Annotated in this window: 49 protein-coding genes and 3 tRNA genes (2 of these 52 running past the window's edge); 31 read left to right on the top strand and 21 right to left on the bottom strand. The window is 46.3% G+C overall.

Going from position 1 to position 57,671, the window contains the following annotated elements:
* The 19 genes from STSP1_RS04990 to STSP1_RS04900 all read left to right on the top strand — a co-directional run.
* Positions 1-145, top strand: partial view of a glycoside hydrolase family 2 TIM barrel-domain containing protein gene (locus STSP1_RS04990; protein WP_085755295.1) — the end only. It extends 2,894 nt beyond the left edge of the window; 145 of the gene's 3,039 nt are visible here — the last part of the coding sequence; its start codon lies off the left edge, out of view; its stop codon occupies positions 143-145.
* A 161-nt stretch (positions 146-306) separates the two neighbouring features.
* Positions 307-1,407 (top strand): glycoside hydrolase family 53 protein, encoded by a 1,101-nt coding sequence (locus STSP1_RS04985; protein WP_085755294.1) that lies wholly within the window; start codon positions 307-309, stop codon positions 1,405-1,407.
* 282 nt (positions 1,408-1,689) lie between these two features.
* Positions 1,690-2,742, top strand: coding sequence for a right-handed parallel beta-helix repeat-containing protein (locus STSP1_RS04980; RefSeq protein ID WP_085755293.1), 1,053 nt, complete (start codon positions 1,690-1,692; stop codon positions 2,740-2,742).
* 34 nt (positions 2,743-2,776) lie between these two features.
* A complete protein-coding gene (locus STSP1_RS04975; protein WP_085755292.1) occupies positions 2,777-3,367 on the top strand; it encodes a hypothetical protein in 591 nt (196 codons plus the stop codon).
* Positions 3,368-3,958: 591 nt separating this feature from the next.
* Positions 3,959-4,031 (top strand) — tRNA-Thr (locus STSP1_RS04970).
* Between the two features lie 96 nt (positions 4,032-4,127).
* Positions 4,128-5,336: an elongation factor Tu gene (tuf, locus tag STSP1_RS04965; RefSeq protein ID WP_085755291.1), complete on the top strand. Its 1,209-nt coding sequence runs from the start codon at positions 4,128-4,130 to the stop codon at positions 5,334-5,336.
* Between the two features lie 168 nt (positions 5,337-5,504).
* Complete coding sequence (gene rpmG, locus STSP1_RS04960; RefSeq protein WP_077541386.1) at positions 5,505-5,672, top strand: 50S ribosomal protein L33; 168 nt, start codon at positions 5,505-5,507, stop codon at positions 5,670-5,672.
* A 9-nt stretch (positions 5,673-5,681) separates the two neighbouring features.
* A tRNA-Trp gene (locus STSP1_RS04955) sits at positions 5,682-5,754 on the top strand.
* A gap of 41 nt (positions 5,755-5,795) precedes the next feature.
* A complete protein-coding gene (gene secE / locus STSP1_RS04950) occupies positions 5,796-6,185 on the top strand; it encodes a preprotein translocase subunit SecE (protein WP_085755290.1) in 390 nt (129 codons plus the stop codon).
* A gap of 15 nt (positions 6,186-6,200) precedes the next feature.
* Positions 6,201-6,752 (top strand): transcription termination/antitermination protein NusG, encoded by a 552-nt coding sequence (nusG, locus tag STSP1_RS04945; protein ID WP_085755289.1) that lies wholly within the window; start codon positions 6,201-6,203, stop codon positions 6,750-6,752.
* Positions 6,753-6,848: 96 nt separating this feature from the next.
* Positions 6,849-7,274 (top strand): 50S ribosomal protein L11, encoded by a 426-nt coding sequence (gene rplK / locus STSP1_RS04940; protein WP_085755288.1) that lies wholly within the window; start codon positions 6,849-6,851, stop codon positions 7,272-7,274.
* Positions 7,275-7,339: 65 nt separating this feature from the next.
* The gene (rplA, locus tag STSP1_RS04935) at positions 7,340-8,029 is read left to right on the top strand and encodes a 50S ribosomal protein L1 (RefSeq protein WP_085755287.1); all 690 of its coding nucleotides are present in this window, start codon (positions 7,340-7,342) and stop codon (positions 8,027-8,029) included.
* On the top strand, positions 8,026-8,556 hold the full coding sequence (rplJ, locus tag STSP1_RS04930) for a 50S ribosomal protein L10 (protein ID WP_085755286.1): 531 nt from the start codon (positions 8,026-8,028) through the stop codon (positions 8,554-8,556). The genes rplA and rplJ overlap by 4 nt, the downstream gene beginning before the upstream one ends.
* A gap of 137 nt (positions 8,557-8,693) precedes the next feature.
* The gene (gene rplL / locus STSP1_RS04925) at positions 8,694-9,104 is read left to right on the top strand and encodes a 50S ribosomal protein L7/L12 (RefSeq protein ID WP_085755285.1); all 411 of its coding nucleotides are present in this window, start codon (positions 8,694-8,696) and stop codon (positions 9,102-9,104) included.
* Between the two features lie 165 nt (positions 9,105-9,269).
* On the top strand, positions 9,270-13,025 hold the full coding sequence (gene rpoB, locus STSP1_RS04920) for a DNA-directed RNA polymerase subunit beta (RefSeq protein WP_085755284.1): 3,756 nt from the start codon (positions 9,270-9,272) through the stop codon (positions 13,023-13,025).
* A gap of 43 nt (positions 13,026-13,068) precedes the next feature.
* A complete protein-coding gene (rpoC, locus tag STSP1_RS04915; RefSeq protein WP_085755283.1) occupies positions 13,069-17,328 on the top strand; it encodes a DNA-directed RNA polymerase subunit beta' in 4,260 nt (1,419 codons plus the stop codon).
* Between the two features lie 67 nt (positions 17,329-17,395).
* Complete coding sequence (gene rpsL, locus STSP1_RS04910) at positions 17,396-17,761, top strand: 30S ribosomal protein S12 (protein ID WP_077541405.1); 366 nt, start codon at positions 17,396-17,398, stop codon at positions 17,759-17,761.
* A gap of 32 nt (positions 17,762-17,793) precedes the next feature.
* The gene (rpsG, locus tag STSP1_RS04905; RefSeq protein WP_085755282.1) at positions 17,794-18,267 is read left to right on the top strand and encodes a 30S ribosomal protein S7; all 474 of its coding nucleotides are present in this window, start codon (positions 17,794-17,796) and stop codon (positions 18,265-18,267) included.
* Positions 18,268-18,443: 176 nt separating this feature from the next.
* Positions 18,444-18,518: transfer RNA gene (locus tag STSP1_RS04900), tRNA-Pro, on the top strand.
* 35 nt (positions 18,519-18,553) lie between these two features.
* Here STSP1_RS04900 and STSP1_RS04895 read toward each other — a convergent pair.
* The 4 genes from STSP1_RS04895 to STSP1_RS04875 form a co-directional block, all read right to left on the bottom strand.
* On the bottom strand, positions 18,554-19,027 hold the full coding sequence (locus STSP1_RS04895; RefSeq protein WP_161491612.1) for a DUF2335 domain-containing protein: 474 nt from the start codon (positions 19,025-19,027) through the stop codon (positions 18,554-18,556).
* 465 nt (positions 19,028-19,492) lie between these two features.
* Positions 19,493-20,482, bottom strand: a complete 990-nt coding sequence (locus STSP1_RS04885) for a formylglycine-generating enzyme family protein (protein ID WP_085755279.1) — start codon at positions 20,480-20,482, stop codon at positions 19,493-19,495.
* A gap of 116 nt (positions 20,483-20,598) precedes the next feature.
* Positions 20,599-22,239: a sensor histidine kinase gene (locus STSP1_RS04880; RefSeq protein ID WP_085755278.1), complete on the bottom strand. Its 1,641-nt coding sequence runs from the start codon at positions 22,237-22,239 to the stop codon at positions 20,599-20,601.
* Positions 22,240-23,385 (bottom strand): aldo/keto reductase, encoded by a 1,146-nt coding sequence (locus STSP1_RS04875; protein ID WP_085755277.1) that lies wholly within the window; start codon positions 23,383-23,385, stop codon positions 22,240-22,242.
* A 174-nt stretch (positions 23,386-23,559) separates the two neighbouring features.
* Here STSP1_RS04875 and STSP1_RS04870 point away from each other — a divergent pair, with 174 nt between their 5' ends.
* From STSP1_RS04870 to fba, 3 genes are all read left to right on the top strand, one after another.
* On the top strand, positions 23,560-24,240 hold the full coding sequence (locus STSP1_RS04870) for a 2-oxo acid dehydrogenase subunit E2 (RefSeq protein WP_161491611.1): 681 nt from the start codon (positions 23,560-23,562) through the stop codon (positions 24,238-24,240).
* A 117-nt stretch (positions 24,241-24,357) separates the two neighbouring features.
* Positions 24,358-25,428, top strand: coding sequence for an SO_0444 family Cu/Zn efflux transporter (locus tag STSP1_RS04865; RefSeq protein ID WP_085755275.1), 1,071 nt, complete (start codon positions 24,358-24,360; stop codon positions 25,426-25,428).
* 177 nt (positions 25,429-25,605) lie between these two features.
* Positions 25,606-26,556 (top strand): class II fructose-1,6-bisphosphate aldolase, encoded by a 951-nt coding sequence (gene fba / locus STSP1_RS04860; RefSeq protein WP_085755274.1) that lies wholly within the window; start codon positions 25,606-25,608, stop codon positions 26,554-26,556.
* A 65-nt stretch (positions 26,557-26,621) separates the two neighbouring features.
* Here fba and STSP1_RS04855 read toward each other — a convergent pair whose 3' ends face one another.
* Complete coding sequence (locus STSP1_RS04855; RefSeq protein ID WP_226997516.1) at positions 26,622-28,067, bottom strand: sulfatase family protein; 1,446 nt, start codon at positions 28,065-28,067, stop codon at positions 26,622-26,624.
* A gap of 42 nt (positions 28,068-28,109) precedes the next feature.
* Positions 28,110-31,217 (bottom strand): glycoside hydrolase family 2 TIM barrel-domain containing protein, encoded by a 3,108-nt coding sequence (locus STSP1_RS04850; protein ID WP_085755272.1) that lies wholly within the window; start codon positions 31,215-31,217, stop codon positions 28,110-28,112.
* 457 nt (positions 31,218-31,674) lie between these two features.
* Between STSP1_RS04850 and STSP1_RS04845 the strand changes: the two genes are divergently transcribed.
* The 3 genes from STSP1_RS04845 (at position 31,675) to hcp (ending at position 34,115) form a co-directional block, all read left to right on the top strand.
* A complete protein-coding gene (locus STSP1_RS04845; protein WP_085755271.1) occupies positions 31,675-32,091 on the top strand; it encodes an RrF2 family transcriptional regulator in 417 nt (138 codons plus the stop codon).
* Positions 32,092-32,101: 10 nt separating this feature from the next.
* On the top strand, positions 32,102-32,440 hold the full coding sequence (locus tag STSP1_RS04840) for a cupin domain-containing protein (RefSeq protein ID WP_085755270.1): 339 nt from the start codon (positions 32,102-32,104) through the stop codon (positions 32,438-32,440).
* Positions 32,441-32,501: 61 nt separating this feature from the next.
* Positions 32,502-34,115, top strand: a complete 1,614-nt coding sequence (gene hcp, locus STSP1_RS04835) for a hydroxylamine reductase (protein ID WP_085755269.1) — start codon at positions 32,502-32,504, stop codon at positions 34,113-34,115.
* A 134-nt stretch (positions 34,116-34,249) separates the two neighbouring features.
* Here the strand turns inward: hcp and STSP1_RS04830 are convergent, their stop codons facing one another.
* The 3 genes from STSP1_RS04830 to STSP1_RS04820 all read right to left on the bottom strand — a co-directional run bounded on the left by STSP1_RS04830 (position 34,250) and on the right by STSP1_RS04820 (position 38,988).
* The gene (locus STSP1_RS04830; RefSeq protein ID WP_226997515.1) at positions 34,250-37,132 is read right to left on the bottom strand and encodes a choice-of-anchor X domain-containing protein; all 2,883 of its coding nucleotides are present in this window, start codon (positions 37,130-37,132) and stop codon (positions 34,250-34,252) included.
* Between the two features lie 159 nt (positions 37,133-37,291).
* Positions 37,292-37,678 (bottom strand): GxxExxY protein, encoded by a 387-nt coding sequence (locus tag STSP1_RS04825; RefSeq protein WP_193432583.1) that lies wholly within the window; start codon positions 37,676-37,678, stop codon positions 37,292-37,294.
* Positions 37,679-37,932: 254 nt separating this feature from the next.
* Entirely contained in the window at positions 37,933-38,988 is a 1,056-nt protein-coding gene (locus STSP1_RS04820; protein WP_085755267.1) for a formylglycine-generating enzyme family protein, read from the bottom strand.
* Between the two features lie 622 nt (positions 38,989-39,610).
* Between STSP1_RS04820 and STSP1_RS04810 the strand changes: the two genes are divergently transcribed.
* Positions 39,611-40,381, top strand: coding sequence for an MBL fold metallo-hydrolase (locus tag STSP1_RS04810; protein WP_085755265.1), 771 nt, complete (start codon positions 39,611-39,613; stop codon positions 40,379-40,381).
* A gap of 10 nt (positions 40,382-40,391) precedes the next feature.
* On the opposite strand, the gene STSP1_RS04805 is transcribed toward STSP1_RS04810, so the two are convergent.
* Both STSP1_RS04805 and STSP1_RS04800 read right to left on the bottom strand, forming a co-directional pair.
* Positions 40,392-41,111, bottom strand: a complete 720-nt coding sequence (locus STSP1_RS04805; RefSeq protein WP_085755264.1) for an SDR family oxidoreductase — start codon at positions 41,109-41,111, stop codon at positions 40,392-40,394.
* 6 nt (positions 41,112-41,117) lie between these two features.
* Positions 41,118-42,296: an MltA domain-containing protein gene (locus STSP1_RS04800; protein WP_161491610.1), complete on the bottom strand. Its 1,179-nt coding sequence runs from the start codon at positions 42,294-42,296 to the stop codon at positions 41,118-41,120.
* Between the two features lie 113 nt (positions 42,297-42,409).
* Here STSP1_RS04800 and STSP1_RS04795 point away from each other — a divergent pair, with 113 nt between their 5' ends.
* From STSP1_RS04795 to STSP1_RS04785, 3 genes are read left to right on the top strand one after another with little or no spacing between them, the layout of a single operon-like run.
* The gene (locus STSP1_RS04795; protein ID WP_161491609.1) at positions 42,410-43,111 is read left to right on the top strand and encodes a sensor histidine kinase; all 702 of its coding nucleotides are present in this window, start codon (positions 42,410-42,412) and stop codon (positions 43,109-43,111) included.
* A gap of 49 nt (positions 43,112-43,160) precedes the next feature.
* A complete protein-coding gene (locus tag STSP1_RS04790; protein ID WP_085755261.1) occupies positions 43,161-43,826 on the top strand; it encodes an endonuclease III domain-containing protein in 666 nt (221 codons plus the stop codon).
* A 31-nt stretch (positions 43,827-43,857) separates the two neighbouring features.
* On the top strand, positions 43,858-45,162 hold the full coding sequence (locus STSP1_RS04785; RefSeq protein WP_085755260.1) for a GAF domain-containing SpoIIE family protein phosphatase: 1,305 nt from the start codon (positions 43,858-43,860) through the stop codon (positions 45,160-45,162).
* Positions 45,163-45,328: 166 nt separating this feature from the next.
* On the opposite strand, the gene lepB is transcribed toward STSP1_RS04785, so the two are convergent.
* The 6 genes from lepB to STSP1_RS04755 form a co-directional block, all read right to left on the bottom strand.
* Entirely contained in the window at positions 45,329-46,051 is a 723-nt protein-coding gene (lepB, locus tag STSP1_RS04780) for a signal peptidase I (RefSeq protein WP_161491608.1), read from the bottom strand.
* Positions 46,052-46,378: 327 nt separating this feature from the next.
* Entirely contained in the window at positions 46,379-46,903 is a 525-nt protein-coding gene (locus STSP1_RS04775; RefSeq protein WP_085755258.1) for an RHS repeat-associated core domain-containing protein, read from the bottom strand.
* Entirely contained in the window at positions 46,904-47,554 is a 651-nt protein-coding gene (locus tag STSP1_RS04770; RefSeq protein ID WP_085755257.1) for a hypothetical protein, read from the bottom strand.
* Positions 47,555-47,602: 48 nt separating this feature from the next.
* A complete protein-coding gene (locus STSP1_RS04765) occupies positions 47,603-47,896 on the bottom strand; it encodes a hypothetical protein (protein ID WP_123806989.1) in 294 nt (97 codons plus the stop codon).
* Between the two features lie 88 nt (positions 47,897-47,984).
* Positions 47,985-48,452, bottom strand: coding sequence for a hypothetical protein (locus tag STSP1_RS04760; RefSeq protein WP_085755255.1), 468 nt, complete (start codon positions 48,450-48,452; stop codon positions 47,985-47,987).
* Entirely contained in the window at positions 48,449-49,171 is a 723-nt protein-coding gene (locus STSP1_RS04755) for an RHS repeat-associated core domain-containing protein (protein ID WP_123806988.1), read from the bottom strand. The genes STSP1_RS04760 and STSP1_RS04755 overlap by 4 nt, the downstream gene beginning before the upstream one ends.
* A 396-nt stretch (positions 49,172-49,567) precedes the next feature.
* Here STSP1_RS04755 and leuS point away from each other — a divergent pair, with 396 nt between their 5' ends.
* Together leuS and STSP1_RS04745 are read left to right on the top strand one after the other, a co-directional pair.
* Positions 49,568-52,129, top strand: coding sequence for a leucine--tRNA ligase (leuS, locus tag STSP1_RS04750; RefSeq protein ID WP_085755253.1), 2,562 nt, complete (start codon positions 49,568-49,570; stop codon positions 52,127-52,129).
* A gap of 13 nt (positions 52,130-52,142) precedes the next feature.
* Positions 52,143-52,556, top strand: coding sequence for a hypothetical protein (locus tag STSP1_RS04745; protein WP_085755252.1), 414 nt, complete (start codon positions 52,143-52,145; stop codon positions 52,554-52,556).
* Between the two features lie 2 nt (positions 52,557-52,558).
* On the opposite strand, the gene STSP1_RS04740 is transcribed toward STSP1_RS04745, so the two are convergent.
* From STSP1_RS04740 to STSP1_RS04725, 4 genes are all read right to left on the bottom strand, one after another.
* Positions 52,559-53,938, bottom strand: coding sequence for a sugar transferase (locus STSP1_RS04740; protein ID WP_085755251.1), 1,380 nt, complete (start codon positions 53,936-53,938; stop codon positions 52,559-52,561).
* A gap of 209 nt (positions 53,939-54,147) precedes the next feature.
* Complete coding sequence (locus STSP1_RS04735) at positions 54,148-56,193, bottom strand: SLC5 family protein (protein ID WP_123806987.1); 2,046 nt, start codon at positions 56,191-56,193, stop codon at positions 54,148-54,150.
* A 410-nt stretch (positions 56,194-56,603) separates the two neighbouring features.
* Positions 56,604-57,272, bottom strand: coding sequence for a phosphate signaling complex protein PhoU (gene phoU / locus STSP1_RS04730; RefSeq protein WP_085755249.1), 669 nt, complete (start codon positions 57,270-57,272; stop codon positions 56,604-56,606).
* A gap of 53 nt (positions 57,273-57,325) precedes the next feature.
* Positions 57,326-57,671 carry the 3' portion of a hypothetical protein gene (locus STSP1_RS04725; protein WP_085755248.1) on the bottom strand. 2 nt of this gene lie beyond the right edge of the window, so 346 of the gene's 348 nt are visible here — the last part of the coding sequence; only part of the start codon is in view: it crosses the right edge, with 1 base visible at position 57,671; it ends in the stop codon at positions 57,326-57,328.

Below are 57,671 nucleotides of genomic sequence, written 5' to 3'. Positions count from 1 at the left end.
CGAAAGCACCTCCAACTGGCAGAATGACTGGCGCAGCCTGAAGGTAAAGCGAAAGATGAGGCTCGGATCGAATATCATTAAGCTCAATACTGCCGGCCAAAGTGGAATGAATATCGACAAACTTGAAGTTAGAGCGATTCGGTAAAACGCAGGCAGGAAGTCCGGCTGCGGCATCTGTTTTATAGAATTTGTTTGAGATTCTTTAAAAGTTGCTGAGATTCTCTGATTTTTTGGAAAATTTTTCCGCCTTTCAAACATCTAATGTTAAGAAATATAATTTTGTATTAAAATTCAGGGAATTTCTTGATGTTCAGCAAAGCAGCAATTTTTCTAACGAGTGTGTTTCTATCAGTTCTCTGCCCTGCGGAAGAGAAGGTTGAAGGCGAATTTTACTATGGCGCTGATATCTCAGCTCTTGCCAAGATTGAGCAAATGGGCGGTGAATTCAAATCTGACGGCCAGCCAGCAGACCCTATAGAGCTTTTTACCCAAAACGGATGGAACTGCGCAAGGCTTAGGCTTTTTGTAAATCCAAACCACAAGGGGGCTGTTGTAAACGACCTTGAATACACGCTGAAGCTCGCAGAAAGGGCGAAAACCGCTGGTATGGATCTCCTGCTGGATCTGCATTATTCAGACACATGGGCAGACCCAGGGCATCAGCGTAAACCGGCAGAATGGAAAAACCTTGATTTCTACCGCCTCAGAGAGAAGGTGGAGAGCTATACCGCAAGGGTTATCAAAAGCTTCTGCGATAAGGGGATCTGTCCAGAGATGGTGCAAATCGGCAACGAAATCAATCCGGGTTTCCTTTGGCCTGAGGGAAAGATAGAATGGAAGAATGAAAAGAGCTGGCTGAGGTTTGCGCATCTGATCAAGGCGGGAATCCGAGGCGTTCGTAAGGCTTCGCCCGAGGGTAAGAGAATCAAAACCGTTATCCATACAGCACTTGGCGGGAATGTCTCTGCCACAAAAACCTTCTTCGATCATATGGAAAAGTACAGAGTTGATTACGATGTTATTGCCCAGAGCTGCTATCCCTGGTGGCATGGAACGCTTGAGGAGATTGGGAAAAATCTTGAGTTTATGGCGGACAGATACGATAAGGAAATCATAATCGCTGAAACAGCCTACCCGCACAAAGAAAAATTCTCGCAGGGTAAAGGCGATTGGACAGAAGAACGTATGGCTTGGCCTATGAACGAAAAAGGGCAGGCCCAATTCCTCAAAGAGCTCACAAAAACCGCAAAATCCACCCCGAACGGCAAATGCATCGGTATATTCTATTGGTATCCCGAATCCATCAATGTAAAAGGTATGCATACGTGGATGAACGGGGCGATGGCTCTGTTCGATAAAGACGGCTTACCGCTCAAGGCTCTCAAAGCACCGATGAAACAGAAATGAGCTATATTCAAACCGGCTTATGCAACTCGTATTTGTTCCAGTTTTCCCGTAAATCCAACCGTTTCAGTGCGATTTAACTTGAAACCGTTTTTTATTATGCTAATCTAATCTCGTACTTGTTTGTTGTTTCGCATTTTTATTTTTCACCATAAACACAGCACACTGATTTTCGACAATTTTGCAGATGTTTATTGTCTGCGAAATCTTTCTTTGAAATAGATAGTTTGCAGTTTTTGTATTTCTGCAAAGTTTAAGAGTTGTTTTTAATGAAAGGATTTCAAAATGAAATTCACAAAAAAATCAGTATGCATTTCTATCGCCTTTCTTTTTGTATTGAGCTTCTCGGCAGCTTTGTCAGCGGGCGAGCTTGAGCCCTCAGCTCCTCCATCCTCGGGTACAATGAAAACCCTTGATGAGGTTGAGCCGCGAATCCCAATCCCTGGCTCAGAGACTCCAGTTAGCACATTCGAGATTGAGGAATCAGGCTCCTACTACCTCACCGGCAGCAGAGTATGCTCCTCAACCGGCATCTATATTGGTTCAGGCGTAAACAACGTTACAATTGATCTCAGCGGCTGCACGCTATCAGCTGTGGAAGGTTCTACAGGCACTGGAATCCTAATGCAGAGCTGCCGGAATGTGAGCATCTTGAACGGAACTGTTGAAGGCTTCGCAAACTGTGGAATAGCCGAATACAACAGCTATGGAAATGCAAAAGGGCATAGAATATTTGGGGTTACTGTTGCTGGAACAGGAGCCGCTCATACTTCTTTCGATGCGATATCTCTCTCAGGCGGCAAGCATATAATCGAAAACTGCATAATCAGAGACAACAGCAACGATGGTATTGTACTCAGCAGCGGCGGAGGAACAGTAAGGAATAATGATGTCAGTAACAATGGCTCTAACGGCATAGTTGTTTACCGTAGAAATAATGTTGAAGGCAACAGGTGCTGCTGGAACGGTGATTCAGGAATAAACAGCAATGGGCCTAGCATAATTAAGGATAATGTTTGCATCAGCAACGAGGAAAAGGGTATTCAAACGCAGGACGGATGCAGGATAATAGGCAATCTTGTTTCTTCAAACTATAATTACGGCATCTATGCTGGTGATAATTGCTGCATAAAAGGCAATACTGCTAACAGTAACGGCAGCGGAGGCATTCACGGGACTTACAACTGCCTCTTTGTTGATAATGTGGCCTGCGAGAATTCAACCTACGGAATTCACGCCAGCTCAGACGGGTACATAGACAGCAATACTGCCGTGGATAACGGAAACTCGAATATTTATTCTGCCGGCAGCACACTTGGGAGTAATCATGCACCGTAATACCGCAAAGCTAATTCGATAGAAAGGGGCTTAAATGAATACTTATATAAAAAGTTTTTCTGTGATTGCCTTTCTGATTTTCTCTGCTGGGCTGCCTGTTTCTGCTGAAAATATAGACCCATACGACGACGGCAATCAGTATGCATGGAGCGAAAACGCAGGCTGGCTGAATTTCCAGCCCGCTCAGGGCAGCGGTGTTCACGTGTCTTCTGATTCGGTTGAAGGGTTTGTTTGGGCAGAGAATATCGGCTGGATCAACCTCTCGCCCTCAAGCTATGGAGGCATTGAAAATGACGGCAGCGGGAACCTTTCAGGCTTCGCTTGGGCTGAGAACGCAGGCTGGATCAATTTTGCACCAACCCACGGCGGAGTAACCATTGATGCGGAAGGTGAGTTTGCCGGCTGGGCTTGGGGAGAAAATATCGGCTGGATAAATTTCTCTGTGCTCGATGCCGTGCAGGCCTGCAGAGTGTGTAATGAAGATCTGCTGAATATGGCAGATAACTGGCTGAGCGGAGCAGCTCAAGCAGATCTGAACAACGATTTTAATGTCGATATGATAGATTGCGCAATTTTAGCAGACTACTGGCTGGACTACTGCCCAGACGCATGGCCTCTGAAATGATTTTGGAAGGATCAAAAGGAGTTCCGAGGAAACTGATTATGCCTTATCTCAGACGGGCTGTCCTTGCAAAAGTTCGTTGTCCAATTTGTCGCATTCGTCCTGATTTCGGGCAAATTAAATGTCTGCGGCTATGAAACGTCGCCTTTGCTCCGGCCTGCCGAATATACACGAAAGCGGTGGACAATGAGCCACTCCGGAAAGCTCAATTGTTCGCTCGCCGTCTTTTTCCCCAAAAAAGCAGCCGCTCAGAGCATCTCGGAAGTGGTCAATCACTGCTTTTAACTGATAACTCGATTTGGTTGGACTTGCTCTTTGAGGAGTTCTTTAAACCTTTCGAAAGGGGGTTGTTAAAAGTTTTTGCAAGTCTTCTTTTTTTTGCTTGCTGGTGTTCTGGTATGGCTTGATTTGCGGGGTGCGCGATAACAGAGATAACTTTTTTGGCAAAATATCAAAAAAAGTTTTAAAATTTTTTGTTTTTTATTTGCATCCTTGTCAAATTTTATTACTATGTTCGCTCTATTTTGAGCTTTAGCGGGGACGGTGTGAGTATTGGTCTGAGCTACTCCGTGCTTGATAAAGGCGTTGAGTTCCGCTGCTGTAGCTCAGTTGGTAGAGTACATCCTTGGTAAGGATGGGGTCATGGGTTCAAGTCCCATCAGCAGCACTTGCCCAGCCTTGCTAAGCTTGAAATAAGCGTAAAATAAATCGGCGAAAATTAAAGAGAATTTATGTAATCTGAATTTTAGGGAGTAAACCTGAAATGGCAAAAGCAGTATTCGAAAGGACCAAGCCGCACCTGAACATTGGTACAGTTGGTCACATTGACCACGGTAAGACAACTCTTACAGCGGCAATCACAATGCGCATGGCGAACAATCGCGGCGAAGAGGGCAAAAGATTTGATGAAATCGACAATGCTCCCGAAGAGAAAGAGCGTGGTATTACTATTAATACCGCTCACGTAGAGTATGAAACAGACAAAAGGCACTATGCACACGTTGACTGTCCTGGACACGCCGACTATGTAAAGAACATGATTACTGGTGCTGCTCAGATGGACGGTGCTATTATGGTGGTAGCGGCCTCAGACGGCCCGATGCCTCAGACACGTGAGCACCTCCTGCTCGCACGTCAGGTAAACGTTCCCAGAATTGTTGTGTTTATGAACAAGGTAGATCAGGTTGATGATCCTGAACTGCTCGAACTGGTAGAAATGGAAATTCGTGAGCTTCTCAGCAAGTACGAATTCCCGGGTGATGAGGTTCCGATTATTCAGGGTTCAGCTCTGAAGGCTATGGAATCAAACGGTAAGGACGACGAGGCATGCAAGTGCATCGATGATCTTATGGGTGCAGTTGATGACTACATCCCGGTACCTGAGCGTGCTGTAGATCAGACATTCCTGATGCCAGTTGAAGACGTGTTCTCCATCAAGGGGCGTGGTACTGTAGGAACCGGTCGTGTAGAACGCGGCGTGATCCACGTGAACGATGAAGTTGAGATCGTTGGTCTCGGCGAGACACGCAAGACCACCTGTACAGGCGTTGAGATGTTCAACAAAACTCTTAACGAAGGTCAGGCTGGTGATAACGTTGGGCTTCTGCTCCGCGGCGTTGAAAAGAAAGACCTCGTACGCGGTCAGGTGCTCGCAACTCCTAAGTCTATTACACCGCACACCAAGTTCAAGTGTGAGGTATATGTACTTACTAAGGAAGAAGGCGGACGTCACAGCCCGTTCTTCGCTGGATACCGTCCTCAGTTCTATTTCCGTACAACTGATGTAACCGGCTCTGTGAACAAGATTATGAGCCGTGAAGGAAACGAAGCTGAGATGTGTATGCCGGGCGATAACATCGCTATGGAAGTAGAAATCATTGCACCAATCGCTATGGAAGATGGCCTCCGCTTCGCTATTCGTGAAGGCGGACATACTGTAGGTGCCGGCGTTGTTACCGAAATTATCGAGTAACCAGCTTAAGTAAATATCAGTCGGGCGGTCAGACCGGCCGTCCGGCTTTTTTTATCTCAAATTTTTAATTAGTATCTTTTCTGCCGCTGCGGGAACGTTTTCTCTTTAGATATACGGCGGAATTGTTTGCAGCCAGCTCTATTTTAGAGGCCAGTAAGAGGTAAAAAAATGGCAAAATCACTCAAAAGAGAACACGTTTGGTTTGAATGCAAAGATTGCGGCTCAAGGAATTACCGTACTCCCGTTAATGTGGTAGGCGGTGTTCCAAAAATTGAGCTGAAGAAGTACTGCAAAAATGAACGAAAGCATACTGTTCATAAGATCAGACGAAAATAAAACGCGCTTAGGACACTAGCTCAATTGGCAGAGCATTGGTTTCCAAAACCAAAGGTTGGGGGTTCGATTCCCTCGTGTCCTGTTAATAGTATAAATGCGCATAATATTTGGCAGAGGTAATCCATGCAGCTATATATATACAAAAGAGGACAGGGATATCATACTCGTTTATGGACAAGTCTTGCGTGTTTTGCGCTGGCATGCTGGGGCTGCTACAGACTCAGCGAGATGCTCACCATGACTGGAAACCCGTGGATTGAGTATATGGTTCCAGCAGCAGTTTTGGCGGGGCTCAGCTGGCTTATTTATTCTGTCCAGAATAAGCCAAATTTTGCAGATTTCCTCATCGAATCAGAGGGAGAGCTCAAGAAGGTGAGCTGGTCTTCCAGAGCCCAGATTATAGCTTCTACGATGATTGTGATATCTGTGGTTGTGATAATCTCCCTGCTTCTGGGGGCTGTAGATATCGGTTTCCGTTCTATGTTTGAGTATGTGTTCAAGATTTACTCGTAAGGTGAGGTCTGTTTTATGCAGTGGTATGTGCTGAGGGTGGCCTCAAACAAGGAAAATTACGTCCGTGATACGATCGAGAAAAAGGTTAAGCTTGAACATCTTGAGGAGTATGTCGGAAGGGTGGTAGTTCCTACTGAGAGAAAAAGAGAACGCACCAAAGAAGGAAAAGACCGAATTAAAAACCAGAAGCTCTATCCCGGTTATGTGTTTATGGAGCTTGAGACGGATGAAAACGGCAGGATTCCTGAGAAGCCGTGGTTCTTGATTAAAGAAACCGGCGGTGTTGGCGATTTCATCGGCACTGAAGGCGTGCCTACTCCAATGCGGGATACGGAGGTGGCCAAGATGCTTCAGGAAGTTGAAAAACAGGAAACTGAAGAGGAACCTGTTTTCAAGCTTGAATTTAATGTTGGCGATCCGGTTAAAATAATAGACGGCGCTTTTGAAAATACAGAAGGTGTGGTTGATTCGGTTGACACCGAGAGGGGTGTGGTAAGGGTGATAGCTAACGTCTTTGGAAGAAGCACACCAATAGAGATTGAATACTGGCAGCTCGAAAAGGGCTAGCCTGTTTCTGATATTTGCCGTGGGCAGCGTGAAATTTCTGTTGCCGGCGGGATTTGATAAAAATACTTTTTTACGAGTTCAAGAGGTTTATAAAAAATGGCAAAAGAACTAACCGGACAGATTAAGCTTCAGGCATCGGGCGGGAAGGCAACGCCAGCACCTCCGATTGGCCCTGCGCTTGGTCAGCATGGTGTGAATATTGGTCAGTTCGTCCAGCAGTTTAACGATCAGACAGCTGAGCTTAACGGAATGACTGTTCCCGTTGTAATTAATGTTTACAGCGACAGAAGCTTTGATTTTATCGTAAAGAGCCCTCCAGCGGCAGTTCTTCTTATGAAGGCAGCGGGGCTGGACAAGGGCAGCGGCGAGCCAAACACAAACAAAGTGGGCACTGTTACCAAGGCTCAAATACGTGAAATCTCTGAGATGAAAATGAAAGACCTGAACGCCTATAAGGTAGAATCAGCAGACCGCATCATTGAAGGTACGGCGCGCAGCATGGGCATTGAGGTTTCAGGATAATATTGTTTGCTTACCACGGCTTCAGTGGGAGCGTTGACTGAGATTTAACGCGAAAGGAAAATTGAATGAATAAAAGCAGAAGATACCGGGAGGCAGCAGAAAAAGCCCCCAAACAGCCTCTTTCTGTGAAGGATGCTGTAGAGGTATTAAAAGGTTTCTCTGCGACGAAGTTTGACCAGTCGGTGGATGTAGTGATGCATCTGGGGATCGACCCTCGCCAGTCTGATCAGCTTATCAGAGGAGCCCTTTCCCTTCCAAACGGAATCGGGAAAACAAAAAAGGTAATTGCGTTCTGTGAAGATACAGAAGCCGAAGATGCAAAAGCTGCCGGTGCTGTTGATGCAGGCGCAGATGAACTCGTAGAAAAGGTTTCAGGCGGATGGCTTGATTTTGATGTTGCCATAGCTTCGCCAAAGCTTATGAGCAAGGTCGGCAAGCTCGGCCGAGTACTCGGCCCGCAGGGAAAGATGCCTTCTCCTAAAAACGGTACGGTTACCCCTGATGTGGTTACTGCTGTTAAAGAGTTTTCTGCCGGCAAGGTTGAATTCAGAAACGACAGCGGCGGAAACGTGCATGCAGTGGTCGGGAAGCTCAGCTTCAGCGACAAGAAACTCGTTGAGAATATAAAGTATTTTATCGACCAGATAGATAAAATGAAGCCCGAATCAGTTAAGGGCACATATATTAAGAAGGTATGCATCAGTTCAACAATGAGCCCTGGTGTTGAGATTGAGCTGAAAGGTGAAGAAAAATGAGTAAGTTTGTAAAACAATTACTTCAGAGAGAACTTGAGGCCCAGTTTAAGGATGTTGAGAATTTTCTCGTAATCGGTATTGATGGAATCGGCGGAAACCAGAACAACCAGATGCGTGCAGACCTCAGCGAAAAGGGCATCACGATTAAGGTTGTCCGCAACAGCCTTATGAGGAAGGTTCTCAATTCTGCTGATAAAGAGCAGGCGACAGAGCTTTTCAAGTCAGGGCAGTGCACTGTAGCTTACGGCGGCGACAGCATTGTAGATGTTGCCAAAGAGATGGTAGATCTCAAGAAGAAGCTGAAGGTTCTGGATCTGAAAGGGGCTTTCGTAGAAGGCAGTGTAGTTGGCGCCGAAGGCGTAAGCGACCTTGCCAAGATGCCGAACCGTGCAGAGCTGCAGGCTCAGATTGTGCAGATTTCTCAGACACCGGCTTCAAATGTTGCAGGTGCGGTGGAAAGTCCTGCATCAAATATTGCGGGCTGCCTGAAAACTCTTATCGAGCAAAAGGAAGAGCAGGCTGCTTAGTCTGCCTTCAAAAGGATAATAAACAGAAGACAATCTATTCAATTATTACGGCATTTGTCGGTCGTCCCGAAAGGGTTAAACGCGGCGGCGTAGCTGCGGCAGTCGGCATAAGCGGGTAATAAAAGGAGATTAATAATATGAGCGAAGAAGCAAAAACATTCAGCGACGATATTAAATCGATCGGCGACAGCATTGTAAACCTTACTCTGATGCAGGCTAAAGAGCTTGCTGATTACCTCAAGGAAGAGTATGGAATCGAACCTGCAGCCGGCGGCGCAGTAATGATGGCAGGACCTGCAGCAGGCGGCGAAGGCGGAGACGAAGAAGAGGAGGAAAAGACCTCTTTCGATGTTATCCTCGAAGCTGCAGGCGACAAGAAGATTGGTGTTATCAAGGAAGTTCGCGGAATTACAGGCCTCGGACTGAAGGAAGCAAAAGAGCTGGTTGATAATGCACCTAAGCCGATAAAAGAAGGCGCTTCTAAAGAAGAGGCAGAAGAAATGAAAAAGCAGCTTGAAGAAGCAGGCGCTACAATCAAGCTCGACTAAAAACTTTCCAACGGCTGCCGAGGCGGCCTGATATCTTTGAATTTATAGTGGTGTCGGGTAGGAGAGATGCTCTCCTTCCCGTACACCTTTATTGCGTTTATATATGCCGGGCTTTAGCACCGGCAGACTCGTGCTTGCATTATCATATTTAAGCGGAGATTTTGAATGGGGCCAAGAGCAGTACGAAATTTTGGGAAAATAAATAAAACTATTCCTGTACCGGATTTAACAATGGTGCAGAGAGAGAGCTACAGGAAATTCCTCCAGCTCGACAAAAATCCTGCAGAGAGAGAAGATTTCGGCTTGGAAGCCGTTTTCAGGGAGTCTTTTCCGATAGAAGGGCAGGACCTTACCCTTGAATATCTGCACTACGCCCTGGAGAGACCGAGGTACACGCCTCTGGAATGCAAGGAGCTTAAGCTGACCTACGGCTATCCGCTCCGTGTTACATTCCGGCTTACAAACAAAAAGCTTGATGAAGTTACCGAGCAGGCAGTATTTCTCGGGGAGATGCCAGTTATGCTCGGGGGCGGTACATTCATCGTAAACGGAGCTGAGAGGGTTATCGTAAACCAGCTTCACAGAGGCCCTGGCGTTGACTTCGGCATCGAAAGCAAAGAGGCAGACAGGGTTCTTCACGGAGGCAGGATTATTCCCGAAAGGGGAAGCTGGCTTGAGGTAAATGTAACCAAGAAAGACCAGCTCATTGTTAAGATTGATCAGTCCAATAAGCTCCCGGCAACTGTGCTATTGCGCGCTATGGCTCCAGAATACGGAACTACAGCCGCAGTTATAAGGCAGTTTTACGAAACAGAAGAAATTTCACCTGCCAAACTTGAGCCCACAATGTGGGCAGTGGGGCAGGTTGTAGATACCGAAACCGGAGAAATCATTGTTGACTCCGGCCATCAGATAGGCGAGAGAGTAGGCCAGATTCAGGGCAGCGGCATTGACAAAATTGAGGTTGTGAAAAATCTCAACGATATGCTTATCCTCAACACCCTCGCTGAGGATGACTGCGAAACCTACGAACACGCCCTTATAAAGATATATTCAAAGCTGCGTCCGGGGAACCCTGCAAACGTTGAAAAGGCTGAGCAGCTGTTCAACGAACGTTTTTACGACAAGAGCAGGTATCGTCTCGGGAAGGTTGGCCGTTTCCGCCTGAACAGGAAATTCGGGACAGATGTTTCTGAAGAACATCAGACCATCAGACCGCAGGACTATATTAACGTTGTCAGCTACATCCTCAGGCTCAGGGCAAATCAGGGTGAGATTGATGATATCGACCATCTCGGTAATCGCCGCGTTAGAACTGTGGGCGAGCTGGGCTCAGATGAGATCAGAAAGGGGCTCTTAAAGCTCCGCAGAACTGTTACAGACAGGATGAGCAGCAAGCAGGCCGAAGATATCAAGAAAATTTCGGATATTGTAAACAGCAAGAGCGTTTCGAATCATATCGACGCCTTCTTCGGCAGAGGCGAGCTGAGTCAGGTGGTTGACCAGACAAACTGCCTCAGTCAGCTCACGCACGAAAGAAGGCTCTCAGCTCTCGGCCCGGGCGGGCTCAACAGAAAACGCGCAGGCTTTGAAGTTAGAGACGTTCACATTTCGCACTACGGGAGGATTTGTCCTATTGAAACACCTGAAGGTGCCAATATCGGGCTGATTTCCTCACTCGGTGTTTACTCGAGCCTTGATGAATACGGCTTCCTGATGACGCCTTATATGAAGGTTAAGAACCGCAAGCTCACCGGCGAGGTTGCTACAATGCGTGCGGATAATGAAGATGATGTGGTATGTGCGCCGCCGGCAGCTTTAGATTTGAAAGACCAGAAGAAGCTCAGGTCAGGCCCGGTGCTCGCACGTGAGAAGGGCGAACTCACTCAGATAGACAGCAAAGAAGTTGAGTATCTTGATGTTTCTTCACAGCAAACTGTGGGTATTTCAGCTTCGCTTATCCCATTCCTCGATCACGACGATGCCAACAGGGCTCTTATGGGCTCGAATATGATGAGGCAGGCGGTTCCGCTGCTCAAAACAGAAGCGCCATTTGTGGGAACGGGCATGGAATATGAAGTTCCCAAGAACACCCCAATGGTTGTTAAAGCCCGCCGCAGCGGCACGGTTACCGCAGTTGATGCTACGAAGATTGTAGTTGACGACAGGGACGAATATCACCTTCGCAAATACCGCGGCCTCAATGAAAGAACCTGCCTTAACCAGAAGCCTACTGTAATCCTTGGCGATAAGGTTGAACAAGGGCAGATTATTGCAGACGGCGGAGGAACATGCAACGGTACGCTTTCTATTGGAAAGAACCTTCTCGTTGCATTTATGCCTTTCGACGGATACAACTTCGAGGACGCTATTCTTATAAGCCAGAAGGTGGTTAAGGAAGACACTTTCACAAGTGTTCATATAGATGAGTTCGAGGTAGAGGTTCGCGAAACCAAGCTTGGACGAGAAGAGTTTACAAGAGATATCCCGAATGTGGGCGAGAAGATGCTCCGGAATCTTGATGCCCGCGGCGTGATCTGCGAGGGAACTCGGGTTGGCCCGGGCGATATACTCGTGGGCAAGGTGTCTCCGAAGAGCAAAACTGAGCTTACGCCTGAAGAGAAGCTCCTGCATGCCATTTTCGGCAGGGCTGGCGAAGATGTGAAAAATGATTCGCTTGTTATGCCCAGCGGCCACGAAGGGGTAATAATAGGCACAAAGCATTTCCGCAGATACACAGCAACCAACGAAGCGGAAAAGAAAGAGCTTAACGAAAAAATCGAAAAGCTCAGAAAAGAATCTCTCGGAAAGCAGATTCGTCTTTTCAGAAATATGATGGAAACTGTTTACAGCGAGCTGGGCGAGGTTGATGTTATCGATCCGGACACCCTTCAGAAGGCAGGGGTGAGCAAGGATGATGATGTGATCGCTGAGCAGATTGAGAGTTTCTCTCCAAGCTGGCTCAAGCAGAGCAATAAAAAGAAGAAATTCCAGGAAATCGTAGATATGTACTGGCCGCAGATTGTTGAGATCGGTCAGGAGCTCGAGAGAGTTACCGAGCATATGAAGCGGGGCGATGAGTTGCCCAACGGTGTGCTCGAGAAGGTGAAGATCTACGTAGCTATGAAACGTCCGCTCTCTGTGGGTGATAAGATGGCAGGCCGCCATGGTAATAAGGGGATTATCGCAAGGATTATGCCGGAAGAAGATATGCCGTTCCTTGATGACGGAACTCCGGTTGACATCCTGCTCAACCCTCTCGGCGTGCCTTCACGTATGAATGTTGGCCAAATTCTCGAAACGCATCTGGGCTGGGCGGCTAAAGTTCTCGGATTCGACGGCATAACCCCTGTGTTTGACGGGGCAACCGAAGAGGAAATATTCGAGCTTACAATGCAGGCAAACGAGCACGTGAAAAATGTTCGAGACGAATGCGAGAAAACAAAAACACCGCCTCCGAAAGACCAGCTTCTCTCGGTTGTGCCTGATACCCTAAAGAATCAGCTTTACGACGGCCGTACTGGTGAGCCGTTTGAGCAGAGAGGCACGGTTGGGTATATGTATATGCTCAAACTGCACCACCTTGTTGATGATAAGCTGCACGCAAGGAGCACCGGACCATACAGCCTCATCACTCAGCAGCCTCTCGGCGGTAAAGCCAGGGCAGGCGGTCAGCGTTTCGGTGAGATGGAAGTATGGGCGCTTGAAGGCTATGGAGCTGCATACCTTCTGCAGGAAATTCTTACTGTTAAGAGCGATGATATTGAAGGCCGCAGCAAGATATACGAATCTATGGTGAAGGGCAATAATTCTCTTCAGGCCGGTACGCCTGTTTCGTTTGAAGTTCTCTGTAATGAGATTAAGGGTCTTGGCCTGAATATGAGACTTGAAAGAACCAAAAAAGACAATTCGCCGTTTTAGGTGTGAAATCTTTGAGCCCTCTTAGTAAAGGAGCTACTGGGAAATGATAGAACCTGGTTTTGAAAAAATTAACAATTTCGACTCAGTAAAGATTACCCTTGCCAGCCCTGATGATATCAGGAGCTGGTCTTTCGGGGAAGTTAAAAAGCCTGAGACGATTAACTACAGAACATATCGTGCTGAGAAGGAAGGTCTGTTCTGTGAGAGGATATTCGGTCCGGAAAGGGATTACGAATGTGCCTGCGGCAGACACAAGGGCACCAAATTTAAGGGAATTATCTGCGAACGCTGCGGTGTTAAAGTGGCCCCGAGCCGTGTTAGAAGAAAACGCATGGGGCATATCACCCTCGCTGCTCCCGTTGTGCATATATGGTTCTTTAAGGCTATGCCCAGCAGGCTCAGTACGCTTCTGGGCTTCAAAACGAGCGACCTCGAGAAAATCGTTTACTTTCAGGACTATGTAGTGATCGATCCCGGGGAAACACCCCTTGAGGAAAACCAGCTGCTCAGCGAAGAGGAATACCGCGATGCAGTCAGCAAATACGGTAGAGAATTCAGAGCCTCGATGGGGGCAGAAGCAGTGGAAGAGCTTGTTGACAAACTCGACCTCGAGCTTCTAAGCGTTGAGCTTCACGAACAGATAAACAGCACAGGAAGCAAGCAGAAGATAAATGAACTCAGCAAGAGGCTCAAAACTGTAAACGCCCTGCGTGAGAGCGGCAACGACCCGCGCAATATGATTATGAAAGTTCTGCCTGTTATCCCGCCGGACTTAAGGCCGCTGGTGATGCTTGAGAGCGGAAACTTCGCAACAAGCGATTTGAACGATCTGTACAGGCGAATCATCAACAGAAACAACAGGCTCGCCAAGCTGATGGATTTAAACGCTCCTGAAGTTATTATTCGCAACGAGAAGCGTATGCTTCAGCAGGCCGTGGATGCACTGCTCGACAACAACAGGTGCAGAAGGCCGGTAGTGGGCAGCAACAGCAGAGCCCTTAAATCGCTTACTGACATGATCAAAGGCAAGCAGGGGCGTTTCCGTGAGAACCTTCTCGGAAAGCGTGTGGATTATTCTGCCCGTTCTGTTATTGTGGTTGGCCCGTGGCTTAAACTGAATCAGTGCGGACTGCCTAAGAAGATTGCACTTGAGCTTTATCAGCCGTTCATAATACGCAGGCTTCGTGAGAAGGGATATGCAGATACCGTTAAAAGCGCAAAACGAATGCTGGAACGCAGGGAAGACTGCGTATGGGATATACTTGAAGAGGTGATCTACCAGCATCCGATTCTTCTCAACCGTGCGCCAACCCTGCACAGAATGGGTATTCAGGCGTTTGAGCCTGTGCTGGTTGAAGGTAATGCGATTCACCTCCACCCGCTTGCATGCAAAGGCTTCAATGCAGACTTCGACGGCGACCAGATGGCTGTTCACCTCCCGCTCAGCAGCGAGGCGCAGGTTGAAGCGCATACGCTTATCCTCGCAACAAACAATATTTTTTCGCCGGCAAACGGTTCTCCAAACCTTACTCCTTCTCAGGATATTGTGCTTGGAAACTACTACCTTACCACTGTAGTAGCAGGCGAGAAGGGCGAGGGAATGATCTTCCGCGATACCTACGAGGCGATCAGTGCATACGACAGAGGTGTAGTTTCGGCTCATGCCAAGGTGAAGGTGCGTCTGCCCGACGGAAAAGAATTTATGGATGAAAACGGAGTCCGTGAGGGCGGTGTCGTAGAGACTACTGCCGGAAGGTGTCTTTTCAACGATATCTTCCCTGTTGAGATTCCGTTCTTCAATCTTCTGATGAGCAGCAAGCAGCTTGGAAAAGTGATCAGCGAGTGCTATCAGAGAATTGGCAGCGGTGCTACGGTTGATATCCTTGATGAAGTGAAGGATCTTGGGTTTAAGTATGCAGCTCTTGCGGGGCTCAGCTTCGGCATTACAGACCTGAAAGTGCCCGAAACAAAGATGGAGATCCTGGACAAGGCGCAGAAAGAAGTAGATAAAATCTCCGACAACTACTCAGAGGGACTGCTTACCGAAACAGAACGAAAGAACCAGATTATTGACGTTTGGACGCATGCGAGGATTGAAGTTACAAACGCTATGCTTGACAGCCTCCAGAGCGATACAAGAGACGGGAAGCCTTATCTCAATCCGATATGGGTAATGAGACACTCCGGAGCTCGAGGCAGTGTTGATCAGATTATGCAGCTTGCAGGTATGCGTGCATTGATGGCAAAGCCGAGCGGTGAGATTATCGAAACGCCCATTAAATCCAACTTCCGTGAAGGGCTTAACGTGCTTGAGTATTTCAGCTCTACTCATGGTGCTCGTAAAGGTCTTGCCGATACGGCACTCAAGACTGCTGATTCGGGCTACCTCACTCGTAAGCTGGCTGATGTTGCTCAGAATGTTATCGTTACCGAAGACGACTGCGGCACGCTTCAGGGCGTTACCAAAACTACAGTTTACAAAGATGAGGCCGTTGATATCCCGCTCAGTGCTATGATTGTGGGAAGAACGGCAAGAGATAACATTAAAGATCCGATCCGTGATGAGATGATCGTTGCGGAGAACGAGATTATAACACCGAAAGCAGCAGCGAAATTAGAAGAGCTCGGCCTTGATTCAATCAGGGTACGAAGCGCTCTGACTTGCGATGCCAGAGAAGGCGTATGTTCAAAATGTTACGGCTGGGATATGAGCAAGAGCCGCGAGGTGGAGAAGGGTATGGCAGTTGGGATTGTTGCCGCTCAGTCTATCGGCGAGCCCGGCACCCAGCTTACTATGCGTACCTTCCATACAGGCGGTATTGCCTCCCGTGCAGTAGTTGAAGACGCCCAGAAGGCAGCCAGAGGCGGTACTATAAGGTATCGCGATATCAAGTATGTTACTGTAAGCTCAGAGAAGGGCGAGGAATATGTTTGCCTGAAGAGAAAATCTGAGCTTGCTATTGTTGACGATAGAGACCGTGAGCTGGAGAAGTATCCTGTGGAATACGGCTACTTCATTCAGGTTAAGGACGGGCAGAAGGTGAAGAAGGGGCAGAAGCTCTTCCGCTGGGACCCCCACCGTATCCCGATTCTTGCCGAGGTTGACGGCCGGATTCGTCTGCACGATATAATTGAAGGCGAAACAGTTCGAATTGAAGAAGAACGCAAGGGACAGAAGCCGTATCCGGTGGTTATCGAACACAAAGGCGACAGGCATCCGCAGGTTGTTATCGAAGACGAAACCGGAAAGATTCTTGATGTGCATTATCTGCCGGCCAAGGCCCGAATAAATGTGGAAGATGGTCAGGAAGTGAAGGCAGGTGCGCTGCTGGCAAGACTTCCAAGAGCATCAGACGGCACGCAGGATATTACAGGCGGACTGCCTCGAGTTACGGAAATCTTCGAGGCGAGAAAACCGAAAGAACCTGCTGCAATGGCGGAGATTTCCGGCGTTGTCGAGCTTCAGCGTGAACGCAGAAGAGGCAAGATTACAATCACCGTACGAAATGAGCAGTCCGGCCTTGAGCGTGAGCATCATGTGCCAAGAGACAGGCACCTGAACGTACACGCAGGTGATACCGTGCAGGCCGGCGACCCGCTCACTCAGGGGCCGCTCGTGCCTCATGATATCCTGAGAATCAAAGGCGAAGAAGCCCTGCAGGGCTATCTGCTCAACGAGATTCAGAATGTTTATCGTGCTCAGAATGTTAAGATCAACGACAAACACGTTGAAATAATTATTTCCCAGATGCTTCGCAAGGTTGAGATTGATACCGTAGGAGACAGCGGTTTCCTCCCGGGAGAAGTGGTGGATAAAAGCGAGTTTAAGCGGGTTAATGCAGCGCTTGCAAACGAGCTGATCATTACTGACCCGGGCGATACCGATCTCAAAGAAGGCCAGAAAGTGAGCAAAGAAGAGCTCACAAAGGCTAACGAGAAGGTGGAGCTGCTCGTTGGCGAGCCGGCTAAGGGCAAACGCCCGCAGCCCGCTACAGCAAACACCCTGCTTCTTGGTATAACCAAGTCTTCTCTGAGGTCTGAGAGCTTTATCTCAGCAGCGAGCTTCCAGGAAACAACAAAAGTGTTGACTGAAGCTTCATTAAGCGGTAGAATTGATAAGCTACGCGGCCTTAAAGAGAATGTAATTCTTGGAAGGCTCATACCGGCCGGAACTGGATTCAAGGACTACGAGAAACTGAATGTGGTTTACAATGCCGAAGAGCCTGTACCTGAAGAGATCAAGGAAAGCAAGGATGCAGAGGCCGCTGCTGATGCAGCTATAAGGGAAGCTCTCGGGCTTTAAGCCTCTAGCCCCTTAACTGCGGTCTGATAAGAATGAAATATTAACAGTTTATTAAAGGTTTTTAATAATGCCCACAATCAACCAGCTGATTAGGAAGGGAAGGAAAAAGCCCTCCCGCAAAAGAATTTCGGATATCCGAGGATGTCCGCAGAAAAGAGGTGTGTGCCTTATAGTTAGAACGCAGACACCTAAGAAGCCGAACTCTGCCCTTCGTAAGATCACAAGGGTTCGTCTTACAAACGGCAAAGAGGTAACAGCGTATATTCCCGGCATAGACCATAACCTTCAGGAACACAGTACTGTTCTTGTCAGAGGCGGTCGTGTACGAGACCTTCCGGGTGTGCGTTACCACGTTGTCAGAGGCGCCCTCGATACTGCGGGCGTTGACGGACGTAAGCAGGGAAGAAGTAAGTACGGCGCTAAGAATAAGTAATTTTTGTTTTAGAATAAGGGATAAAGCACAGTATGGCAAAGAAATTTACAGCATCTGCAACTCAGCTTCAGGCTGATCCGGTCTATGGAAGTAAGCTGATTGCCAAATTTATCAATTGCCTTATGCTTGATGGGAAAAAGAGCGTAGCACGCAAAGTTTTCTATGATGCGATGGGTATTGTTGAAAAACGGATTAAGGATTGTCCTCCTAATGAGGTCTTCGAGAAGGCTATTGAAAATGTAAAGCCTGCCCTTGAAGTTCGCAGTAAACGTGTGGGCGGTGCGAGCTATCAGGTGCCTATGCAGGTTAAGCCAAACAGGCAGAGGGCTCTTGCCTTCCGCTGGATTCTCGACGGCATTAGGGGCAAGAAGGGCAGGCCTTTGGCCGAAAGACTCGCCGCAGAGCTATGCGATGCATACAAGGGCGAAGGCTCAGCTATGACAATGCGCACAAATGTGCACAGGATGGCTGAAGCGAATAAAGCATTTGCTCATTTCGCTTGGTAGAACTGAATATGAATATTCAAGCCCCGTCTGCATTCACGCCGGCGGGGCTTTTTCTTCCTCCCGTTTCATCTTGCAGAAAGATACTTTAATCCTGCGAGTTGAAAAAACATCGAAATTCTCAATTATAATCTTGAATTGAAAAAGGGTCTGTGTAAAATACCCCGTCTATTCAAAATCGGAGTGTAGCTCAGCTTGGCTAGAGCACTTGCTTTGGGAGCAAGGGGTCGTGAGTTCGAATCTCGCCACTCCGACTTATAAACAAAGCCCTGAAATCGTCAAATGGTTTTCAGGGCTTTTTGTCTGTCTGTTTCTTGTTGGGATTGGAAAATAGGACTTTTAGAGCAGGGGCGATTCCGGCAATGAAAGTGCCTGCTCCGCTGAGATTTCTCCCTTTATACAACAGGAATATGCTGCCTGTTATTGTTATAAATAGAATTATAAAGGCGAACACCTGACTGTTGCGGGTTGTTTGATAAATAAGATTTTGTTTCGTCCGGATGTATTCTGCTCTGTTTTTCTGCTCATTAGTTTCAATCTGATGTCTATGTTTGCTTTCATTCTGAGCCATCTGTACTATAGTTTTAGCTATTTCAGGCTCATATGCTCCAAGAACTTCAGGGGGAGGAATAGGGCCTTCGAAATGCTTGTGATGTAATTGAGCAATTCCACGGGTTGATTGTTCTTTATTTCTTGGTTGATTACTGGAGGGGTTGGTATTTCTGCGACTAGCCGGTTTTTGTTTTTTCTTTCTTCGGGTCATGGCTTGAATTCCTTTTCTCAGCAGCATTGCAGAGTGTGTCGCCTACTTTTTGAAAGTCTCCGCCTATAGCCTCCCATACGCTTTTGCTGTGAGCCGGAATTTTGCGAGGACGCTCAGGGATTTTGTCAGCAATAACGTTTGGGTAAATAAAAGCACCAAACATTGAAAAACTGCAGCTTATAAGTCGTATAAATGATTTTTTATTATTCTTATTTTTCATAATGATAAGTACTATATCAAACTAAATTTGTTTGTCAAATTAACGTATTACTTCTTTACAAGATGTTATTTTATTTAAAAATCAATTCCCAAGCCATTCTTTCATCTGGGAGCAAGGGGTCGTGAGTTCGAATCTCGCCACTCCGACTTACAAATAGCTTCCTAATAAACAAAAAGACCAGAATAAGAGATTTTACTTTCTCATTCCGGTCTTTTCTTAATCAGCAACGTTATAAAAACTGGTGTTTAATTTTCTGTCAGTAGCCATTGGCTTGAGAATATTGCCAAATCTTCAACATTTACCAAGCCGTCTTCGTTTAGGTCTGCTGCTAACGAAATAGCGGGCTCAGGTTCTGAGGCAACACGGAACCCAATATAGTCTTGTTCATTGCTCGGGTAGGTGTTGGTAATGTTGTTATCTCCGTCGTAATCAAAGTTTTGGCCATAGAAACTGAGATGGGACCCACCGCGCAGTAGTCGATTGGTCTGAACTCCATAATCGGAACTCAGAAATTCGCTGGTTTCTATCCACTCTGCTACATTACCCATCATGTCGAATGTGCCGTTCAATTCTTCGCTGCCGCTGCCTACGTCCCAAGGGCCTGGCGGTGGTGGGTCTTGGGGATAATTGACGGTGTAATTCCAGCCCGAACCGCTTTGACCATTGCCCAGATGTAACGACTCACCGGGCTTGGTCGCGTATGTCTGACGTTCCGTCCCATTCCAATATGCCGCCTTGATCCACTCATCGTGTGTCGGCAGGTAGTAAAACGCATCTTTATGGCGGTAGAGGTTCGTGCCGTTATCGGCTTCGGTGGCGCTCCAAGTGTCCAGTGCGTAGTCGCTCTGGCCCTTAGTGCCCGTAAATTTGTACGCCGCCTGGTAGCCCTTCGAGGTGTTAAGCCAGTTAACGAACTGAGCTGCCTCGTGCCAACTGACCTCGTTAGTCGGAACATTTGCGCCGCTCCAGCCGCCATTTTGATCGTAAGCGTCAGACGGATCGCCCGTAGGAGCTCCGTTGATGTTGACGAATTTGTTCCACTGGTCGTTCGTAATCTCGAATTTGCCCATGCGATAATCGCCATCGACGATGCCGTAACCGCTGTTTGGGTTGCTTTCTCCTGATATCGTCACAAAATCCATATCAAACTGATCGCTTCCAGTCCCAAAAGTATCCGCCCAAATAATACCAGATATGAAGCATAAACAAAAACCGATTGCTAAAAAAAATCTCATCTCTTCTCCAGAATAAATCAAATTATTTTTTCCGAACGACACCCATAATTCTACAACAATCTCCCTGTATTGTCAAGATTTTTTTTTGAGGCTTGCAAATTTATGCTTTTTAGGTCTTATTCTTCCTTGTTTTCCTCTTCCAGTATCACGGGGATTTCCAGATAGAAGGTTGCGCCTCTCTCAGGTTCGCTTTCAACGCCTATATTGGCTGCAAGCAGGTTGGCGAGTTCTTTAGATATAGCAAGTCCAAGCCCGCTTCCCGGAACCATCCTCGTTATAGACCCGTCGAGCTGGCGGAATTTGCCGAATATCGATTCCTGCTGGTCTTTCGGTATGCCGCAGCCGGTGTCAGTTACTGAGATGCGAACCGTTTTCTCATCGGCCATCATAACGTCCATCTTGATTTCACCCTCTTCGGGCGTGAATTTTATCGCGTTGCTGATGAAGTTGTAGAGTATCTGCTGCACCTTTGATGCGTCGGTCTTGATAATTGGAATCTCATCATCCACCTCCAGCTCAAGGCTGATATTTTTCTTCTGCACCATACCGTAGAAGAAGCTTACAACCCCTCTGCAGAGCTCGGGGACGCTTGTTTTATCTATCCTGAGCTCAAGCCTGCCGGCCTCAGCCTTGGCGAGATCGAGCAGATCATTTATCATGCTCAGAAGATTTCGCCCGCTCTCAGAGATATTCCCCGCGTATCTGGATATCTTCTCAGGCGAGCGGGGTGTATTGTCTCTGAGCAGGTCTGAGAAGCCTATGATTGCATTCAGAGGCGTTCTGAATTCGTGGCTCATATTGGCGAGGAATTCATTTTTCAGCTTGTTGGCCTTAAACAGCTCCACGTTTCTCTCAGAAAGCTCTACGATTTTCTCATCAAGCTGCTTATTTGCTTTTCTCAGCTTTTGCTGGCTGTCTCTGAGTCCGTCGAGCATTTGGTTGAAGCCTTCAGCAAAACGCTGATATTCGTCGTTGGTTTTGATTGAAGAACGGGCATTGATATTACCCTCGGACACATTGCTCACAAGGGCCCTGAGTTGTCGTATGGGGCTTAAAATTACTCGCTGAATGATAACGTAAACCGTGATTATCGCTCCGCAGCCTGCGAGGAAGCCGGCAAATATGATGCAGATCTTATTCATAAGCATCGTTTTGCCGCGATTCTCATCCAGCAGTTTCACAATCACCGCTCCAACAACCTGCTTCGGGTTTGCAGCATTGAGCTCCTGAATTGCATCATTAGAATAAACCTCCTCATTTGTAACGAGCCTGAGGAGATTATTGTACGCTTTGTCCTTCGATTCAGTCCTCCAGAAACGCATATTTGTTTCGCTGGATTCCCTTAGCTTTTGGATAATCTGCTTTTGCTTTTCGCTCAAATCGGCCTGCTTTTCCGCTTCAGCAGTGCGAAGGTCAACCCATCTTATAAAGCTTTCGCTCTCTTTGGTGTCTCTCAGTCCCTCCTGCTGAATATACTTTTCCGAAAAGTCTGAATTGCCCTCGAGTTCGTTTTTTATCACCAGCTTAGACACTGTAACTACGGTATCGTAGCCGGCTTTGTCTGCAAGTTTGTTCATCCAGAGGTAAGGAAAAAGAAGCGCAAGAGTAAGGATTACGATAATCGCAAGCCCAAACTGAAGCCTGCACTTGCTCGCAACGCTGTGCGGGCGAAGGTCAATGCTCTTGAGCATCAAGCGAAGCTGAATTTTTAGCTTTTTCCTCTGCCTGCTCTTTTCTCTTTGAGTCTTTTTTGCCATTTAAGCTTTCTGATTTTCGTTCTTGAGCTCTTCTTCGATCGTTTCGATATGCTCAAGCCTCTCTGTAATATTGAGGTGCTGGGTGCAGGCCTCTTCGCACCTTTTGCATTTAATGCAGTCTGCGGCTTCGGCTGCTCTGTCGTTGAGTATGCCCCATTCTCGGCTGAACTTGAGATCCTCTTTGAGGTCTTTGTCGCTTTTGTTTTCAATCAGTTTTCTGTTGTAAAACTGCATATATGAGGATACGGGTATGCCCTTGGGACATTCGCTGTCGCAGTAGCCGCAGGCTGTGCAGAGGTCGTTGAAGTTGTCGCTGAGCATATTAGCTATCTGCTCTTTCTGTTCCTTGCTGAGCGGTTTGCTTTCATCTGCGCACCGGCACGCCTGATCGATATGCTCTTTCGTTGTAAAGCCGTTTAGCGTAACGGTGATTTCAGGGCTTCCTATGCAGAATTTAAGAGCAGCATCTGTGGGAGATTCGCTTCCGCTTGAAATGAAGCTGAATCTCTCTTCGTGCTGCGGTATCATACCGCCTGCAAGCGGATTCATCGCAACTACCCCTGCTCCGCTGTTGTAAGCTGTTTCCACTGCATCCCAGCGGAACATAAAGTTCAGGATGTTTACGCCCACGAGAATCCCAGCGAAATCACGCTTCTCAAGCACTTTATTCAGCCTTTTGCCCCTGAGATGTGAGGAGACATTTATATGCCTGATTTTGCCCTGTTCTCTGCATCTCTCAAGGCCTTCAATCAGCCCGTCGGCCTTAGCAGCCTCGTCGTATTGATTCAGATTCCTTATGCACCATACATAGAAGAAATCGATATAATCTGTGTTTAGCCTTTTAAGGGCCTTGTCAACCTGCTCGATTGTATCCTTTGCAGAGCTCACCATCTGCGGCATAAGCTTTGAAGATACATAATACTGATCACGTATTGATTTAGTCCTCTTGCAGAAGTGGCCGAATATATCAAGGCTTTTGTCTTCGCAGTAACCCGGAGCTGAGTCGAAAAAGTTAATACCTTTATCCCAAGCATAGTCGAGGAGGTAGGAATTATCAGAGTTGCTGTAGTTCAAATCGAATCGCATTCCTCCGAAGCCTACTGAAGAAACCTTGTAACCTGTCTTGCCGAATGTTTTGTAAATCATATTTCTCCTTATAAATTTCTTAAGAATTGCATATTATTATATTTATTTCTGGCGCTTTTTAAATGAGCGTTTACAGAAATGCAAATTCCGAACCGTTTAATCAGTTTGCAATATATCGGCCTTTATGTACAATCTTTACTAATTGTTCAACTCTTTTATTTACACGGAAAGCATATGGAGAAAAGGGCACCTTTAACGAGAATACAGAATCTTATCGGCCAGCGGATGCTGCATTCAAAACGCACTATTCCTTCGCATTATATCAACAAAAGCGTTTGCACAGATTCCCTGAATCGTTTCAGGCGTGATTACGCAAAGGCATCCGGGGTGCGTGTTTCTACCAATGACATCTTTTTTGCTGCTGCTGCCCGGGGTGCTGAGAAGTTCCCGTTTATGCTTTCACGCGTAGAGGCTGAAAAAATAAGAATAGCCGATACGATAGATGTAAGCTTTGCTGTTGCAAGCAGGTCTGGGATATTATTCGTGCCCGTAATACGAGCGGTTGAGCTTCTTTCCCTTGCCCAGATTGCCGAGACGAGCGAAGATCTTACCCGCCGTGCCCGAGAAGACAAGCTCTCGCCCGAGGAGATGAACAATGCTTCTATTGCTCTGAGCAGTCTTGGGATGTATGGCATAAATTCTTTCGTAGCAATCCCTCCGGCAGACTCCAACGCTATTATTTCCGTGGGCAGGCCTGAAGCGGAGCTGGTGATGAAGGGAGGAAGGGTGGTTAGCCAGAAGAGGATGAATTTTTGCCTTTCTGTAAACGCTAAAACAGTTTCGCCCTTTTATGCGGCAAAATATCTCGCAAAATTTGCTGAATTTTTAGAAAATCCTGAAAAACTCGATGAATAGATCCCTGCCTATTTTTACCGCCTTTAGATAAAAATGCACAAACAAAACTCATTTACGTACTAACTCCTCGAAAAAAGTTTAAAGTTTTAATCTCAAAAAAACGAAAGAGGTGCATCTATGGGCTTTTTGAAAACATTTTTGAAAGATTTCTGGGATATTCTTGGTGAAATGTCGCCATATCTTATCCTTGGTTTTTTTATAGCAGGTCTTGTGTCTGTTTTTCTATCTGCTTCATTCGTTAGAAGGCATTTGGGCGGAGGGAGTTTGCCGGCTGTGTTTAAGGCTTCCCTGTTCGGGGTGCCGCTGCCGCTTTGTTCGTGCGGAGTTATGCCGGTAACGCTTTCGCTCAAGGAGGCAGGAGCGGGCAAGGGGTCTGCGGTTTCGTTTCTTATATCTACCCCCCAGACGGGGATAGACAGCGTTGCAGTTACATATTCGCTTTTAGGCCCTGTATTCGCAATTGTGCGTCCGGTTGCAGCCTTCATCTCCGGTATTTTCGGGGGGATGGCAGTGAGCATATTCGATAAGGAACTTGCCACTTCCGCAGACCAGCAGCCTGCGCAGCAGCAAGATAAAAGCAAGAATGAAAACACCGAAACTTACAGTCAGCAGCTCAAAAGGCTTGGGGCCGGAGGGGTGCTGAAGGAAACTTTCTCGTTCGGCTTTGCGCATCTGCCCCTAAAAACAGGCAGGGCTATGCTTATAGGGCTTATAATAGCTGCCCTGATTACAGTTATTGTGCCCGATGATTTCTTTGTTGAGCAGATTCAGCCCGGCTTTTGGACTCTTGCATTGATGGTTGTTCTGGGTATTCCGATTTACGTATGCTCCTCGGCTTCTGTGCCGATTGCGGCGGCTCTGATAATGAAAGGGCTTTCACCCGGAGCGGCGCTTGTATTTTTGATGACAGGCCCTGCAACCAACGCCGCATCTTATGCCGTGCTCTGGAAGCATTTTGGAGGCCGGTGCGCTCTGCTGTATTTCGGTTCAGTGGTGGTTTGTGCGCTTGCTGCGGGCATCATTTTAGACTACTTCACCTTTGAGGTGGGTATGAATGTGGCAGAGGCAGCAATGGCTATGCCCCCGGCATGGCTGAGGAACTCTTCTGCTGTAATTCTGCTTGCAGTTTTGCTTATAGGCACATTCAGAGACCTCGCTGCCGGCATAAAAAATAAGCAGGCTGAATAATTGCGATGTAATAACTTGCCCAGCACGAAAATAAATATTTGCAAGAGTCCAAAATATTGCCTGCTTGACAATAAACCCCGATTGAATAACATATCTCCTTTGTTTGAGCGCAGGGAGTCTGCGCTTTTTTAACGCAATTGATAAATTTAAGAATCTTTTAAGATAAAGGAGCGTGTAATGCCTCTTGTAACAACCAAAAAGATGTTCGATGCCGCATATAAGGGCGGCTATGCGATTGGTGCTTTCAACGTGAACAACATGGAGATCACTCAGGGTATTGTTAATGCAATCGCTAAAACCAAGTCTCCGCTGATACTTCAGGTATCCAAAGGTGCAAGGAAGTATGCGGATATGAATTACCTCAAGGCGATTATTGATGTGGCAGTGGAGCAGAATCCTGATATCCCGATTGCCATGCACCTCGACCACGGCGACAGCTTCGAAACCTGCAAGCAGTGTGTTGATGACGGCTTCACATCAGTAATGATTGACGGGTCTCACCACGAACTCGAAGAAAATATCGCGATTACAAAGAAGGTTGTTGAATACGCTCACGACCACGGCGTAGTAGTAGAGGCAGAGCTCGGGCAGCTCGGAGGCATTGAAGAGGATGTTGTAGGCGTTTCTTCTGATGACGTAATGAAACACCTTACTGATCCCGATCAGGCTGTTGAATTTGTAGAGAAAACCGGCGTTGACTCGCTCGCTATCGCCTGCGGAACAAGCCACGGCGCTTACAAGTTTAAGGAAGCTCCAAAGCTCGCATACGACGTGATCGAGAAGATCTCAGAGAAGATTCCGGAATTCCCGCTGGTTATGCACGGTTCAAGCTCAGTGCTCCCGGAATTCAAGGATCTGATCAATAAATACGGCGGCGATATGCCGGACGCTATGGGTGTGCCGGAGGAAGCTATTACAGAGGCTTCAAAGATGGCTATCTGCAAGGTTAATATCGATACAGACCTCCGTATGGCTCTTACAGCGAAGATTCGTGAAGTTTTCGCAACAAACCCAAGCGAATTCGATCCGCGTAAATACCTCGGACCAGGCCGTGATGCTATCGAGAATATGGTTCTCCATAAGCTTGAAGTTCTCGGCTGCTCAGGCAAAGCTGCTGAATGCAAATAAGCTGACCTCAGCAATATGAATTTAAAAGGCCGGTTTGTATAGCCGGCCTTTCTTATGCGCTGATGCTAAAGCTTTATTGGGCCGGGATGATTTATCTCAGTGGCGTTGTTTGCCGCCCCGGGAAAATCCCCTCTTTTGCCCATTTTACCATTGTGGTGAAGAGTGCCTCTGTCCGGAGTGGGGTTTTTCGGCACGCTGTCGCCGGTCTGCTTTTTCCATCTATCCAGCAGGCTTCGCATCTTATTCATAATCTCTTTGCAGGCAGGGTCTTTGGAGCGGTCGCAGAACTGGTGCGGGTCTTCACGGACGTTGAAAAGCTGCTCTTCGGGCTGTTCCTTCTTTGTAACCTTCATTTGATTTACAGTGAGCTTGCCCTCTTCGGCCGCCTTCCAGAATTCCTTCACATCATCAAAACCGTAGCTGGCGCTCTCCCCGCATACGTTGTATTCTCCCGGGTATGCGTTCCAGATGTAGAGCCAGTCTCCCGTGCGAACCATCCGTTCGTGAAGTTTATATACGTGCCAGTTCCTCTCGGCAAATGCAACATCCCTGCTCTGGTGCTGATGGTTGCTGAGCGTTCGAGCAAAGCTCACTCCCTGCACAGTTTCCGGCTTTTTCAATCCGGCAAGTTCGAGGAAGGTTGCCGCATAGTCAACAGAGCTTACCAGCGAATCTGTCCTTCCCTGCTTAACGCCAGGGCCTTTTATCAGCAGCGGCGTTTTAATCCCGCTGTCATACATATAATTCTTGCAGCGAATGAACGGCCGGCCGTTATCTGCTGTGTAGATAAAGTACGTATTCTCAAGTTCGCCCTGCCTTTTCAGCTCTTCAAGCACCTTTCCCGCATAATGATCTGTACGGCTAACCTCGTGGTAGTAGCCGGCAAGATTACCCCTTGCCGCAGGCCCATCGTACATCATCGGCGGGATATTCACATCTTCCCGCTCATACTTCGGCGCCTTATCATTTATCTGCCAAGCCCTGTGGGCATCGTGCGATGCGAACCACATAAAGAAAGGCTTATCCTTCGGCCTTCCCTTGAGCACATCCATCCACTTCTCAGAGCCGGAGGGGCGGGAATCAACCACAAGATCAAAGCCGAGCGATTCCTTTCTGCCCATGTGATTTTTGCCTGCAAGGGCTGTGTAGTAGCCGGCGTTGTGGAATTCCTGCATAAACGTATGCTGCTGCTTTGGCAGTGGTGTGTGCAGCTCAGGGGCGCCGGTGTTGTGCGGATAGCGGCCGGTAATAATCGAACACCTGCTCGGCGAGCAGGAGCTTATCGTAAGATACGCATTATCAAACACGAGGCTCTGCTTTGCCGCTCTGTCGAGATTCGGCGTTTTAACGTGCTGATTGCCGTAGAAGCCTAAATCGTGCGGTGAGATGTCGTCTGTGATGAAGAAAACGAAATTCGGCTTTTTCTTCTCAGCCCCGATGGCGAGGCCTGCCCCGAATGTAAGGGCTGCCGCCTGAAATCCCAGATTCCTCAAAAACGTTCTTCTTTTCAAAACAGTCTCCTTTTTATACAAAACTTATTTGGCATCTTAAACTTAAATACCCAAAGGCTCAATCCTATAACCAAATGAATACTCCCCGGGCTTCACCCTATACTGAGGCAAAGCCGGAAAATTCCCGCAGCTGGCATTCCCAAGGCCGCATTGCTTTAAATCAATATCCCAAAACACTTCGGGCTCGCGTTTGAGCTCGTATGTATGGTAGGCTTTGGAGAGATTCATATCGCTGTAATGAGCTACGCTGGTTTCAAGCATCTGCTTGCCGATAATCTTTACGCCAAAGCCGCTGCCATCAATAAGGCTCGCCCAGCGGACCCCCGTTTTATTGCCGTTCTCCTGAGGTACGGGGAATGAAACGAACTGCTCATCCACCGTGCCGGAGTAAACCCTTGCGAGAGTTCCGTTGTTTCTATCGGAGTAGTTATGCTGCGGCCCGCGGCCAAACCACTTAAAATTCTCAAAACCTTCCGCTGCGATGCATTCTGTGCCTATTTTCGGCAGAGAGGGCAGTTTGGAAATATAGTCGCCTGAGGCTCTTATGTCAAACTGAAAATCTATCAATCCGCCAGCCATAAGCGAGGCAGTAATTTTTGAATGAATAATGCCGCCTTTGCATTTCCCCAGCCTGCTTACTATAACCTTTAAGCCATCTTTAGAGCGTGTAATTTCTGAATTATTCAACCTCCATTCTATATTATCAAGGCCTGCCTTCTGCCATTTTGCGCTGTATTTTTTATTGCTTCTCTGTGATTTTGCGTAACCCCCGTCGTTGTCTGTGGGAGCGCGCCAGAGATCTTCTTTTGGCCCCCGCTTTAGAATCAGCTTGCCGTTTACCCTGTAATTTTCAAAAATCCCGCTTTTGTTAAGGGTGATCTCAGCATTGCTGCACTTGAAAACCTTATCGCTTCCGGCTTGCAAAACTTCCCATCCGCCGCTTTGCTCCGGTTCTCTCATCTCAGGTCTGAAGCCTGTTATGCTGAGCTGTTCTTTTACAATTGGCCAGCCTTTATCAGCCCATAGCTTATCTTCATGCAGGGCAATATACACATTGAGAAGCCATTCTTCTTTCTTGCTGAGGTTTGCTGCATCCACTGGAGTTTTCATTTCGCCTGTTTGCTGCGGAGGAATTTTCGGCAGTTCAAGCTCGCCGGATTTATAAGGTTTTCCGTTTTTGAGGAGCTCCCATTTCCCATCAAAGCGATTGAGATTGGTAAAGAAGTTTTTATTTTTAATTGCTATGCTGGCCTTGCTCTCATCCGCCCACGAAATTTCTGCGTTCTGATAGCAGTACCCAACTTCTGTGAGTTTTCCGGTAACCGAGAGGTCTGCAAGCACAATCCCGTTGAGACAAAAGTTTGCGCTGTGCTGCACCTCGCCGAAATCTCCGCCGAAGCCGTAATACTTCCGCCCGTCTTCTGTTTCGGTTAGAATCGCCTGATCTACCCAGTCCCATATACAGAAACCTGCTATTCCCGGGTACTGCTCCATAATTTTCACTGTTTCTTTCAGCCCGCCCATAGCATTGCCCATTCCATGAGCACCTTCGGTTCGGATATAGGGCTTGCCCATATCAGCTTCTCCGATTTGTCGGAAGGTTTTGTTGTCGTAGTATCTTCCCCTTCCCCCATTTTCATTTCCGCCTGCGATAATATCATACACTTTAGGCTCAGTATTGAAATGGTAGGAGGTGTGTCTTGTGCTGTCCATCTGCTTTGCAATATAATGCATCGCCGTCATATTCGGGCCGTTGCTTGCCTCGTTCCCAACAGACCAGTTTATCACGCTTGGATGATTCTTGTCCCGCTGTATCATTCGACGCATTCTTTTTTCGTGAGCGTTTTTCCAGACAGGGCTCGTAACAATCCCGTGTCCGAAGCTCTCAACATTTGCCTCATCAATCACGTACAGCCCATATCGATTGCAGAGACTGTAAAACTCCGAATTTGACGGAAAATGAGCCGTTCTAACGCAGTTTATATTGTACTTTTTCATTAGGCTGAGCTCCCTTTTCAGCCTCTCTTCGGTGATGTAATGGCCGTTTACCGGATCGTGCTCAACGCGGTTTACCCCTTTCAGCTTTACCGGCCTGCCATTTACAAGGAAAACCTCACCTTTGATTTCAATCTCGCGGAAACCGAATTCTGTAGAGGCTGTCTGAATTGTCTTTCCGTTTTTATTCAAAGCAACCGTAAGCGGGTAAAGGTTAGGGCTTTCTGCTGTCCACTTGTCAGGGTTTTCAATTGGAGCTGCAAGCACTACCTTGCGGGAATCAAGCCCAGAAATTACCGGAACTTCCTCTCTGAGCGTTTTGCCGGCAATTCGGCATTCAACAACCAGCCCCTTTATGCTTTCATCAGAGAAATTCCGAACTTTAGCTTCAATCGAGAATTCAGCATCTTTGTGATTTTTATCGAGCTTTGCAGAGGCAAAGTAGTCCCAGACAGCCGTTTCAGGCATTGAAAAAAGCCATACATCACGGTATATCCCGCTTAAATTGAAACCGTCCTGATCTTCGAGCCAGCTTCCATCGCACCATCTAAATACTCTGAGGGCGATTGTATTCTCCCCGTCTTTGATGTGTTCAGTGAGATTGAATTCTGCTGGCAGTTTGCTGTCTTGCGAATACCCTGCGAACTCACCGTTTATCCAAAGCTCAAAGGCCGACTCCACGCCATCGAAATGAACGAAAATCTGCCTGCCCTGCCAGCTTTGCGGAATGGTAAAAGTGCGTCTATAGCAGCCTGTTGGATTGCCGTAAGGAGTTTCAACAGCGGGAAAGGCCTCGCTGTCGAATGAGAGATAGCGGTTATTCCGGTATATCGGATTGCCCCAGCCCTTCATCTGCCAGTTAGAAGGAACTTCAATATCATCCCACCCGGAAACATCGTAACCTTGGCTGTAGAAACGCTTCGGGCTTTGCTCCGGGAGTTTTGTCCATTTAAATTTCCAAGAGCCGTTTAAGGATTTCTTAACAGCCTTACTGCTCTCAAGCGAACTGGCGGAATCAATATCTTCATACTGATAAGAAAATGCCCTTGCCGGCTCGCGGTTAATCTGCGTTATCTGAGGATTTTCCCAAAGCTGAGAACCTAAAGATGCAGATACAAAAATCAAAGACAATACGATAAAATTTGCTTTGCGCATATTTTTCCCTTTTATTTTAGATTAATATTCTTTCATTAATGTATGTTTTTCAAAAGCGGAAAATTACAATTTTTTTAAAAAATACATCCCACACCTCTTTGATAAGGCCATAATTACCAAAAGAACCTTGCAAAATAGAAGTCTGACTTCTAAAACGCAAGGTATTTGCAGGGAAAGAATAATTACTAATTGATTAAAGAAGCTCCTTAAAAACTTACCCGAATTTGCACATTGCCTCTGGAATGGTTTTGTGTGCTTTCGAGAAATTTATGAAGAGCACGGAAAATGATTACCCCTTGCCCCAAGGACAGTCTATAAGGCAGTTAGAATCCACTTAAGAGCAGTGAATTTTAGCTGATTTTAAGCGGGGCAAATCTTTTTCAATTTTTTTTCATTTTTTCCTTGAACATTTGCCAAAGTAGGACTAAAATAGTATTATATATTAAGGGAAGAAGATATGGATGTAATAAGAAGAAACACAGACTACGCTCTCAGGATAATGGTAAACCTGGCCTCAAATTATATGAAAGGGTCTAAAACCTCCCGTCAGCTTTCTCAAGAGGAAGAGGTTTCCGGCCAGCTAACAAGCAAACTGCTTCAAACTCTCAAGCGTGCGGGATTTGTGAAGAGCACTATGGGAGCAAAAGGCGGCTTTGAGCTGGCCAAGCCGCCTTCCGAGATTGCGATGCTTGAGGTTGTGGCTGCTGTTCAGGGGCAGATTACGCTGAACAGATGCGTTCTCGGGAAGGATAAATGCCCGAGGCAGGGGAGCTGTCCCATGACAGCAAAGCTAAATTCGCTCCAGCAAACAATTGAGGCAAGCCTTAGAGATGTATCGATGGAAGATCTTGCCGAACTTGTGATAGAAAATTAAAGGACTGAAAATGATAATTACAAAAACAAAAGATACTCCGCTCACCGAAAACCCGCACAATGTTAAGGCTCAAAAACTTTATGATAAAACCACAGCCCAGATAATACAGCTCACCCTTGAGGAAGGAGAGTCTCTTCGAAAACACATAACGCCAGTTGACGTAGCATTTTATGTACTGGAAGGCAATGGTTTAGTGGAGATAGGCGAAGAAAGCTTTCAGACAGAAAAGGATGATCTTATAGAAAGCCCCAAAAACATACCGCACCGCTGGATAAACAACACCGAAGGAAAACTGCGAATACTCGTTATAAAAGCCCCCGCCCCAACAAGCGCAACCAGAATCCTGTGATCTCAGGGGCTGAAAATTACAAGCTCATATAAATTTCAGTTATATTTGAAAGGATTGCATTATGTTTTGTTATCAATGTCAGGAAGCCCTCGGAAACAAGGGCTGTAACAGGAACGGAATGTGCGGCAAAAAGGGGCCTACCGCGGATATGCAGGATCTGCTTATCTATACGGTTAAAGGCGTTTCAGTTGCAGCGGAAAAGGCAGGCCGCTATGATGAAGAAGTGGTTGATTTTGTACGAAAGGCCCTTTTCACCACTGTTACAAACGTGAGTTTCGATGACGAGAGGATCCTCGAAACAGTAAAGAAGGGGTTAGCCCTGAGAGACAGAATCATCAGCGAAGCCGGCCTCGACTGCGGCTCTTCAGACGTGCTTACTTGGAACTGCGGCAGCGAGGATGAATTCCGCGACAAGGCCGATAAGGTCGGCGTTTTGAACACGGAGAATGAAGATGTGCGTTCTCTGCGTGAACTGCTCACCTACGGCGTGAAGGGTATTGCTGCCTACGCAGACCATGCGGCTGTGCTGGGATACTCAGACCCGGCAGTGAATGAATTTATGATCAAAGCTCTGGCCGCTACAACTAAAGACATCTCTGCTGATGAGCTCACCAGTATGGTTCTGGCGGCTGGGAATAATGCCGTTTCAGTGATGGCATTGCTTGATAAGGCGCATACCGAAACTTACGGCAGCCCTGAGATCTCTGAAGTGAATCTTGGAGTAGGCCAGAGACCGGGAATTCTGATCTCAGGCCACGATATGAAGGATATGCAGGAGCTGCTTGAGCAGACCGAGAACACCGGCGTGGATGTTTACACCCACGGCGAGATGCTCCCAGCCAACTACTACCCCGCCTTCAAGAAATTCGACCATTTCATCGGCAACTACGGTAATTCATGGTGGGCTCAGGACAGCGAATTCGAGGCGTTCAACGGCCCGATACTTATGACAACAAACTGCCTTGTCCCTCCGAAAGACTCATACAAAGACAAGGTGTTTACAACGAGCGTTGTGGCGTTCCCCGGGATGAAGCATATTCCAGACAGACCGGAAGGCGGAAGCAAAGACTTCTCCAAGATTATTGAGATGGCCAAGCAGTGCGGGCCCCCGAAAGAGCTCGAAACCGGCAAGCTTGTGGGAGGATTCGCTCATAATCAGGTAATGCAGCTTGCAGATAAAGTTGTAGATGCGGTTAAATCAGGCGCTGTGAGAAAGTTTGTAGTGATGGCAGGCTGCGACGGCAGGCACGATACAAGAAACTACTATACCGAATTCGCAAAGCAGCTCCCAAGCGATACGATAATCCTCACTGCCGGCTGCGCTAAATACCGCTACAACAAACTCGACCTCGGCGATATCGGCGGAATACCGCGCGTTCTCGATGCAGGGCAGTGCAACGACAGCTACTCACTCGCCCTGATCGCCCTGAAGCTCAAGGAAGTGTTCGAGCTAGAAGACATCAACGACCTGCCGATCGTGTACAACGTAGCATGGTATGAGCAGAAGGCGGTTACAGTGCTGCTGGCTCTGCTGGCGCTGGGCGTGAAGAACATACACCTCGGCCCAACCCTGCCGGCATTCCTCTCCGAGAACGTGGCGAACGTGCTCGTGGAGAAATTCGACATCTCACCAATCAGCACCGTGGAAGAAGATATGAAAAAGCTTGTCGGCTAAAACCGCAGCTATATGTACAAAAAGCTCCCCACACTCGGGGAGCTTACTTTTTTTAGGCCGAGCTTAAAGTTTCCTTCGCAGTGTAAAATAAGCTGTTATCGCGTTTTTAATGGGCTATTCCTCTGAATTTCTAATTACCAATAATTTGCAAAACTGGCGAAATCGAGAATATTAACTTGTCCGTCTCCGTTTTCAGGAGCCACATCTGAAATAGACTCTTCCGATTCGCAGAGCCATTCTTCCATCAGAATAGTTAGGTCAGTGATATCAACTTTACCATCCAAATTTATATCACATTCAATAATGCTATATTCTTCAAATACCAGCGGATCTGCTCCATTGTCCGTTTCCCATTTGTCATTTCTACCATCATCATCTGTATCGATCTTATCAGGTCTTGTATGAAGTTGATATTCTTCAATATTCGTCAATCCATCTACGTCTATGTCTCCTTCTGTGTCATCAACCAGCGGGTTCAAGCCATATCTGATTTCATATCCATCAGCCATTTGGTCTTCATCTGTATCCTTTTCAAGTGGGTTAGAATCCTGCTCAGGTTCATAAGCTAACCGCTCACCGCCATAGCCGATTTCTTCCAGATCTGTTGCACCATCATTATCACTGTCCGGATCATTTATTTCTGTCCCTACAGAAAGCTCGACACTGTCCGGCACGCCATCTTCATCAGTATCCTTTGGTTCAAAATCGCTCAGCAGATACTTTGCAGTTATGTAAGAATCAAAATCTGCCACTGTTAGACCGTCAGAGACAGAGATTATTTCACCAAACATAAACTTATAAGGCCCGTTAATTCCTGCATCCGTAATCCTCTCAGAACTTACTTCCGCGGAAATTATTCCTTGACCATTGTCAAGAGAAATCGCTCCAGAATTTATTTCTGCGATAATTACATCGTTGCAATCTTTAACATTTCCTGTCAGTCTGTATTCTCCGCTTTTATAAACCTCTACCGGCACATCAAACCGCAGGCAATCAAAGAATCCATTTGCGTCTTTATCAATGCCGGAATCTGTAATATCTCCATCAATGCTAACTGAAGGCTCTGAAACATTGAAGCTGGCGTAAGAAGTACGTTCGTACGCAGTCCCATCAGAAGCTTTACACAATACATTATATTCTCCAGTTTGCGATCCAACGGTATAAGCTCCGCTGAAAACACCATCGTTTGAAGTTTCATCTGCTCCGCTTCCATCATCCAGCAGCGCAACCGATTCTAAGCTGCCGTCAGGGAGTATTACTTCTGTTTCAAGGCTTGCTCCTGTTATATTTCCTGAATTATCTCTCAACTCGGCAATTATATCAACCGTCTCACCTGTATTGCACCAGTTCTGAACAAAGAGATTTAAGCTTAAAAATTCATTCTCAAAGATATTTATTCCATACTTCTGTGTTTCGGAAGTGCTGGTAGAAAGATTAACTGTCCACTGCCCGGGTTCAGGGTTTGCAATTTCGTAAAAGATGTTACCGTTATCGGTTGTATAGGAAACGTCTGAATTTGTGTTGTCTTTTGTTATCGTTTGACCCGCAGGAGTCTGAAGAGATAAATCATATACTGCATTTGGATCTGTTCCGAAACCTTGGATCATTGCTTTTGAAGAACCGCTTAAGACAAAGCTTTCAGAGACAGGCTGAGACGAACTGAAAGTACCATTAAATCCTTTAACATAATATTGCGGAGTCTGCTCTTCCATAGGCTTAAGAGATTCAGCTTCCAAAGTAACATAAGGGGCGTCATAACCAAGCCATCTGATTACCTGATTTAGAACTTTAGGGTGTTTATGGCAGGATTTGTGGTCAAGTCCAGAGTTAAAAAAGTCTGAGATATCAACTTCTTTTTTCTTTAAGTTAAAAGTTATGTAGCTATAAGAGAATATATTTCCTTTTGCTGAATTCTCAGGCACGCACCCGTCACTATCAGATGAATACGGATAAAAACCAGAGTAAAGCGATGCTTTTGACGTTTCTTTTAATGTTTCAATGAGTGAATGACCGCATTTAAGAAAAAAAGAGTTTTGTACAGATTTGTAATTACTGCTGTACGTGCTGTATATCGGAGTTTCTGATTTATATTCATCGTTAAACCCGTTCAAATAGCTTGTAGTCAAACATAATGATGCTTCATTGATATCCCAAAATATACCAAAATTACTGTATGTTGCTGCCGAAGAAACTTCTGCGATACTGGCTATGTCTCCCAGTGGAGAACCTGTATGCGGCGTTTGAGCACAGAATATTTTCAATACCTGAGATTCATTTTTGCATGCGTATTTTCTTGAGATCAATCCGCCCATGCTGTGCCCGAAAAGATGAATCTTAACATCTTCCGAAAGGCCGGAATCGCTTATTTTCTGCTCTATAAAATCTTTCAGCTTTTTGTAATTCCAATCAATAGTTTTCTTTCCATGAAGAACTTTACTTGCATCCCAGCAGGTTATCCTCTTATCCTCCTCATCAAACCATTCTTTAACAGAAGCGACAAGACCCTTTTCCTGTTCATCTTCTTCGGATTCCCAATAGCTTTCATCAATCCCGTCGCTGACTGGATTCCCAGCATAGCCTCTAACGAGAACCATTATAATTTCAGGTGTAACTTCCTTCGAAGCAGCAATTGTATCACCATTGAATACATCCTCCTGTAAAACATACTTGTAAGGTTTATTGAGTTGTGATAATTCCAATTTATCTTCATAGGTTCCGCCATCAAATTCGCCTAACGAAACTTTTGTTCCAGCTCTTATATCTTTCCTGAACAGTTCAGAATTAACGCAAGACAGACTCTCAACAGTAACAGTGCCATCCCAATTGTTGGTTGCCGAAACCGTTATCGCATTTCGATTGTTGATTGTGAAAATATTTGAATCACCGTAACCAACTTGAGTTAAATTTCGGTTATCTATAGTGAAAATATTTGAGTCGCCATAACCCATTAAAGCAAATACATTGCTGGCGAAGCAGGCCGATATAAACAAACAAAAATACAACTTACCTGACTTCATAATCAGCTCCATTAAATTTAATTTTCTTACTTTCATTTTCCGTGCTTTATCCCAACACGAAGTTATTATTTAATTATATTCTCCGTTTACTCCGATTTCTCCGCTGTTAAAGTTTTATTACTGAGCCTATCCGCCTGAGGCGGAGAGGAAACGGAATTTTTATTTAATAGCAAAGCTTTTCAATCCGTTCTTTAACATTTCCACATTAAAATTAATCAGAAACCCCTTTTTCACATCAGCAAGCTTCATATAAGAAATAATCTGAGCTTCATGGATGCCTTTTATAGCCTCAACGCTTTTAAGCTCAACGATAACCTTCCCTTCCACAAGAATATCTAATCTGTAGCCGCAGTCGAGATTGGTATCTTTATAGACCACAGGCAAAGGCTTTTCACGCTCAAATTTTATCCCATTCAAATCCAGCTCACGGCAAAGACATTGATTGTAAGCAGATTCAAGCAAACCCGGACCCAATACTCGGTGCACTTCCACGGCACATCCAATAATCCTATCCGAAAGCTCTTTATATAATATCTTTTCTTCCATCTTTGTCTCTCTCCGTTAATTCCGATTGCTCCGATGTTTAAAATGTTTTTTTACCGAGCCTGTCCGCCTGCGGCGGAGAGGTAGCGGAGGAAACGGAGTTTTATTTTACATCCACGTCGTAAAAATCTTGAATAACTTTTAATTCATTATTTTGTTTCATATTTTTAGAAGACTTCGGCAGGGGGCAAGCCCCCTGCACCCCCATTAAAAATGTAAAACTGCAAACCGTAAAACAGAAAAAGAAAATCCAGAGACTACGGACGCACAGCACGGATCCCGCCATAGCTGGCATAGTACGGGACGTAGCTGAACCGGTACGAGACGGAGCAGTTGTAGTCGTAGTAGTACCAGCTGCCGCCGCGGAGAACACGATAGTTATCACTGTAGATAGAGTTTGTCCATTCCCAAGCATTTCCCGCCATATCGCACAGGCCGTAGCCGAAGGCTGGGTAATAGCCGACCGGGGTTGTATATGGCCAGCCTGATAGGCCGAGCGGGTTGTCATCATCATAATTGGCCTTGCTGTGGTCTATGCTGGTTCCGCAGCCGTAGGTATATGAGCCGTCGTAGTCTGCCGCAGCCTGCCACTCCCACTCTGTGGGGAGCCTGTAGCCGTAGTATTCGCAGAAGCCAATCGCTCCATACCAGCTTACCTCCACTACAGGATGGTCGCTCATGTCATACCCGTCTCGGGTTTTAACATAGAAAGAGCCGTCTGAGTAGGATATCTGGGCATGTGTATCATCCATATCGTAGTAAATCTGGCCTGAATAATCCCCGCTGCTGCCGTAAATGTTGTAGTTATTCATTTCAATATCGCCCGAGGCAAGGGCGTCATTGAGGTATTGGCAGTACTGGGCGTTTGTCGTCTCATACTTGCTCATATAACCGGTAAAGCCTTCATGACCGCTTACTCCGGGATCATCAATATAAACCCAGACCATCCCCGCAGGCCCTTCGGGAGACTGCCCGTCATCGGCAGTAATTTTCACCCTGTAGTTCTCTCCGTATTCTCCCGGGAGATCAGCTTTGCTGTTCCAGTATATAGTTCTGCTGCCCGGAGTGATATTTCCCCCTGTATCGCCTGAGAGGTCGGTTGGGGTGATTGAATATGTCTCTCCGCCGTCGTCGCTTACGGCCGCTGAGATTTGGCAGGCGTCTCCGTCGGCATCGGATAGCGTGTAAGAGATCTCAACAATCCCCGAGCCATCGGTTCTCTGATTGGCTTGTACGTTAGTAACTTCCGGCGCAGAATTGGCAAAAAGAATGCTTGAGTACAACAATACACAAATAACTGCTAAATTTTTCATAATAAACTCCTAATATTTAACTTGCTTTAACCGCTTCTAACACTTTCAAATCCGGATGTCAAACAAAAAATATAAAAAAAAAGTATTTTCGTGTGCGACAATATTTTTTGGCAAAGCTTTTTAAAGCCGAATTTATCCGCGTGTTCTCCGCCTTCGGCGGACAGGCTCTCCGCCAAGAACGGGCCTCCACGTGCGGCTCTGTTTAAATGTTCGCCTCGTAAAATCGCTACGGAATACTAATGACAATCAGAGCCACGCAAGAAGGCCCGCCGCAGGCGGGACGAAATAAGTGGACAAAAGACAATGAGAAGGGAATAGGCAAAAGTTTTTTTTGGCAGGATTTTCACGCTTCGCAGGCGGGGCGCTCGCGCTGGTTCGCCCCTGCTCGCCAACAAAACCCGCAGACAAAAAATTCTTAGCGAGTTCTCCTTCTTCGCCGGGCAGGCTCAGTAAATAGACAGCAAAAAATTCTGAAAGCATTGCAGCATTATGATTTGCATTTTGCCCAAAAAAATTGTCGCAAACTTCACAGTCTCGTAAGGATTAATTTTAGAGTGAGGATTGCCAATTGCCGGGATTTTGTTAGAATTTTGAAAAACCGTTAAACAATAAGGAAAGAGCTTTGAAAGTAATATCGCTTCAGTCCGGCAGCAGAGGCAACTGCATATACGTTGAAACCAGTGAGACGAGTCTGCTATTCGATGCAGGAATAAGCGGAAAGGCCGCCAAGGCAAGGCTCGCAGCCTTCGGGAAAGACATCAGGGATGTAAGCGGGCTTTTCATCTCGCACGATCACAGCGACCATATCAAAAACGCAGGCGTATTCAGCCGAAAGTTCGGGCATAAGCTTTTAGTCTCAGAAAAAACATACCAATCCAGAAGCGGCGGGCTTGGAGATGTTGAAATCCTTCATCATTTCCATAGTGGCGAGAAAATCCAGCTTGGCGGGATATGTGTGGAAACTCACCCAACGCCTCACGACGGGGTTAATCCTTGTGCATTTGTGATAGAGGCAGAGGGCAAGCGTCTCGGGATACTCACCGATCTGGGCTTTGCATTTCCTGAGCTCTCGGAGATAATAAGCGGGCTTGATGCTGTGATGCTCGAGAGCAATTTCGACCCCTATATGCTCGATAACGGCCCATATCCCTACAGCGTGCGCAGCAGGATCAAAGGCGACGGCGGGCACATCTCAAACCAGCAGGCAGCTGCTCTCCTTATGGAAAACGCAAACGACAATCTCAGCTGGGCTTGTCTTTCGCATATCTCAGAGAACAACAACACCCCCCAAAAAGCACTTGAGGCCTTTCAAAAGGCTATGCAGCCTTCAGGAAAGAATATTTCGCTTTTTACCGCAAGCCAGAGGGAGGCTGCATGTATGCCGGAGGTTTAAGCGGGGTTGGTCAGTCGTTGAGTGTTCTGCCGCCGTCGATATTGATGATCTGGCCGGTTATGTAGCTGTTTTTGATTAGAAAAACAATAGCGTTTGATACATCTCTTCCGCTTCCCCTGCGTTTTAGCGGAATCTTGCCAATAAGCCATTTAACTTCCTTGTCAGTAAGGCCTTCAGTGTTTATAAGCCCTGGAGAGACCGCATTAACTCGAACCCTTGGTGCAAACTCTCTGGCAAGCAGCAGAGTGGAATTATTCAGCTCCGCCTTCGAGCGGCAGTATTTGTTGTATGAAGGCCAGCTGAGACCCGCTGCGGCGTCTGAAATATTCACAACACTCTCAAGCCCCGCCTTCTCGTCTTCGAAGAGGCACCGAGAAAGCTTCTCTGGAACTATTGCGTTCAGCCTGATAATATCCTCATCTTCAGCAAGCTCGCTGTCTTTTTTGAATATACTCGCCGAGTTAATCAGCACTGTTCTGTCAGTATTGAGGCTCGCAAGGCTCTGCTTTATCTTTTCATACACCTGCTCTGTATCCTCGCCTGCAAGGTCTGCCTGAACGGCAGCTGCAGAAACGTTCCATCCCTTCCTGATGTGCTCTGCAATTGAAAACGCCTTGGCTTCACTGCGGTTGTAGAGGCAGAGGCAGTTGAAGCCGTTTCTTGCGAGCGATGAAGTGATATCAACGCCGAGCTTGCCGGCAGCGCCGGTTATTACTGCTGTTTTACCCATTGATTATTATTTCGCAATCAGATAGTAGAGTTTGCCTTCTTCGTAGGTCTTCCCGGCTACTTCGCCGGCCTTGGCTCCCTGCCCCATATACACATCACACCTGCCCGGAGCCCTGATCGCTCCGCCGGTGTCCTGATCAAGCATAAAGCCCTGATACGGATATATGACCACATTCTCCCCCACAAGTCGCGGCAGAGAAGTATCGAGGAACGTAAGGGCTGCTCTCGGGAAAATGCTCTTGTCTGTTGCGATAGTGCGCATTCTTGTTACCGGTTCGTTTATGCTCCCGTGAGGCGGGCCTTCTGATTTGCGGAAGAAAACGAATCTTGGGTTTTGAGCCACAATATCCTCCACCTGCCCGGTGTTTGCGCTGAAATAATCTATCATAGCACGAAGGCTCATCTCGTCCATTGGTATCCCGGAAACGCTGCTTACCTTTTCCGAGATGGATTTATACTCATGCCCGTTTGTGGCGTCATAGCCTACGGTAATGAGCCTGCCGTCGGGGAGCTTTATCTTAGCTGAGCCCTGCACGTGTGCTATATAAACCTCGAAAGGGTCTTCAAGGTAGATCAGTTCGAGCCCATCAAGCATCCCTGAATCAACCAGCTCTCTCCTTGGCGGATAGGGCACAATCTCTCCAGATGCGTTTTCTCTGCCGAGGATCTGGCCGTTGTCTGCCTTAACCAAATCATCCGGAGATTTGTACAGCGGATACTTAAATCTTTCTGTTTTCTCGAATGAGCCGCTGAATATCGGCGTGTAGTAGCCGGTGAAAAGCACTGTACCCCGCTTATCGCAGCCTACAGACATATAGACATCAAACTCGCTTTTTATCCTGTCCGACATCTGGGCGGGATTCAGCCCGGAATGAATAATATCCTTGAAAAGATTCAAGCTTTCTTTCACCTCGCTGTGTGTTATTCCCTGCATAGGGAAATGGTTCTCGGAGGAGGGCTTGGCAAGATAATTGAGGCTGTTGTCTATAGCCTTTTCAAGGCTGTATAGATTCCTGCATGCCCTTCTGAAATCCGGAAGCTTGGCCGGATCAGTAATCTTTACAAGCGCATCCTCCCCGGGAAGCAGAGGGGCGTTATAATCGATTTCTTCTTTTTCTACCGTCTTACAGCCCGTGAATAAGAGCATTATTCCTGCTGCGCAGGCGAGTATAGCCAGTCTTTTCATAAAATAATCTCCGATATTAGAAACATTTGTAAAAATGTTACTGAAATTTGCCTTTATAGCAAGACAATGAACAATAAAATAAATCACCATAGAATATGATAAAGGAATCGGTAATGAAAGAAAACAACAAAAATCAAAACAACGCAGCGGAAGAAGACCTTCAGCAGCTCGCTTACGCTGTATCTCATGATATGCGGGAGCCGCTCAGGATGATTGCAAGCTACCTTCAGCTTATTGAGATGGAGCTTGAAAATAAATTCACAGAAGATACGAGAGCCTATATGGATAATGCCCTTAAAGGGGCGAGAGATTTAAACGGATTTATCGACGGTCTCGTGGAATTTTCGAGGGTAACAACAGATGCGCATAAATTTGAGCTTACCGACCTGAATGAAACAATTGAGGATGTGAAGCTGGATATGCGAAATGAGATCTCAGAAAGCGGAGCCGAGGTAACTGCTTCGGATATGCCCGAGGCAAGGGTGGATGAAACGCAGATCCTCCAGCTCTTCCGTCATATTATTGACAATTCAATAAAGTTTCGAACCGAGTCGGCCCCTAAAATCCATATAAAAGCAGCAGAAAAAGACGGACTCATAGAATTTACCGTAAGCGATAACGGAATAGGGATGGAGCCTGATAAGACGCACAAAGCTGCGGGATTTTTCACAAAGCTTAATCCCCGCGAGGAGTATCCCGGCTGCGGGATGGGGCTTGCAGTGGTCAAGAGGATTGTTCAAAGGCATGGCGGTGAGCTGAAAATAAATTCAGCTCCGCAGAAAGGCACAGATATAATTTTTACAATTATGCCGTAAAAAAGCTAACTGGAATTGCAACCATATTTTTCGAGAGTATAATTATCTTATGATTCAGGAAAGACTTATTGAAATTTACGAAATCCTGCTTAACAGATTCGGCAGGCAGGACTGGTGGCCCGGGGACAGCCGATTTGAAATAGCAGTTGGGGCGATTCTCACTCAAAATACAAACTGGAACAACGTTGAGAAAGCGATAAACAATATAAAGGCTGAAAATATGCTTGCCCCCGAAAGCCTTTACAGCTGCCCGGACGATAAGCTCACCGAGCTTATACGCCCAGCAGGGTATTTCAATGTTAAGGCAAAGAGGCTGAAAGCTTTCCTGAAATGGCTCATTGAAGATCACGGCGCAGATATAGACTCGCTCGAAAACATTTATGCAGGCGATTTGCGGGAGGAGCTTCTGAGCATCAAGGGCATCGGAAGGGAAACCGCAGATTCTATCATCCTCTACTGCCTCGATAAGCCGTGTTTCGTTGTGGATGCATACACAGCAAGGATATTTATCCGCCATCAGTTTATAGACGAAACGGCGGATTACGAACAAATCAAAGAGCTTTTCGAAAGCGCTCTTCCGGAAGAGAGCAAACTTTACAATGAGTATCACGCTCTGATAGTGCAGCTGGGGAAAGATTACTGCAAAAAACGCAGACCTTTGTGCGATAAATGCCCGCTGGGGCATCTGCCGCGCAGTTTGGAAGAAGAATACTGAAGCTATCTGACGGCTTTAGAGAAAGATAAATATGGCAAAGAAGCTGAAGAAAAAAGAAATACACGAAGAGATATACAATATCACAACCCTTGCAGCAGGAGCATTCAGCCTCCAGGAGGTGCTCGACAAACTCGCCAAAGCGGCAGTTGAGATCTCCGGAGCAAAGGCCTGCTCGATGAGGCTTCTATCTTCGGAAACAATGGACCTCGAGATGAGAAGCACCTACGGGCTCAGCGAGGCATACAAGAATAAGGGTGCTGTAACAAAAGATGATCCCGTGATAAAAGAGGCCTTCCGCGGGAATGCAGTTGTGATTAACGATATGCAAACCGATAAACGGGTGCAGTATCCGATTGCCAGCCAGAAGGAGGGGCTTGTGAGTCAGCTTACTGTGTCTATGGAATTCCGCCAGAGGCCGGTGGGAGTGCTCAGGCTTTATGCCTCAAGGAAACACTTCTTCGGCGAAAACGATATCTCCATAGCAAGGTTAGTGGCATCTCAGTGCGCTGTGGCGATTACAAACGCCCGCCTCTACGGAACAGCAATAAAGATGAATCAGATGCAGGGACAGATGGACCTTGCCGGCATTATTCAGCGAAGAATGATGCCCAAAATCCTTCCTGCAATTGAAGGGCTTGATATTGCCGCTTCATACAGGCCATGTTTCAGCGTGGGCGGAGATTTCTACGACTTCACCCTAATCGACGATAAGACGCTCGTTTTCCTTATGGCAGACGTGATTGGCAAAGGTATCCCCGCTGCTATGATTATGTCTATGTTCAGGGGCGGATTTAAGGCTCTTATTGAATGCGGGAGGGGCTGCCGGCGATACAGCATATTCAATTTCGCAGATGTTTTGAACAATTTCGCCTGCAAACACTGCACTAAGGGCGAATTCATCACGACGTTTATCGGGGTGTTTGAATTCAAAAAAGGGCTTCTGCACTATACCAACTGCGGCCACGAACCCGGGCTTCTGCTGAGAAACAATGATATTATCGAACTGGATAAAGGCGGGCCGGTTCTCGGCCTTGATATTAAGTCTCGCTTTGAAAGCGGCACGATAGACCTCAAGAAAAACGACATTTATATGTTCTACACAGACGGGCTTGTGGATGCGGTTAATTTCGACGGCCATTTCTGGGGCAAGGGAAATCTCTACCAAACCGCAAAGAGATGCACGCATAAAATGGATGCCGAAACGATAACGAAAACTGTGCTGAACTACCGCCGCAGATTTACAGGCCTCTCACAGCAGCAGGATGATACGAGCTTGGTAACGTTTAAGGTAAATAAGCTCAATACCGAGAACTCCCAGCCGGAGTACACTATCTAATACGCAGATTGCACGGTTTCTTCACTGAACCAGCCCGTCCCGCGCGGGCTGGCTGCGACGGGTTTTAAAGTTTTTTATTGTCTGAATGCTTTGCTGGTTCACCTCAAAGCCTGCCTTTCAAACTTGCCAAACCGCTAATCAGCGGGAATTAACGCCCCAATAATTTTCAGTGAATCCCATAGCTATTTAACCACGGCCAATTCATAATGTAAATTACCTTGCCGTAGAGGCTGTCAATTCTCACCGCCCCCATTGTGAAGCTGCTTATATTTTTATCGGGCTTATTGCATACCAAAAAAACACATCCTTCAGGAACAGTGTATTTCTCCCCAACCCCGAAAAACTCTTTTCCGCCAGCTGATGCAGCCCAACTTTCGAGCCTGCCCAGATTCTTCGATGGAATATTTGCAAACTCTGCCGGCTTGCCGTTTATAAGCAATTTGTTGTCCCTAACAACAATAGTATCTCCCGGCAGACCGGCTGCCTGCCCCAGATATAACTCTTCAGAATAAACTACAAGATCACCAGCTTCAGGGACATTTTTGGCATAAGCGATCAAATTCACTAAACACTGCTCTCCAGATTCAACTTGCGGAGCCATTATGTCCGTTCTGTTAATGCAATTATCTACAGCAAAGAATAAATTGGAAGAAAACAGAAAATTCAGGCAAAGAATCAGCAATGGGTATTGAATTGCAATCTTGAGCAATCTTTTCTTCGAATTTCTGTAACTCTCATAATTAAGGTGCCTGAATAAAAATATATTTCCTGCCGTACTTATTAAATACAGAACGTTCAAATGATCTGGTATTAACAGCCAAATAACCAGCAATATGAAACCGGACAACCATCTGTCATATCTCATTAATCCTGCCCCGGGGATAATCAAATTCATAAAGATGCCGGTTAGCGGTTTGCGGTAATCGGAGCCGTATTCAGCGGAGAACCTCTTACGCCAAAGAAGAAAATATATCACTCTTATTATAAATAAAAGGAATAATTGAGAAAAAACCAGAAAAACAACCAGAGGGCTCAATACATCATATAAACAAAGCATGCCAATTAGGATGTTGAAAACCAAAATCCCGCTGATCCATAAAACTGCTGCGCGACCTTTTCTTTCAGATTCAAGACCGGGCACTGCCCACGCCAGCAATCCCTTTTGCAAAACCTCTGCACTAAGCCTGTCGCTCACTTCTGCTCCCCACATTCATTTTTATATTTCGCATTGATTATTATCAGATTTAGGAATATAGATACGAGGATATGGGCAAGAAGGAGAATTCGGATCCAAATAATATCCAGACAAATTTGGATCCTGATATGAACCGTCTCCCATTTTTTTAGGATGAGTTAAAAGCAAAATTGCTGGATTTGCCAAATCAGGCAAAAATTTTAAAGGCTGTTTAGCTATTTGAGTCTCAATCCACTTTTTTTCGTTTGGAGATATCTCGTGGGGAGGTCCTCCTGGAATTCCCCTTCCTCCAGGAAATCCAATTCCTCCAGGATTATATTCATCTGGATACAGCCCCCAAGGATCAATGTAGTTTACAGGATTATTGCCGCAGTAGGCGTATGGATTAATTGTGTCGAAGTAGCCGAGCGGGTCGGTTTGGAGGAAGCGGGCGATTTTCGGGCTGTACATTCTCGCTCTGTAGTAGTACAGCCCCGTGCCGGCATCATACCGCCGGCCGGTGAACATATACGGATTCCCGATAGCATTTTTGGCGAATCTTGACATTTACATACTCAGTAAAATAAGAAGCAGAATCGCAGTAATCCGGCCTAAAACAGAAATTCCAATCCAGACACAAACAGACAACAAAGTTATTCCTGGGAATAAAGAAAATTTCTTAGGGACATACCCCTTACGAATTGTCATGAGAAATTGCTGAATTTTTTGTATAGGCTTAAAAGGTCTGTAAAGAAAAAGCCAACCAAAAAATGACCAGACAAGAATAGCAAATATTCGATTCCCGAAATTCAAAGAGGCTATATCAGGGTTCTTGGATAATTCTTTCAAAGGAACACTTTTTATGTGCAATCCGTCCTTAATCTGTGATTCAAGCTTTATAGATTCTTTCCTGCCTGAAACACACAATATACCTTGATTCTTACCAGTATCAAAGTAGCAGCAATCTTTACTAGAATCAAAGAAACCGTAATCTTCGAATGGAAGATCCACGATTTTGGCTTCTTTAAACTCCGGAAGAATATCTGCTGCTGCATCTCTTATTAAATTCTCGTATTTACTATGTTTGTCAGCATTATTCAAAACAGAATATGATTGCGGAATAAACACAAAAACTAAAAAACATGGAAAAAATAGCATATTAAAAACTTTTTCGCCTTTATTGGCATCATCAAGGAGTTCAGTAAATTTCTTTTTCATTATTCATCTCACCAAACATATTTGAAACCGGCCCCAGCAAATCCGCACTCACTCATCCGTTATTTCAAGGCTTCCGCTTTCGTCGTATCGCCAGTTGCGGCCTTCAATAATCACTTCCCCGATTTCTTTGAAGCAATAAGAAATTGCCTTCTTCTGGTCTTTACATATATCCACAACAACATCCTCCCCATCTCGAGAAATTTTCAGCAGTCTTTCATTTTCCAATTTCACTGCAAAACCTTCTTTCTTCTCAAGCGGGAGGAAAAGTGTATCTTCATGCAGTTCCTCTTCCTGTTCGAGCGGAACAAAAAGTGTATCTTCATACTGTTTCGGATATACCATCTCAGTTCCTTGAACTATGCGAAGAACAAAGGAAACTGCGGTAAGAAGCACAAAAGCAGCGGCAAACCCGGCTGCAAATTTCAGAATATTACTTATCAGCTTCAATTTCCCATTCCCTCCTGCTATCATTCCAGAAATATATTAAATTTTGCTGTTTCTTCCGTATTAACATCTTTCTGTCGAATATACCATCAATATCAATATCTGTATAGGCCTTTTTTCCATCAATGAATGTATAAAAACTTCCGCTTCGATGTTGTAATGTCAGCGTGCCAGGAAGATCTTCAATATCTGATGTGACATTAAAATCTATTGTCCAGAGTTTGTTGTCTTTGAAGTTTAAGCTAAACAATGTCTTTGGCTTGTCTTTTTCGTGAGCCTTCACAATAAAAACAACATGACCTAATTCATTGTTATTAACTTCAAATATACGAACATCATCCCATAACTTGCTGGCTGGATAATCAAGGCTTTTCATATTCGCAAAAGCAATAGCAAAAACCACCGCAATAGCAGCAAGAATTCCCAAAATAGCGTATTTGTCAATTATTTTCACTTTTTATTAGCCTTTTTATTGCCTACAAAAATATACTCTTCTTTTCCTGTTTTTGGGTTCATGCCTAAGTATATATATGGTGTTGACTCAATAGGAGGTCTATAAGGCTCATCTTCTCTATAATCGTCTCTGGCCAATTTATTATTTCTGGCTCTTTGCTTAGCTCTCGCGTTGCAAAAAGTCGAAGCTCCAGCCATTCCTTGCGCTATCGGAGAAGAAACATCAGGATTCCCATATGGTAATACTACAGTAAGGAAATCGATAATTTTCTCAAATATACCTTTTTCTCTATCCCCTCGACATAGCCCCCAAGGATCAATCCAGTTTACAGGATTATTACCGCAGTAGGCGTATGGATTGATTGTGTCGAAGTAGCCGAGCGGGTCGGTTTGGAGGAAGCGGCCGATTTTCGGGCTGTACATTCTCGCTCTGTAGTAGTACAGCCCCGTGCCGGCATCATACCGCCGGCCGGTGAACATATACGGATTCCCGATGGAAGACTGCGTAATCTGCTGGCCGCCGGCATCGTATATTGTCGGCCTGCCGTAAGGGGTGTATCTGTACGTCTCGGCGATATGCCCGTTAGAGCTGCTCATCGCAGCCACACTGCCCAGAGCATCGGTATGATAGAAGTACAGGCCGGATATCGCATCGTTTGAGTACGTTAGCATAGCAACCGGATTATCCACCCCAGGACCATATATGTATTGACGTTTCAATCTCCATAAGAGCTATTCTTATCGTAAACGAAGAGAAAAGCAAGGATAATTTCCAGATTCCCCAAAATTTCCAAAAATCACCAATTTGGGTGAATTGCAGGCTGGGAAGGCAAGGAAAAGGTAATAGGCAAAAGTGGAATGGTTCAGGACATGGGCAAGGGTTTTGCCACGAGCTCCCCGCCTTCGGCGGACATCCGCGCACGGCTCTGAATGTCGTTAGTATATCGCACCTCTAACTGAGTCCGCATTGTCCACCTCGCCAAACCGCTAATTATCGGGAATTAGCGGCCGGAGATAAATCTTTCAGGTTGAAAAAAAAGCCCTGTTGCGTATATTACATTCCTTTACCGCAGTTTTGAAAACAGGATTAAAATACTAAGATACAGGCAAAGCAATATGGAAAAGCCCGGCAGATACAATTTCAACCAGATCGAAAAGAAGTGGCAGGATTTTTGGGATAAGAACAAAACGTTCAAGGCAGAGATGAAGCCAGAGAAGCCAAAGTATTATGTGCTTGATATGTTTCCCTATCCCAGCGGGCAGGGGTTGCATGTAGGCCATCCAGAGGGCTACACCGCGAGCGATATCTTCTCCCGCTACAAACGCATGAACGGGTTCAACGTTTTGCATCCGATGGGCTGGGATGCTTTCGGTCTGCCGGCAGAGCAGTATGCTGTACAAACCGGCACTCACCCCGCCGAAACCACAAAGGCCAACGTTGAGAATATGCGAAGGCAGATAAAGGGGCTGGGCTTCAGCTACGACTGGGACCGCGAGGTCAACACAACCGATCCGAACTACTACAAATGGACGCAGTGGATTTTCCTGAAATTCTACAACAGCTTCTTCGACAGAGACCAGCAGAAGGCACGCCCAATTGAGGAGCTTGAAGTCCCCGAGACTGTAAAAGAGGCGGGCAAAGATGCGGTGCGTGAGTATGTTGATTCACGCAGGCTCGCATACGAGCATGAGGCTCCTGTGAACTGGTGCCCCGAGCTGGGGACAGTTTTGGCCAACGAGGAGGTTGTAAACGGAGTGAGCGAGCGGGGCGGCCATCCTGTAATCAGAAAGCCAATGCGGCAGTGGATGCTTCGCATTACAGAGTATGCCGAGAGGCTCCTGAATGGGCTGGAGGGGCTGGACTGGTCTCATTCAATCAAAAAGCTCCAGCAGGACTGGATAGGCAAGAGCATCGGTGCTGAGGTGGATTTCCTGCTTGATGGATTTGATGATGTAATAAGCGTGTTTACCACGCGTCCTGATACGCTCTTCGGGGCAACGTATATGGTGCTTGCACCTGAACACCCGCTGGTGGATAAGATTACCAGCAAAGAGCATAAGAAAGCAGTTGCCGAATATAAGCAGCAGGCCTCAAAGAAAAGCGACTTAGACCGTACAGACCTTGCCAAGGAAAAGACAGGCCAGTTTACAGGGGCTTATGCAGTAAATCCGGTAAACGGCGAGAATATTCCTGTTTGGATAAGCGATTATGTCCTGCTGAGCTATGGTACTGGAGCGATTATGGCAGTACCTGCGCACGACAGCAGAGACTTCGAATTTGCAAAGCAGTTTGGGATTAAGATTATTCAGGTGGTAAAGCCGGAAGACCCGGAGCTTGCAGCAAAGGCAGAGGCTGAGGAGATCTGCTTCGACGGCGAGGGGATTGCAGTTAATTCAGGCCAATTCAACGGCAAGAAAACGCCGCAGGTGAAGGAAGAGATAATCGCTTGGCTCGAGAAACAGGAGCAGGGGAAAAGGGCAGTGAACTACAAACTTCGCGACTGGCTCTTCAGCCGGCAGAGGTATTGGGGCGAGCCTTTCCCGATCCTGCACGCAGAAGACGGCGAGAGAATCGCTCTGGATGAATCAGAGCTGCCGCTGATGCTCCCTGAGGTTGAGGATTATAAACCTACTCCAGACGGCGCGCCCCCTCTGGGCAACGCCAAAGACTGGATAGAGGTTACCCTTCCGGACGGAAGAAAAGCACGGCGTGAGCTCAACACTATGCCGCAGTGGGCGGGGAGCTGCTGGTACTACCTGAGATACCTTGATCCAAAAAACAGTGAGGAGCCTGTCGCAAAGGATAAACAGAAATACTGGCTGCCTGTGGATCTGTATATCGGCGGGGCAGAGCATGCCGTGCTGCATTTGCTTTATTCGAGATTCTGGCATAATCTGCTTTACGATTTGGGCTATTTGGATTATCCCGAGCCGTTCCAGAAGCTCGTTAATCAGGGTATGATTCTCGGCGAAGACGGCCAGAAAATGAGCAAGAGCCGCGGGAATGTTATCAATCCTGATGCGGTAGTTAAGGATTATGGGGCGGATTCAATGCGGCTTTATGAGATGTTTATGGGGCCGCTTGAGGCGGCAAAGCCGTGGAGTATGAGTGGGCTTGAAGGCGTGCACAGATTCCTGCAGAAGTTTTGGCGGGTGGCAGTGAATGAGAGCACGGGCAAGCTCTGCGAAACTGTTTCTGATTTTAAGCCTGATGAGCAGACCGAAAGGCTTATGCACCAGACAATACGCAAGGTGAGCAATGATATAGACAATTTCGCATTTAATACGGCCATAAGCCAGATGATGATTTTTGTAAACCACCTGGCAAAGCTCAAATTTAAGCCGCTTTCTGCTGTGAAAAATGCTGTAATTCTGCTTTACCCATTTGCTCCGCATATGGCCGAAGAGCTTTGGCAGATATGCGGCGGCGAAGGCGATACGCTCGCATATCACAGCTGGCCGGAGTACAGCGAGGAGCTTGCAAAAGAGAAGGAAGTGGAAATTGCTGTGCAGGTTAAGGGGAAGATAAAAGACAGGATTATGATTAACCCCGAGGCGAGCGAAGAAGAGATGAAAGAAGCCGTCCTAAGCAGTGAGAAGGTGTCTAAGGCTGTTGAAGGCAAACAGATCCGCAAGGTGATTGCTGTTAAGGGCAGGCTGGTGAATATTATCACTTGATAAGGCTGAATTTATGAGAAGCGTTTTTATAACAGCAGCCCTTGGGGCATTTGTTGGATTGGCCGGCTGCGGCTCGTTTGATAGCTTTAAGCTGTTTTCAGGCGGCCGGCTTTATGAGGAAGGCGTACATCTAAACAGCAGCGGCTACGATGAACTCAAAGAAAACGGGGTGTATATTGAGGATTTCAATGCCGGCAGCGGCGGAGAAAAAGCAGCTTTTTATATTACCTTTGCTAATAAGAGCGAGGTAAGGCAGATGTTCTACTGCAGGCCTGTATGGAAAAGCTCTTTCTCAAAAGAGGGCGGGGCATTCCCGCATACTTGGACGCCGGTTGAAGTAGAAGCGGGCGATAAAACAGATCTCAAGATTATGCCGCCGGAAGAAAACATCAAAGACTTTACCCTCGAAATAAAAATGGAGGAATAACCCTACCTGCTGCCCTTCATTATCGATGGGATCGTTTTGATTATTATCTGTATATCAAACAGAAGCGAGAGATGTCGAATATAATAGAGGTCGTATTCGAGCTTACGCCTTGAATCCTCCACGCTCGCACCGTATCTATAGCATATCTGCGCCCAGCCTGTGAGTCCTGGCGGAACCATATGCCTTCTTTCATAATAAGGAATTTGCTTAGTTAATTCATTAACAAATTGCGGAACTTCGGGTCTAGGGCCTACAATCGACATATTCCCCTTTACTACATTCCACAACTGCGGCAACTCATCTATTCTAGTTTTCCGAAGGAAGGCACCTACTTTTGTTATCCTTGAATCATTTTTACTTGCCCATTTAGCTCCAGTTGATTCTGCATCGTTTCGCATAGTTCTGAATTTATACACAGTAAATTCTTTGCCATATAACCCGACTCTTTTCTGTTTGAAAATAGGATGACCTTTACTGTCAAAAATAATAATTAAACAAATTAAAGGCCAGAAAGGCAGGGATAAGAGCAAGACAACACTTGCAACTATGAAATCGAATATCCTCTTGGCTGAGAATATTGCCGTGTTTCCGGGCAGTGAACGGTGGGAGGCCATCCAGTGCAGGTTGGCGTAGTTTAGTGAAATCTCACGGAAGTAATTCTCAACAAAAGCCCCTTTGCTCAAAATATCTATCCCATGCAGAGGCAAGTCCATCAGAACTTTTTCCGTTTTCTTTGGCAGGTCTTTTATTTCGCAAAGAACCACCATCTCCACACCTCTGTCTTTGAGCTGTTTTATAACATCTTCTTTTGAATTATCCTGCAGGTTTATAATCCCATCGTCCTTCAGTTCGCCGGAATAACGCGAATCGCACAAAACAGCTTCTACATTGAAGTTGGTAGCATCTTTCAGTCTTTCCTGAAGAGCTGCTGCGTTAGGGCCGCTTGGATAAAGAGCTATATTAACGGCCTTCACCATCATAAATTCCATGGCTAAAAGGCGGGGCAGGAATATCGAAACAAAAGTGAAAACAAGTATTGTAGCGGTTACGGTCCTGGCAAATTGATAGTAGCAAAGGCTGCCGAGAAACTGCAAACACAGGAATGAAAGGCCCGTTCCGATTGCGGTGGCGAAGAAAAGCTCCATCCGGGAATATGAAAAATCCTTACCCGGCACACTAACACCGCAAAGCCTTATTAAAACTGTAGTAAGCACGGCATAAACTATTGATATTGAAACTTTCAGGCCTACAAAGGTTAGCGTTTTAACGGGAGTTATTGTCATTGCAAGGAAGAGCGAAAAAAAACAGGCCAAAAGATCCCAGAAAATCCACCTGTGCCCGTTTCTTGAATCAAAGATACTTGATACTATTTGAGGCGGCATAAACAATCTCTGCAAATAATATTAATAATTTCTATAAAACAGTACTTCAGAATAAAACATATATCTGTAAGTGATTCTATAAACCATTGCAAATTTTTCAACTTATTTGTTTCTCGTGGTTGTTTTTTGGTGTTATAGTTTTGTTCTGCAAAAAAAAAGGCCCTTCCATTTTGTTGGAAGAGCCTTTTATCTGGTTTAGATGTAATTTGTTATCTGATGAGCCCGATTGGACTGAACAGGAAGTAAAGCAGCAGAACTACGACAATAACCGCAACACCTGCGAGCCTTGCACCTGTATGCACATCCAGCTCAATTGTGGTATTCTTTTTGATCTGAACAGGCTCTTTCAGAGGGGTAGCAATTCTCATTATTGTCAGAGCTACAAGGCAAAGCCCGAGGCAGATTGCCATTCTGTTGAGGAAGTTCAGCTCAGGTACCCAAAGCATAAGACCGATATAAACAACGGCATTTAGCACAAGCCCTACAAGTCCGGCATATCTCGGGGCCTTCTTAGAGATAAGCCCGAATGCAAATACTGCCAGCACGCCCGGGCTGAGGATCCCCTGTCCTTCCTGAATCACAGTAAAGATACTGCTGAATTTCGGGTTGCCAAGCTGAGGAGCGAGGAATATCGCAATCGCAGAGAATACAAAAACACTCACTCTTCCAAGCTTTAGGATGCCGTCCTGAGATATCTCCGGATTGAGGTATTTCTTGAAAATATCCATAGAGAAGATCGTAGAAGCGGCGTTCAGAAGAGCTGCAAGCGAGCTCACAACAGCACCAAGCAGTGCAGCGAGCACAAATCCAGTAAGCCCTGTATTCTGCGGGAGAACCCCTCCGAGGAGCTGGGCAAGCGCGGTGTCATACTTGTATGCGAGGAAAAACTTCTTCTCGGCCTTATCGCCTACAGAAGCGTTGTATTTTTTCAGCTCTCTGCTGAGTGTGGGGAAGGCGCTTTTAACAGAGGAATCGTGGCATATAAACTTAACATTTTCATTTGCCTCTATCCCCTGATATTCCTGCTGCGTTATAGGATATACATAGGCGTGGTCAACGTAGGTCTCGTTGATAGCTTCTTCATTCTCGAAAACAGCTAGCATAACCTGATCTTCTTTCGGCCAGGATTTAATCTCCTCTTTTGTGGGGGATTTATCCACTACGATAGCCTCGGTATCAGAATTTGTTTTGTAGTACTGGGCAAAAACGGGGGTGTTTCCGTCTATCGCTTCAACCTGCATATTGCCCGCAAACAGGTTAAACGCCATAATACCCGGCACAACAATCACAAACGGTACAACCACCTTCATAGCTGCCGCAAACACAATTCCCTTTTGCCCTTCTGCCAGCGAGGCAGACCCGAGCGTTCTCTGTGTAATGTACTGGTTAAGCCCCCAGTAGTAGAAGTTGGGAATCCAAAGCCCGATTATAAGAGCTGTCCACGGAAGTGTCATATCGCTAGCAGGCAGGAACATATTCATACGTTCCTTATTGAGAGACCAGAAACGTTCAAGAGCGGATTTGTCCGCACTGAAGGTCTCTTCGACAACCTTTCCTGATGTAGCATCTACAACCTTTGTAAGCTCATCAGCGTTGCCCATTTTGTCCATAGCGAAGAAAAGAATAATAGCTCCGCCGAGAATCAGAGCAGATCCCTGAAGCAGATCCGCCCACGCGCAGGCCTTCAGCCCGCCCGAGGCCACATAAAACATTGCAATAAGGCCTATGGCCACAGAGCCCTTAAACAGGCTTATGTCCATGCCCATATTGCCGCCCAGAGACTTGATCGTCAAGGCTCCAGAATAAGTTACAGCACCAAGCAGAAGGCAGTATATAGCAAGTGTTGCAAGAGCCATTACAAAACGAGCCCCTTGGTTGTAACGATGTTCGAGGAATTCCGGCATAGTGTATATACCAGCCCGAAGGAAGAAGGGCAGCAAAAAGAATGCTACAATTACAAGTACAATAGCTGCCATCCATTCATAGCTCGCTATCGCCAGTCCAATATGGCTGGCGGCGTTGCCGCTCATACCAACGAACTGCTCGGTAGAAATGTTTGCAGCGATCAGCGAGAAACCGATCAGCCACCATTTCAAACCTCTGCCGGCGAGGAAGAAGTCTTCGCCGCCTTTTTCACCGCGGCTCTTAAGCGTACCTATCAGCAGCACCGCAGCTATAAATCCGAAAAACACAATGTAATCTAATACTGAAAATGTCATAACAACCTCGATCATTAAAATTACACGAACACGCACAGCACCTCTGCTTAGTGCGCAACACTTTTTCCGAGTAGTGTTAGGCTAATATTTAATATGAACTGTTTAATTAGTCAAGTTTATTGTTACCCCTGAAAGAATTTTAATCTGAACTTTTTTGCATTTTAAATGCAAAAAAACTCACGAAACCTCAGCACTCATCTCTGGCCGCACTGCTGAAGAATTCTGCGGGAAGAATGGGCAGAAGCCATATCTAAAAAGCGATATAGCCAGCTGAATTTGCCGCTTTATGGCAGATTACGCCATCTACGAAGGATATTTATGAATTGAAGGGGCGAACCTTTGTTTCCTGCGTTAATCGGCCTTTTGATAGAACCATTGCGGGCTCTTATTAACGCGAGGCTGCTGAAGCAGGCTTTGTTTTCGGCGGAAAAAATTATGCCTTTCGGCTACTCATCTTCCTGGCCTGTTGTATGGCGGACTATCTTGCCTTCTATCATATAAATAACGTCTTCTGAGATGTTGGCGGCATGGTCTGCAATCCTCTCAAGGCTTTTTGGGATATTCAGAAGCTGCATATAATTTTCAAAATCGTTGTCGATTTCTGTGATGCCTTTACGGATTTGTTCGGAGATTTCGATATTGAGCCTGTCAATTTCATCATCCATTCCGCGAACCTGCTCTGCGAGTCCTTGGTCCATCTCAACGAGTGCATCAAGGCTCTTTTGCAGCATAAGCTGCACCTTCTGAGCCATATCGACATAATCCGGTTCAACGCTTACCTGAAAATTTTCAGCAATGCATGGAACCCGCTCGGCGATTTTAACAGCAAGATCGCCAATTCTCTCAAGGTCGTTGTTTATCTTCAGAACTGAGACAATGAATCTCAGGTCTATCGCTACGGGCTGATGAAGGGCGAGGACCTTCAAACATTCCTCTTCAACATCAACCTCCATCTCATCGATCATTATATCTTTTCTGATCACCATCTTTGCAAGCTTCAAATCCCTGTTTTTCATTGCGATAGTAGCCTGCTGAACGGCTTCTTCTACCAGAGACCCGAGCTTCAAAACCTTGGTTTTCAATTTTTCAATTTCTCTTTTCAGATGTAAAGACATCTTGCTCTCCTATGCTGCCTGCTGAATCGGTGAAACTGACGTTTCAGCGAAAATTAAAATACCCTGCTGTCGTTGGATATGTAAATAAGCACTTCACGCGAGCCGTCTGTGAGGTTGATCTGGCCTTTTTCCCCCATCGAAAGCTGAGAGGATTTGTAGTCGAAGTCTTTATCCAGCACGTTTACTATCTCAATCCTGCTCCACGGGATTATGCGGTATTCCACCTTGCCTACCTGAATATCCCGCACGGTATTTACATTTTTCCCGAAATGAAAAGTCCTGCATTTAAGCAGAACATAAGTGCTGTTAATCTCCGAGGGCCTTCCGACGAATATATGATTTTTGGCTTCAGGGTAGCTTTTTACCGAACGTACTTTCCATACGCATTCTTTGGCATTC

The organism is Sedimentisphaera salicampi (assembly GCF_002117005.1).
Lineage (GTDB): Bacteria > Planctomycetota > Phycisphaerae > Sedimentisphaerales > Sedimentisphaeraceae > Sedimentisphaera > Sedimentisphaera salicampi.
This window is presented reverse-complemented; position numbering and strand designations above follow the sequence as displayed.

What these genes read in the sequence shown, in the direction of transcription:
- STSP1_RS04985 (WP_085755294.1), top strand. Translation starts at nt 307, where the DNA reads ATGTTCAGCAAAGCAGCAATTTTTCTAACGAGTGTGTTTCTATCAGTT.
- STSP1_RS04980 (WP_085755293.1), top strand. Translation starts at nt 1,690, where the DNA reads ATGAAATTCACAAAAAAATCAGTATGCATTTCTATCGCCTTTCTTTTT.
- STSP1_RS04975 (WP_085755292.1), top strand. Translation starts at nt 2,777, where the DNA reads ATGAATACTTATATAAAAAGTTTTTCTGTGATTGCCTTTCTGATTTTC.
- tuf (WP_085755291.1), top strand. Translation starts at nt 4,128, where the DNA reads ATGGCAAAAGCAGTATTCGAAAGGACCAAGCCGCACCTGAACATTGGT.
- rpmG (WP_077541386.1), top strand. Translation starts at nt 5,505, where the DNA reads ATGGCAAAATCACTCAAAAGAGAACACGTTTGGTTTGAATGCAAAGAT.
- secE (WP_085755290.1), top strand. Translation starts at nt 5,796, where the DNA reads ATGCAGCTATATATATACAAAAGAGGACAGGGATATCATACTCGTTTA.
- nusG (WP_085755289.1), top strand. Translation starts at nt 6,201, where the DNA reads ATGCAGTGGTATGTGCTGAGGGTGGCCTCAAACAAGGAAAATTACGTC.
- rplK (WP_085755288.1), top strand. Translation starts at nt 6,849, where the DNA reads ATGGCAAAAGAACTAACCGGACAGATTAAGCTTCAGGCATCGGGCGGG.
- rplA (WP_085755287.1), top strand. Translation starts at nt 7,340, where the DNA reads ATGAATAAAAGCAGAAGATACCGGGAGGCAGCAGAAAAAGCCCCCAAA.
- rplJ (WP_085755286.1), top strand. Translation starts at nt 8,026, where the DNA reads ATGAGTAAGTTTGTAAAACAATTACTTCAGAGAGAACTTGAGGCCCAG.
- rplL (WP_085755285.1), top strand. Translation starts at nt 8,694, where the DNA reads ATGAGCGAAGAAGCAAAAACATTCAGCGACGATATTAAATCGATCGGC.
- rpoB (WP_085755284.1), top strand. Translation starts at nt 9,270, where the DNA reads ATGGGGCCAAGAGCAGTACGAAATTTTGGGAAAATAAATAAAACTATT.
- rpoC (WP_085755283.1), top strand. Translation starts at nt 13,069, where the DNA reads ATGATAGAACCTGGTTTTGAAAAAATTAACAATTTCGACTCAGTAAAG.
- rpsL (WP_077541405.1), top strand. Translation starts at nt 17,396, where the DNA reads ATGCCCACAATCAACCAGCTGATTAGGAAGGGAAGGAAAAAGCCCTCC.
- rpsG (WP_085755282.1), top strand. Translation starts at nt 17,794, where the DNA reads ATGGCAAAGAAATTTACAGCATCTGCAACTCAGCTTCAGGCTGATCCG.
- STSP1_RS04895 (WP_161491612.1), bottom strand. Translation starts at nt 19,027, where the DNA reads ATGACCCGAAGAAAGAAAAAACAAAAACCGGCTAGTCGCAGAAATACC.
- STSP1_RS04885 (WP_085755279.1), bottom strand. Translation starts at nt 20,482, where the DNA reads ATGAGATTTTTTTTAGCAATCGGTTTTTGTTTATGCTTCATATCTGGT.
- STSP1_RS04880 (WP_085755278.1), bottom strand. Translation starts at nt 22,239, where the DNA reads ATGGCAAAAAAGACTCAAAGAGAAAAGAGCAGGCAGAGGAAAAAGCTA.
- STSP1_RS04875 (WP_085755277.1), bottom strand. Translation starts at nt 23,385, where the DNA reads ATGATTTACAAAACATTCGGCAAGACAGGTTACAAGGTTTCTTCAGTA.
- STSP1_RS04870 (WP_161491611.1), top strand. Translation starts at nt 23,560, where the DNA reads ATGGAGAAAAGGGCACCTTTAACGAGAATACAGAATCTTATCGGCCAG.
- STSP1_RS04865 (WP_085755275.1), top strand. Translation starts at nt 24,358, where the DNA reads ATGGGCTTTTTGAAAACATTTTTGAAAGATTTCTGGGATATTCTTGGT.
- fba (WP_085755274.1), top strand. Translation starts at nt 25,606, where the DNA reads ATGCCTCTTGTAACAACCAAAAAGATGTTCGATGCCGCATATAAGGGC.
- STSP1_RS04850 (WP_085755272.1), bottom strand. Translation starts at nt 31,217, where the DNA reads ATGCGCAAAGCAAATTTTATCGTATTGTCTTTGATTTTTGTATCTGCA.
- STSP1_RS04845 (WP_085755271.1), top strand. Translation starts at nt 31,675, where the DNA reads ATGGATGTAATAAGAAGAAACACAGACTACGCTCTCAGGATAATGGTA.
- STSP1_RS04840 (WP_085755270.1), top strand. Translation starts at nt 32,102, where the DNA reads ATGATAATTACAAAAACAAAAGATACTCCGCTCACCGAAAACCCGCAC.
- hcp (WP_085755269.1), top strand. Translation starts at nt 32,502, where the DNA reads ATGTTTTGTTATCAATGTCAGGAAGCCCTCGGAAACAAGGGCTGTAAC.
- STSP1_RS04830 (WP_226997515.1), bottom strand. Translation starts at nt 37,132, where the DNA reads ATGAAGTCAGGTAAGTTGTATTTTTGTTTGTTTATATCGGCCTGCTTC.
- STSP1_RS04825 (WP_193432583.1), bottom strand. Translation starts at nt 37,678, where the DNA reads ATGGAAGAAAAGATATTATATAAAGAGCTTTCGGATAGGATTATTGGA.
- STSP1_RS04820 (WP_085755267.1), bottom strand. Translation starts at nt 38,988, where the DNA reads ATGAAAAATTTAGCAGTTATTTGTGTATTGTTGTACTCAAGCATTCTT.
- STSP1_RS04805 (WP_085755264.1), bottom strand. Translation starts at nt 41,111, where the DNA reads ATGGGTAAAACAGCAGTAATAACCGGCGCTGCCGGCAAGCTCGGCGTT.
- STSP1_RS04800 (WP_161491610.1), bottom strand. Translation starts at nt 42,296, where the DNA reads ATGAAAAGACTGGCTATACTCGCCTGCGCAGCAGGAATAATGCTCTTA.
- STSP1_RS04795 (WP_161491609.1), top strand. Translation starts at nt 42,410, where the DNA reads ATGAAAGAAAACAACAAAAATCAAAACAACGCAGCGGAAGAAGACCTT.
- STSP1_RS04790 (WP_085755261.1), top strand. Translation starts at nt 43,161, where the DNA reads ATGATTCAGGAAAGACTTATTGAAATTTACGAAATCCTGCTTAACAGA.
- STSP1_RS04785 (WP_085755260.1), top strand. Translation starts at nt 43,858, where the DNA reads ATGGCAAAGAAGCTGAAGAAAAAAGAAATACACGAAGAGATATACAAT.
- STSP1_RS04775 (WP_085755258.1), bottom strand. Translation starts at nt 46,903, where the DNA reads ATGTCAAGATTCGCCAAAAATGCTATCGGGAATCCGTATATGTTCACC.
- STSP1_RS04770 (WP_085755257.1), bottom strand. Translation starts at nt 47,554, where the DNA reads ATGAAAAAGAAATTTACTGAACTCCTTGATGATGCCAATAAAGGCGAA.
- STSP1_RS04765 (WP_123806989.1), bottom strand. Translation starts at nt 47,896, where the DNA reads ATGGTATATCCGAAACAGTATGAAGATACACTTTTTGTTCCGCTCGAA.
- leuS (WP_085755253.1), top strand. Translation starts at nt 49,568, where the DNA reads ATGGAAAAGCCCGGCAGATACAATTTCAACCAGATCGAAAAGAAGTGG.
- STSP1_RS04745 (WP_085755252.1), top strand. Translation starts at nt 52,143, where the DNA reads ATGAGAAGCGTTTTTATAACAGCAGCCCTTGGGGCATTTGTTGGATTG.
- STSP1_RS04740 (WP_085755251.1), bottom strand. Translation starts at nt 53,938, where the DNA reads ATGCCGCCTCAAATAGTATCAAGTATCTTTGATTCAAGAAACGGGCAC.
- phoU (WP_085755249.1), bottom strand. Translation starts at nt 57,272, where the DNA reads ATGTCTTTACATCTGAAAAGAGAAATTGAAAAATTGAAAACCAAGGTT.